Raw genomic sequence first — 55,218 nt, 5'->3', positions numbered from 1 at the left:
GGAACACGAACTTCCATGGCTGGGCGTTGTGCATGGACGGGGCGGTCACGGCGTCGCCGACGAGCCTGGCGACGATGTCGGGGGCGAGGCGTGCTGTGGTCATGGCGCTGTCCTGGGGGTGCGTGCTCGTACGGTCGGCTCTACCTGGTCCGGCATCCGTCACCACATCAGCGCGTGGCCGGTGCGTCCGGTTTCGGCGGTCGAAGTGTCGTCCGTGCGGGCCGTGACGTGGGACGCCACGGCGACGACCCCGTCGAGCTGTTCGACGAGGCGCAGGAGCACGGGGAGCTGGCTGCGGCGCTCGACGCGGCCCTGCAGCGTGACGATGCCGTCCACCACGTGGACGTCGACGTCGCCGAGCGGCACGTCCAACACCTGCGCGAGGACCTCGTCGGCGACCCGCCGGCGTATTTCGGAGTCCGGACGCACGAACAGGCGCAACAGGTCCCTGCGGGTGACGATGCCGACCAGCCGGTCCTCCTCGTCCACCACGGGCAACCGCTCGACGCCCCGGCGGGTCATCAGCCGGGCGGCGTCACCGCCCGACTCCTCGGCGCGGACGGTGACCGCGGGGGCGGACATGACGTCGCGGGCCGTGGGCGGCGCTGCCGGAGCGTCGCCCTCCTGGAGCGGGGGTGAGACCTGTGCTGTGCGGGCCAGGAGGTCCGTCTGCGATACGACACCGACGACGCGGTCTTCGTCGTCGAGGACGGGCAGCCCGGAGACGCCGTACTGGGCGAGGAGCTTGGCGATGTCCTTGAAGCCGGTCTCCGGAGCCACCGAGACGACCTCGTCGGTCATGAGATCCGCCACCTTGATGTGCTGCATGAGGTCCTCCTGCTCCGTCATGTCACGCGGTGTACGTGCGTCCGATGTCAGGGTGTTCTCCCACCATCCGCCCCCATACGCCGGTCATCGAGGGCCGAACGGTCCACTCCGGGGGCCGGAAGGGCCATCAGGACCCGGGTGGCGCGGGACCGCAGCCCGGCGACGTGGCCCTTCGGTTCCGATCGCGGCCCCGGATCCCGATCGGGACGGTCGAGGCCTCCCGCCACGCCCACCTGCTCGTACGGGCGGCCGCCGGGCGGCGGGCGGGGTGGCGGCGCCGTCCCTGGGGCCGGCCCGCAGCCAGGGCGCGCCGCGCCCGGCCTCCCGCACCATGCGCGGCGCCCGTCCGGGTCGTACTCGGACCGGCAGTGATCTCGGGCCCGCGTGAGCGCCCCCGCGGGCGACCGCCCGGGCGTCGCCGCACGGCTTCGTCAGTGGCAGCCCGTGGAACGCGGTCACCGGAGCCGTCCGGTCACCGCCGACCATGCGCACCCGGGCGTCCGGGCGTCCGGGCGGCCCGGGACGCACACGCTCGCGTCGTCACGGTGCAGCCACCCATGCGCCCACGCGCCGAAAGCTGCCGGTGGCCGAAGGCCCACACCGCCCGGGACGCCCGGTGCGCGGAAGCCTCGGTCGTCGCGGCCGGCGGCATCCTGACCGTGACCGTGTCGGGCGGCGACGTCGGCATCCCGGAGGCAGGCCGGCCGGCGCAGCGGTCCCCGCCACCTCGCCGAGCGTGCCGAGAAGCGGGCCGCATGGAGGCCACTGCGCGGGACGCGGCCGAGGCCCGCCCCCGGAGATGCCGTGCTCGGCTCTCGCGGGCACGGCGCCGCAGCCGGCTTCCTGCTCGGCTCGCTCCGGCAGCAGCTGAACGCCGCTGCCGAGTGCCCGCCGTATCCGACCCCGCCGGGCGGGGCAGGGCTGGCTGGGGGCCGCGGCCGACGGGGGAGAGGGGGCGTCGCCCGGCGGCGGCGCGGAGGATTCCGCCGAGGCACTGCGCTGCGGCTTCGGCAGGCCGAGGCGCCACGAGGTTCCCCTCCGCGCGGTACGGGCCTGGAGCCGCCCCCCGGCCTGGATCGGCCCTGCCCGATCGGCCCTGGTCTCATCGCCGCCCCCGCGGCAGGTGCCGGCCGGTACGGGGAAAGGGACCTTCGGCCCTGTCCCGAAGGCCTGCCCGGCCCTCCCCGTGACCTGCGGCACCGGATGGACTGGGGGCACACGGGGAACCGCGCGACTCCGCGGAGCCGCACGCAGCGCGGAGGACGCCATGACAACCGCCCTGATCGAACTCAAGACCGTGGCCCGCGACGACCGCGGCCTGAGCATCGCCCTGGCCGGAGAGCTCGACTTCTACACGGTGGAGCAGGTGGGGCCGCGCCTGCGCGAACTCGCCGAGTCCGGTCACCGGAACCTGATCCTGGACCTGCGCGGCCTCTCCTTCTGCGACAGCGCGGGCATAGACCTCTTCACCCGCCTCAACCGCCGCTCCCGTGCGGCGGGAACACGCCTCCTCCTGTGCGACGTCCCGCCCCAGGTGATCAAGTCCATGCGGGTGCTCGCCGCCGATCGCGAGCTGCACTTCGTCGTCTCGTGATCGAGCAGTCCCCGGTCCGCAGGCCCACGGCACCCGTGGGAGCCGGACACCGCCGAGTCCCTGAGACTCCTCACCCGGTGCCGGCGGGACGCCTCGTCCTCACCCGGCACGCGCTGCCCGCCGTCCGACCGCTGAACCACTTCCTCGACGGCGAGGACGTCATCATCCCGATCCACGAAGGCGGAGCCCTGGGCCCGCCGGCGGCGCCCCCCAGGCCCCCGGCGTGGTGGTGGCCCACGAGGCGGACGTCATCGACCCCGACACGCACCTCGGCTGGAGCGTCGTCGTCACCGGCTGCGCGCGCCCCGTGCCCGCCGCCGATGACGCCGACCGGTACCCGGGGCCTGCTGCGGCCCTGGGTCGGACCAGCGACGACCGGCGCGTTGCGGATCCGCCCTGACCACGTCACCGGTTTCCGGCCGGAGGCCCAAGCGCCGCCCCCGCGCCGAGCGCCTGAACCGGACAGGCGCGCTCTCGTCAGCCCTTCCGGCAGCGGCGCCCGCCCCACGGCCCTGCTGTCCCCTGCTGCGGGCCCTCCACGGTGAACGACCCGCCCGAAGGCCGCGAGCCAGCTCGTCGAGGCAGCACAGACCGCTCCTGCGCCCCAGGGCCGCCACACCGGTCCCGTCGTTCGGCACGGTCGGCACGACGTCGCCGTTCCCGCCCGGAGGCCCACGCCGACCCGGCCGACCCCGGCCGGCCCGGGCGTGGGGCACGGCATCGCTGAGGTGCTCGACCGCGCTGTCCGCGACGGTCAGGCGGTGACACCGAGGCGGGCGGCCAGCCAATCGAACACCCGCTGCTCGAACAGGGCCCGGCCCAGGGGCTCGCAGTGCATGTCCGCGCCCTCCGCCTCCGTGAACTCCACGAACGCCTTCTCGCCCGGCAGGGCTTCGTAGAGCCGCCGCGACTGGCCGGGCCAGAACTGCTCGCCCTCCGGCGAGGTCACCAGCAGCGGCACCGTGATCCGGTCCAGCACCCCCGTCAGGTCGTACCGGCCCATCTCGGTGAGCAGATCGAACGGGGAGTCGATCCCGTACGGCTTGGCCCGCCACTGCCAGAGGGCGGCGAACTCTCCGTCCTCCGCGATGCCTTCGCGCATGACTCCGTCGAACGCGTCCCGGTCGCCCGAGTCGAACAGCTCGTGCAGTTCCGGCGGGAAGTTGTTCCACCAGCTTTCGATGACGGACACCACACCCGGGTCCGCGACGCCCGCCGCGACCCGGTGCTCGAACGCGAGCGCCCGGGGCACCCAGTAGCCGGCCTGGCTGATCCCGGCGAGCACCAGCCGTCCGGGCGCGATGTCGTCGCGCCCCAGCAGGACGTCCACCACCGGCGTGATCACGTTCTCCCAGTCCGGGCGGAACGGCACCCGGTGCTCGAACAGCATCGACTGCTGGCCCGGCCCGTCGAAGAGGAAGGCGTTCCAGCCGCGTGCCACCGCCGGCGCGCCGAGCATCGTCCACGCGGTGCTCACCGGCCCGTCGCTGCCGTTGTTCACGATCACCGTCGGCGCGTCCGCACCGGCCGCGGGCGGCCGGAAGAGGTAGCCGGGCAGCGCAGTCCCCTCGTACGGCACCGCCACCCGCTCCGCGGCCGGCTCCCACGCCGCCGCGAACCGGTCGAAGCACTCCCGGTGCTCCCGGAACACCGGGAGCAGACGGCTCTCGTCGCCCAGCGCGTCGGCGGCGACCAGCCCCGTCCCGAAGTAGCCGGCGGCTCGCAGCCACGCGTCCCGAGCGCTCGTCCGCAGTCCGGCGGCGTCCGCCCGTTCGCCGTCCGAGCGGACGCGCCGAGCGAGCTCCGTCCAGCCCTCGAACCACCCGCGGCCGTCCGCATCGCGCAGCGCCGAGGCCGTCGCCAGCACCTCGCCGGGATCCGAGCCCTTCTGCCAGGCCGCCCCGAGGAGCACCATCACCTCGAAATCGAACTGGTCGTTCTCGCAGAACCGGTACGCCACGATGCCTCCCGGAATACAACCCCACGGTACGAGGGCCCCCGGGCGGTCGCACCCCGCGCAGGTCGGTGTCGGCGCCGACGCGCCCACCTTTCGGCCGGCAGGCGGTCAGGAGCGGACCGGTCCTCGCCGCGCGCCCGCCGAGCGGGCCGGGCGAGGTCCAGCCATACGCCGCCTGCACGGGTCCCGCTGTCCGGACCGGTGGCGACTGTCCGGACCACCCGAGCATGAACGGGTCAGGGGCAGGCCGGGCCGGTGCATCCGGAGACGGTGACGGCTTCGTCGGAGACGTTCCCGGCCGCGAGCAACCGCGGGTACTCCGTCTTGCCGTAGACGGAATCCGGGGAGCCTCGTCCTCACCCGCCGGAGACCGGCAGCGTGTGCCACCAGTGACCGCATCCCTCGGAGCAGAAGCGTTCGCGGCGCCGCTCGTACGCCACCGCGAGGACCGCGGCCAGCAGCCGGAACGCCTTGCGGCGCTCCTCGGCAGGGGTGAGGCCGGCTGCCTTCCCCAGTTGCCGGTCGATCGGGCCGCGGGTGATCAGAACCGGAGGCATGTGCGTCGGGCGCAGCCGCCCCTGACGAGCCGGCCGGCGCGGAGCTTCCCGGGCGTCGGCCCGCAGCCCGCCCGTTCCGGCCTTCGCCCTGCCGGCCCGGGCGGGGCAGGCGCCGCTGCGGCGCGGTCGGTCGTGCGGTGGCGGCCCGCAGGGTGTGACTGCGGCCGAAACCGATCCGCTGTGATCAACCGGCGGGGCGGGAGCGGTTCAGGGCTCGCCGGCCCACGACAGCGCCGGTCAGCCCGAGCAGCAGGGCCACGTAGGCGCCGCCCAGCCCGTTGCCGGTGCCGAGTCCACCGTCGGCGGTGGCCGCGACCAGCGCGCCGAGGGCCGTCGCGATCAGCCCCCCGACCACGGCCGCCTTCGCCCAGAGCGACCTGTTGGCAACGACGAGTCGACCGGCGGGTCGTCTCAGCACCAGCATGGCGATGACCACGGCTGCCAGCCCCAGCAGCCCGCCGGCGGCGGCTGCGAGCCTCCCGAGGCTGAAGGCGGTGACGTCGGCGGCGAGCGGCTGGACCGAGGCGTGCGCCGCCGCCGGGGTGGCCAGGGCGATCCCGGCGAGCAGGGCGGTCGCGGAGGCGGCGAACAGGCGACGAGCGGACGGACGATCGGACATCAGGTGTGCTCCTTCTCTTCCCACGACTGGATGTGGCTCGAGCATGGCGGCCGGGCCGTGGCAGGTCGTCCGGCAGGCGCAGGCACTTCGCGCTACCACGGACGCGGCAGATGCTGCGGAGCTACTGCGTACGTAGTAGTCGGCAACTCGTACGCGGGCGGGATTCGGCAGGGGCAGGCTCCGGCTACGGTGCGCTCATGAGCAAAGGACGGTTCCGTGTCCGGGCCGGTGTCAGAGACGGGCTGGTCGCCGTAGGCGTGGCGGGGGCGCTGCTGGTCACCGGGCTGTCCGGGCAGCACTCCGCAACGGGCTCGGGCCTGCTCGGCTACGTTATGTTGGCGGTGGGCGGCCTGGCGCTGGCCGCGGGCCGCCGGGCTCCGGTTGCCGTACTGGCCGTCACCGGGCTGTGCGCGGTGGGGTACCAGGCGGCAGGGTTCGACGTGGCCGCCGTCGCGTTCCTCTTCGCGGTGTACGCGGCCATGCGGGCCGGACACCGCATCGTCACGGCGGCGGTGAGCGTGGCTGTCCTGGCCGCCCTCCCCCTCGCGGCCCTGGCCTCGGGCCTGCACGACACGGGCGAGGCGTTCGCGCAGGCCCGGGGCGCCCTCCAGATTGCCTGGCTCATCGCCGCCGGCGCGGCCGGTGAGGCCCTGCGGCAGGCCGAGCAGCGGGCGGACGAAGCCGAACGCACCCGGGAGGAGACCGCGCGGCGCCGCGCCGACGAGGAGCGGCTGCACATCGCGCGGGAGCTGCACGATTCCCTCACCCACCAGATCTCGGTCATCAAGGTGCAGTCCGAAGCCGCCGTCCATGTGGCCCGCAAGCGTGGCGAACCGGTCCCGGAGGCCCTGCTGGCCATCCGGGAGGCCGGGCGGGAGGCGTCCCGGGAACTCCGCGCCACCCTGGAGGCCCTGCGCGACGACGACACCACCCCACCGCACGGCCTCGACCACCTGCCGGAACTGGTGGAGCGGGCCGCTGGGACGGGCCTTCGGGCCACGCTGACGATCGAGGGGCAGCGGCACGACGTCCCCGCCGCGGTGGGCCGGACCGTCTACCGCATCGTCCAGGAGTCCCTCACCAACATCGCCCGTCACGCGGACGCCACCACGGCATCGGTCCGCATCGGCTACCACCCGGACACCGTGGCCCTGCAGGTCGACGACAACGGCAGGGCCACCCCGGAAACCGTCCCCGTGCCCGGTATCGGACTGCTCGGCATGCGAGAACGCGTCACCGCCCTCGGCGGCCGCCTCCGGGCGGCACCGCGTGACGAGGGCGGCTTCAGCGTCCGAGCCGAACTGCCCGTGGAGCGTGCCTCGTGATCCGTGTCCTGCTGGTCGACGATCAGCCCCTCATCCGCAGCGGATTCCGCGCGTTCCTAGACCTCGAGGACGACATCGAGGTCGTGGCCGAAGCCGCCGACGGGCTGGAGGGCCTGGAACTCGCCAGAGAACACCTGCCCGACATCGCCCTCATCGACATCCAGATGCCGGTCCTCGACGGCATCGAGACGACCCGGCGCATCGCCGCCGACCCGGCACTGACAGGCGTCCACGTCATCATCCTGACCAACTACGGCCTGGACGAATACGTATTCGACGCCCTGTCCGCAGGCGCCGCCGGATTCCTCGTCAAGGACATCGTGCCGGAGGACTTCCTGCACGCCGTGCGCGTCGCCGCGCGCGGCGACGCCCTCCTTGCCCCCTCGATCACCCGCAAGCTGATCAACCGCTACGTCAGCCAGCCGCTCCCCGGCACCACGGGGCCCGCGCTGGAAGGACTGACCAGCCGCGAGCGTGAAGCGGTCGTACTGGTCGCTCAGGGCTTGTCCAACGACGAGATCGCGGACCGCATGGTCATCAGCCCGCTGACCGCGAAGACCCACGTCAATCGGGCCATGACCAAGCTCCACGCCCGCGACCGCGCCCGGCTCGTGATCCTCGCCTACGAATCCGGCCTCGTAACCCCGCGGAACTCCTGACATCCGCAGCAACAGCCTGGACCACACCCGCCGACCGCTGACCGGCCTCATGCTCAGCTGCCCGGCGTGACTACCGGATTTCGGTCGAGACCGGGTCGAGGGAGAAGAGGCACTGTTCCGCGCTGAATTCGCCCACCGCGGCGACGAACCGGAACGTGTCGCCCGTGCGGACGGTGTCGGGGACGTTCCGACCGGTCAGTTTCAGGTCGAGCATGCCGACGTCCGCGTACCTGAAGGCCGGGCCGATCGCCGTATCCGCTCCCGCGTCACCCGGCCCGAGGAGGATGTCGTAGCGGGTGGCGTGGTCCCCGCGGGGCGCCATGTGCACGATCGAGCCGTCGAAAGCGACCGTCCTGCCCTTGTACTTGCCCGCGAAGTCCGGGTTCGCTTGGTCGCACGGCTCCGGCGTCTTCAGCAGCGCCGCGAACTCCGGGTTGTTCTGAGGCGTGATCACCTCAGCGGCAGGCGGTCCGGCCGCGCTCGGAGCCGATGGCGCTGCGGGCTTGCCGCCCGCACTGGCCGCAGCCGGCGGGATCGACTCGTCGCTGCGCTCGGCTCCGTCCTCGAGTGCCGCAGCCACGCCGATGACGACGGCCAGGATCACGAGGCCGCCGACGGCGGTGCCGATCAGGAGCCGCGGCAGCGGCTTCTTCGGCCGGCGGAATTCGAGGGTGGAGCGCAGCATGCCCTGGGCCTGCCCGACCAGCTCCCAGCCGTCCTGCTGCATCTTCGAGATCAGCAGGCCGTCGGTGCCGCGAACTGTCTGCACGGTCTTGTGTTCGTACTCGACCTCGTCGGCCATGCGGCTCCGCCCCCTGGATGAACTGTGCACACCAACTGCCTCGCGAGCTTAGGGGACTCACTGCAGGACCCGGGCTCCCGGGGTCCCACGGCACTGCGGTTGGCGTCAGCGCTGCCACTGGCGCGAGCGCGGGCGGCCCGGCCGAGCACCACGGAGGGCACTGGTCCGGTGTGCAGTGTTCGTACGCGGCCGCTGTGAGACCAGGTGTGTCCCGCCGTGGAACTCCAGCGGACGGCTGGCACGCCTTCGGTGGATCCGCGCCTCCCGGCACTGCGCATGCCGCTGAACCCGCTCTGCGGCATGCGCAGGGGGACAGCTCTCAGTGTCGACGACCCGAGGCGGAGGCGAAGCCGAGCCAGGTATGGCGGTTGCCCCACCAGCACCAGCCGACCTTGGGGGCGTTGCGTCGCTCGCGGCCGTCGCGCCCCGAGCCGTTGCTGATCCAGATCGCCGGGGTGCGGGCGTCCAGTGCACCGTTGGCCTTGCGAAGCCGGGAGCCGATGGTCATGAAGCAGTGGTTGCGCTCGAGAGCGGCGGGCTGTTGGAGCACCCAGTGGATTCCTTCGGTCAGCAGCAGGGGGGTGCGGTGCGCATCGGTGAGTGCGGGCAGTGCCTCCTCCGGGCTCCAGTTGGCCATGTGGTCGCCGCGGTCGACGCCGGTGACGAGGTACAGGGGGGCGTCCGGCAGATCGACGGCATGGGGGGCGAAGAGGTCCACGTCGGGCATGTCGACGACGACGAAACCGGACTTGCCGTCGAGCCGGAGCAGCGGCGCGAGTACCGAGGCGGGGACGCGGCCGGGATGGACGGCGAGCAGGGTGTCGTTGTCGGCGTCGACGTTGTCTTCGGCGAAGGTACGCAGTTCCTCGGCGGTTGTCCCGGCGAGGTCGGGCACCCCGAGTTCGATCAGGCGTTCTGCCTGAGAGGCGAGCGGGGGCAGGGCGACATGGTGGGCGGACGCGCTGTGGGGCAAGGGACTCCTCGCTTCGCAGTATGTGACCTGGCGACCTGTCAACGGGGCGCCTGTGTCGACGTATTCCCGGCGTGGCACCCCTGTCCGCCAACGGCCCGGGCATCGGCCGTCACCCGATCGTCGGCGTCGGCCCGGGCGTGGCGTGTGGAGTTCCGGCGCGGGGCCGTGAGAGAGCGGTCGATGCGGCCGCCGCACACGCGACAGTCCTCAGCGCGGCGTGGTGTCGTCGGGCCTGAACGGGCCGCCGTGGCCGGGCACGACCAGGTCCGCGGCTGCCAGAACCCGGAGCCGGGACGCGCGCAACACCTCACGGTCGGGGGCCACCGGGTCGTCAGCCGGGCCGTTCGCGTGCCACCACAGGTCACCGGCGAAGGCGACCACGCCCGCGCCCGTGCCGGCGAGCAGGGTGATGTCCTCGGTGCTGTGGCCCGGGGTGCGGATCAGGCGCAGCGACGGGGTGAGCTCGTGGCCCTCGGCATCCCGGTTTCTCCACTGATCGCCGAGGTACTCCACCTTGTGATCGTGCACCCGCGCCCGCCTGAACAGGCCCACGTTCATGGTGTTGTCCGGGTGGTGGTGGCTGAGCACCACGTCGGTGATGTCGTCGGGCTCGAGCCCCAACTCCGCCAGCGGGCCGAGGATGAGGTCGGGACTCGCCACCATGCCCGGATCGAAGATCACATGGCGGCCGGCGTCGGATATGAAGGAGACCGTGGCGGCAACTCCAGGGCCGGTGGAGCCGACGTAGCCGGTGGTCAGGATCGTGTACACGGCGCTGCGGCCCAGCGGGGCGTCTGTCATGTCCTCAATCCTTCCGGCCGGCCCGATCGTTCACGAGTGGCACAGCTGCCACCGATCGCAGGATTGGTGCCACACTGCAGGTGTGTCTCCCTTCGTGTCCGTCGCCGCGTACGCCCCACCCGGGGTCGGCATGCTCGCCGTCGGCATCGTCTCCGAGGTCTTCGGCCCGCGCGGCGGGGAACTGCCGGGACTCGACTTCACCCTGTGCACCGACCGGCCCGGTCCGGTCCCCGGTGACCTGTCCGACGGGTCGAGTGACACCGCTGCGGCCGCGCGGCACATGCGGCCACGGTGATCGCATATCGCCTCCGGGTGCGGAATGGGGTGGCCGTCGCCGCATGCCGGCGGGCGGGCCGCTAGGAATCATTGCCCTCGTGGTCGGAGTCGCCGCGCAGGACGCAGAATTCGTTGCCTTCCGGATCGGCGAGGACGGCCCAGCCCGTGCCGTCGGGGTTGCGGTGATCGGCGACGAAGGTCGCGCCGAGCCCCAGCAGGCGGTCCACCTCCTCGTCGCGCGAGGTCCGGGGACGCAGGCACACATGGATCCGGTTCTTGATCGTCTTGGGTTCGGGCACCTGGTTGAAGTACAGCGCCGGGCCCTCCGCCAGCAGGACCAGGGTCTCCCGGTCGCCCGGTTCGACGTCCGGATGCACGGGGCGACCCGTCACTCCGCTCCAGAATCGAGCCAGCTCATAGGCGTCGGCGCAGTCGATCGCCACGTTCTGCAATATCGAGACCATGGGCGCGAGCCTTCCTGACCTTGCTGTCGGGCGCCAGCGGATTGCCGGGAACAACGAGAGGTTATTGACCGTTCATCTTCGTGTGGGGTGCGGGAGGGGAAGACGTCCCCGGGCCCGATCCGATGCCCGCGGTGCCTCCGCCGTGAGGCCACGCGATGCCCTTTCCGCCCCCGCCCTGTACGCCCCGGCCCGCCTCCCCCCGGCCGGCTGGGGCCGCCCCGATCGGCCATCCCCCCCGGCCGGTCGGGGCCCACTCGTGCCGGGGCCCGCTCAGCCGCGCCGCCGCGCCTACGCGAGGTGGAACCGGAAGCCGCTGCGGGGGAGCGTGGGCATCCGGGACAGCGGGATGGTCAGATCCTGGTCGGGAACGCTGATGTCGAGCCCGGCCAGCTCCGTGACGAATGCCGCCAGCAGAGCGACCGTGATGTCCTCGCCCGGGCACCGGTGCCCCGCCGCCGGGTCGCCGCCGCCCTGGGGGACGAGATGGCGCAGGCTCTCCCCGGTGCCGTAGCGGTGGGGATCGAACCGGTACGGGTGGTCCCACCACTGCGGATCGTGATGCTGCCCGTACAGGTCGAGGAGGAGCAGCGTGCCCTCCGGGATGCTCTCGCCGTGCCACTCCAGATCGCGGACGGCAAGTCCACCGACGAAGGGCGCGAAGGGGTAGAAGCGCCGAACCTCGTGGGCGACCCCGGTCGCGAGGTGCCCCGACACGTCGCCGCGCAGCGGACCGCGGTGCTGTGGCCACCGGTGCAGGGCGTGCGCGGCGAACGTGGCGAACCATGCGATCGCGACCGTAGGCCGGATGATGTTCAGCAGCTCCACGGCCGCCAGGTGCGGGTCCAGGACGGTGCCGTCCACGTCGCGGTGCCGGGCCACCACGTCCAGCGCACAGCCGTCGGGGGCCGCCTCCTCCTGCTCGCGGACGCGGACGATCAACTGCGCCAGGGCCTGCTCCTGTCGTTTGCGGGCGTGTCGGGCGCGCAGCTGGCGCGGCCCGGCTGTCGCGAACCCGTCGACCATGGCCACGCAGTCCCGAGCCAGCTGCCCGCCGTCCGCCGCGGTGAGCGGGACGCCGGTCCAGTCGCAGACCGCCAGGGCGAGGATCCGGGCCGTCTCGTCGAAGAGGACCACCGTCTCCTCGGGCGCCTCACGCCACCGGCTCACGGCCTCCCGCCAGCGCAGGAGGACGTGCTCCCGCAGGGCCTCGATGCCCTTCTCGTCCTTCAGCAGGCTCAGGAACATCGCTTTGCGTACCCGGTGGGCCCGGCCGTCGAGAGTGTGCACCGCGCCCTGTCCGAAGAGGGTGTCGAGCACCGCGTCCGGAAGCGCGGCCCGCCGCTGCACGTGCTGCTCGTCGTAGAAGAAGGCGACCGCTTCCGGGCCGCGCAGCGCGACCGTCCGGCGGCCGAGGAGGCGCGTGCGGACCATGCCGTCAGGCGAAGCGCGCATGTGGTCGGGGAGCCAGGCGTAGCCGTGTGTCAGCAGTGACAGGGTGCTGTCGGTCCACACGGACGGAGGGTGCTTGAGTGTCGGCATGGGTTGCGGTTACCCGGGGCCGCCGCCCGCACACAACGCGCTTCGCCGCCTTCACCCGGATACTGGAACGGGCCACCTCGGTGGCCCACGGGCCTACCTCGCCGACGCAGGGGTGGCCGGCGCGGCAGCAGGTGCCTGCCGTGTCGTACGCGGCTTCGACCACCGGGAGGACCGATGACCCGACGAGTGCACGAGGTGATGACGCGCAACCCGGTGGCCCTGGAGCGGCAGACCTCACTGGCGGAAGCGGCGCGGGTGATGCGGGACGCCGGCATCGGGGATGTACTGGTCGTCGACCAGGGCCGGCTCTGCGGCATCCTCACGGACCGCGACCTGGTCGTCCGCGGGATGGCGGAGGACCGCAACCCCGCCGAGACGAGCGTGCAGGCGATCTGCAGCGCCGAGCCGGTCACGGTCGGCCCCGACGACCACGTCGACGAGGCCGTCGACCTGATGCGCCGGCACGCGCTGCGGCGCCTGCCCGTGCGGGACGGCAGCGGCGAACTCGTCGGCATCGTCACCCTCGGCGACCTCGAAGTCGAACGTGACCCGGGATCGCCCCTGGCTTCCATCGCGGCGGCGGAGGACGCCCGCGACCGGTGACGGTTGTGCGGTTGCGCACGGTGCCGGCTGGCTGGGGGTCGTGACGGTGGCGGCCGCGCCCCGTCAGGCGGGAGGGACCCCGAACGGCATGCCGGACCGGTAATGGGAGCGCAAAGCCTGCCGATGGTCCGCGTCCCCGAGGTGCTCGTCCCGACGGAACTCCGGCGCGGCCTTGATCTGCTCCTTCGTACGGTCCAGATAGACCTTCTCCGCCGCGTGGTCGATGCGGATCACCAGGCCGGCCGGCAGGAGGACCTCCTTGCCGAGGATCCACACGCCGGTGTCGACGACCAGATAGGCGTCGGTGACGTCGTCGGAGTGCTGGTCGACCTTGCCGATGCCGCCGTCGAGCGCCTCGACGGCGTACCCGGTGAGGTCTGCCGCCAGGTAGTCGATGCCGGCGCGGTAGGACCACACGTTCTCCGTCATACGGAACAGCTCCTTCTGTCGCAGCGGTACGGAGGGATCTCCTTCGGCGGCGCGCCTGCCCGGAGAGGTGCCGATCCATCCCCGCGAGAAGAAGCGGCGATGCGGGGGTTTGGGCCCGGGCGGAGTGGCCATAAGCGTGGTCACGGGAGTCCGCGACGGTGAGCGGCGCGGGCTCCCGAGCGGACCCGGGCCGCGTGGTGGCCTCCCCCCGCCATCACGCGGCCGGGGCGCCGTCCCAGGGGGCTCTCCCCTGGCGGACGCCCTGCCACGGCGCGAAGCGCGGCACATGCGGAGCATGGGAGCGTCCAGGGGCGAGGTCGTGGGAGCGCCCGGCCTACGGGCGGCCACCTGCGCCGACCAAGGGGAGTCATCCGAGGGCGGGGCGCATGTCGGCGGGCCCGGTCCCGGTAATGCGGGCCCGGTCCCGGTAATACGGAGCGCCCGGCGGCCGCACACGTGTCCATGAGTGTGGCGATGGCGGCCTGGCGTCTCCCGGATCCGGCCGGACGGCTTGCCTCCGAGGCGGCGACGGCGCGTGCGTCGATCATGCCGTACTGGGCGGTGACCTGGTGCAACGGAGGGAAGACAGTGCCTGCGCGCTGCAGGGCGTGGGCGCGCGGGGTACCGCCGGGGGAGTGCCGGCTCGGGAGCAGGGCCGGCGCCGTTTCGCACCGATGCGTCGGCGCGCCGCGATAGCCGCTCGACCAGAGCCGCCGCCTCCCGGGCGGGGAGGTCGGATACGGCGTCGCGCGGCCCGCGCCCGCCTCCCTGGTGATGTCTGCGGCTCCAGCCGCTGCCCCGGAACAGGGGCGGTAGTGGCGACGCGACCGCGGCCCGCCCGTACCGCCACGGGGACCGCCGTCGGCCGCATCGCCGACGTCACGCGCCCGGGGTCCTCCAGCGGCTGAAGCACGACCGTCGGCCGGTTCCGCCGGCTCGACATCCTTGTCTTCCCGCCGGCAGGACCGTCTCACCGCCGTCTCACCCTCCTACGGCCTGGGCCGGCGGCATCCGTGGTCATGCCGGTACGTCACGTCGGCTCCCCTGCGTCGTCAAGCCGACGCAGGCCGTCTAGTCGGCCACTAGGACGGCGATGAAGGGCTCACTCAGGCCTGCGCCATGACTCGGGCCCCGACCTGCGCGCCCCCCGGCCCGCCCGGCTCCCCCGTCGGGAGTGGACAGGGGGCGAGCCTCGCGACGGCGGACGCGGCCCGGTGATCCGGCCGCGCTGCCGGATCGCCGGGCCGGATCCGCCGTCGCCTACGCTATCGAGCGGCCCGATGGCGGTCGCAGTCGCCGAGGCGGTCGGCCGGTCCAGCGCGCAGGCATGACGACGGCGCGGCCGGAGCCACGCCACGCCGCCGGAGCTTCCGGGTGACCGGACCGACATGAGTGGCGCCGCGGAGGACAAGCGGTGGGTATGACACGTCCACCGAACCAAGGCCATGGCAGAAGCCGCCGGAGTGCCGCCGGGCCCGAGCCGGAGCCTCTCGCCCAGCCCCAGTCCCAGCCCCAGGCTGAGTCCGAGCCCGTCACCGAGCCAGAGCCCGTGCCCGTCATCGACACCGAGCCCGAGCAGGGCGCCGTCGCGGGACCGGGCACGCTGATCGAGGAGAGGGCCCCAGCTCGGCCCGCCGAGCTGCCGGCACGTGCCTGGAAGGCGGTACTCCGAGGCACGGTGAAGGAGTTCCGAGACGACGAGCTGGCCGACCGGGCCGCAGCCCTGACCTATTACGGGGTGCTGGCGATCTTCCCCGCCTTCCTGGTCCTCGTGTCGCTGCTGGGTCTGGCGGGGGAGGCGACAGCCGGGCGGGTGCTGGACAACCTCCAGCGGCTGGCTCCCGGCTCCGCCCAGGACGTGATCAGGGAGGCCCTGGCACAGCTGCAGGGCCGCAGCGGCATCGGTTCGCTGATGGCGGTCGTCGGCCTCGTCGCCGCGACGTGGTCCGCCTCCGGCTACGTCGCGGCGTTCATCCGGTCCGCGAACGCCGTCTACGACGTGCCGGAGGGGCGCCCGGTGTGGAAGGTTCTTCCGTTGCGCCTGACGCTGACCGTCACGCTGATGGTCCTCGCCTGTGCGGGCGCGCTGATCGTGGTGTTCACCGGCGGCCTGGCGCGGCAGGCGGGGGCGGCGCTGGGGATCGGCGACAGCGGCCTGACGGTGTGGTCGATCGCGAAATGGCCGGCTCTCGTCGTCCTCGTCACAGCCATGATCGCCCTGCTGTACTGGGGGGCGCCCAACGCGAAGGGCCGCGGATTCAAGTGGGTCACGCCGGGCAGCCTCCTGGCCCTGCTGATCTGGGCGGTCGCCTCGGCCGGTTTCGCGTTCTACGTCGCGAACTTCGGCTCCTACAACAAGACGTACGGCGCTGTCGCGGGGGTCGTCGTCTTCCTGGTCTGGCTGTGGATCACCAATCTCGCCGTACTCCTGGGGCTGGAGTTCGACGCGGAACTGTCCCGGCAGAGAGCGATGGCCGGAGGGCTGCCAGAGGGCGAGGAGCCCTACGTCCGGCCGCGCGACACCCGTGCGTGGAACGCCGAGGACCACCGGCGCATGGAGCGGTGACCGGATCGGCTGACCGGCTGACCGGCTGACCGGCTGCGACGGTGAGCGGGTGAGCGGGTGCGGAGTCGATTCCCGGGTAGGCGCGCCTCGACAAGGCGTGCACATCGTGAAGGGGACACTCAGCATGAGCACGATAGAGCGGCAGACCCACATGGCCGATGAATCGGTGAGCGTGCTCGTCTCGCGCGCTTCGCGACAGATCTCGGAGCTGGTCCGCGAGGAGATGCACCTGGCGCGGGCGGAGATGACGCAGAAGGGCAAGCGCTTCGGCAAGGGCGGCGGCCTCTTCGGCGGGGCGGGCGTGGTCGGATTCCTGGCAGCCCAGGCGCTGACGGTGACCTGTATCGCAGCTCTCGCGCTGGTCCTCCCGGTGTGGGCTGCGGCCCTGATCGTCGCGGCGGTGCTGGCAGGGGTCGCCGCGGTGCTGGCCCTGGCGGGGAAGAAGCAGGTGGCCGACGCCGGCGCCCCCGTACCGGCGCGGACCATCGACAGTGTCAAGACCGACCTGGCCGTAATGAGGGAGAAGGCGCAGCGATGACCCACCAACCCGACGAACCCCGACCCGACGCCGGCACGCCGACCCCCGACGAGCTGCGCGCACAGGTCGAGCACACACGCGACGAGCTGGGGCAGACCATAGAGGCCCTGGCGGACAAGGCCGACGTCAAGGCGCAGGCCAAGGAGAAGGCCGCTCACGTCGCCGACAGGATCCACGAGAAAGCCGCGCACACGGCACAGCGGGTGAAGGACGCGACCCCGGAGCCCGTGCGGGACAAGGCGGGGCACGCCGCGACGGCGGCACGCGCCAACCCCAAGCCGCTGTTCATCGCCGGCTGCGCCGCCCTGGTCGTCTTCCTGCTGATACGGCGCGGGTGCCGACACCCGTGACCACCCCGGGGCCGAGACCGAGGCAGTGAGCCGCCCGTGTTCCTGCGAGGGGGCGCAGGACGGGGTGGTGCTGCAGCGGGAGGGCAGGGCGCGCCGTCAGCGGGGCACCGGCCTGGCGGCCCGACCAACGGCCCCGGCTTGCGACGCACCGGCAGTCTCAGGCCCGGTTATGGCACCCGTATCGCCACGTCCGAGGGGAGCTTCCCTCGTGTGGCCGGCGACGGCGGCCGCCCGGGAGGCCACGTCGAGTCGAGCCCGTGCGGAACGCCGGGCCGAGCGCGGGGCCGGCGACGACCGGGTCGGGCCCGGCCCCACGAGATCCAGGGCTCCGACGATGACCCCCGCTCGGCGGATCCGGTCGAGCGGGTGAAGTGCCCCCGAGGCCGGCGGAACCCGGCGGCGCCGCGGGGCCCCGCGCCCGGTACGGCCGAAGGCCCGGACACGCCCGGCGCCGACCCGGCACGAGACGCCGCAACCGACCCTGCGGAGCGCCGCCCCTCACCCGACCACTGCACCCCGTAGTCGAGAAGATGCGGAATGTGACCCCCTGTGTCAGCGTGGTGGAGGGAATCCTCGGAATCCTCACCCGTCAGAAGGAGTCTGACCGACATGGGCGGAACGAAGGACAAGCGCCAGGAACCGGGCAAGGGCCGCGAGCAGCGGCAGCGTCCGCAGCGCCCGGGACTGGACCCGGTCCATCCCGAGCCCCCTCGGCCGCCCGGTCGGCCGGGCCGCGAGGGTGACGCACCCGAGAAGAGTCTGCGGGGCGACACCATCTGACCCGGAGTGACAGAGCATCCGCGCTCCCAGCAACACCCACGCACGCAGGGCCCGGCCGGAGCCTGTAGTCACCCCGGCCGGGCCCTGTCACATCCGCGTCGGCTCCGCCGAACGGGCGGCAGGAGGGGGAGGAACGAGGTACCCGCAGTCGGGCATCACCGCGCAGGGCCCGTCGTCCTCCGCGCGGAGCGGGCCGTCCTGCGGTCAGACAGAGGACTCGGGCAGTTCGAAGCCGGCCTTCGGCCCGGCGGGAAGCGGGCATCCATGACGGAGCGCCTCAAGGGGTCGGGCCTGGTCGGCGAGCTTTTCGCCGAGTTCACCGGCACCATGATCCTCATCCTGTTCGGCTGTGGTGTGGTGGCCCAGGTGGTCGCCGGCGGAGCCCTCACGGATCCCGCGGGCGGCCTCGGAAACCACGACAGCATTGCCTGGGCCTGGGGTCTCGCAGTGACCCTGGGCGTCTACGTCGCGGCGAGGCTGAGCGGTGCTCACCTCAATCCGGCGGTGACGGTCGCGCTCGCGGCGTTCAGGGGCTTTCCGTGGAAGAAGGTGGCGCCCTACGCGCTGGCCCAGGTCACCGGTGCCTTCGTGGCCGCCCTGATCGTCCGCTGGAACTACACCGAGGCGCTGGCCAAGGCCGACCCCGGCCACACCATCAAGACGCAGGGCGTCTTCTCCACCCTGCCGGCCAACGGAAACACGAACCTGCCCGTGACCGAGTGGGGCGCACTGCGCGACCAGATCATCGGCACCGCCATCCTGCTCCTGCTGATCCTCGCCGTGACGGACCTGCTGGGCACGCCACCCGGCGCCAACCTCGCCCCGTTCATCGTCGGACTGATCGTCGTGGCGATCGGCATGGCGTGGGGCACCAACGCCGGCTACGCGATCAACCCGGCCCGTGACCTCGGCCCCCGTCTGGCCAGCTTCCTCACCGGATACGGCGGGGCGTGGCGAGACCAGTACGGGCAGCTCTACTTCTGGGTCCCCATCGTCGGGCCCTTCATCGGCGGTGTGCTCGGAGCGGGCCTCTACAAGCTCCTCGTCGGCCGGTTCCTGCCGGACGCCGAAGCGGAGCCCCCCGGGCTGGTTCCGGATCCCGAACCGGAGCCGGAGAAGGGCTGACCGCGTACGGGACGGGGCAGCCACGGCCTACCGTCCCGGCCGAACCCCGCCTGCGGCACCCCCGAGACGACCGTCGCCCGGGCGCCCGTCCCGGTCCCCGGCGGGGGCCCGCTTGCGTACCTCCACGTCCACGGCCCCGGCCTCCCGGTCGGCCGCGCCGTCGTCGCCCGGCACGGCCGCGCACATCACGGACACAGGTTGAGACGATACGCCTCGTCTTGCTAAGGTCGATGCATGTCCTTCCACCGCTTTCCCTGAGTCAGCGCACCGCGGCCCCGCCGCCACCGCCCGTCGGCCTTCACGTCACCAGGGAAAGCCCCATGCGCCAACGCGCCCACACCGCCGTGCCCGCTGCCGTGGCGCAGCTGTCCGTCAAGGACGTCACCAAGTCCTACGGCGCCCGGACCGTCCTCGACCGGGTCTCCTTCACCGTCCGCCCCGGCGAGAAGGTCGCCGTGATCGGCGAGAACGGCTCCGGCAAGTCCACCCTCCTGCGGCTCCTCGCCGCGGCCGAGCCGCCCGACGCCGGCGAGGTCACCGTCAGCTTCCCCGGCGGCACGGGACACCTTGCCCAGACCCTCGACCTCGATCCCCGCCGCACCGTGCAGGACGCCGTCGACCTGGCCCTCGCGGAACTGCGCGACATGGAGCGCCGACTGCGCGCTGCGGAAAAAGACCTCGCCGACGCGTCCCCCGCCGAACTCGATGCCTACGGCGAGCTGCTGACCGCGTACGAGGAATGCGGAGGCTACGAAGCGGACGCCCGATTCCACGCCGCCCTGCACGGCCTCGGACTCGCCGGGACCACCCGCGACCGCACGCTCGGCTCGCTTTCCGGCGGGGAGCAGTCCCGCCTCGCACTCGCCTGCGTGCTGGCCGCCGCCCCCGAGCTGCTGCTGCTCGACGAGCCGACGAACCATCTCGACGCGGCGGCCGTGCACTGGCTCGAGGAGCACCTGCGCGCCCACCGGGGCACCGTCGTCGCCGTCACCCACGACCGGGGCTTCCTCGAGCGGATCGCCACCACCATCCTCGAGGTCGACCGGGGTGCGCGCAGCGTGCACCGGTACGGCGACGGCTGGCCGGGCTACCGCGCCGCGAAGGCTGCCGCCCGTCGGCGCGCGCACCAGGAGCACGCGGACTGGCTCGCGGAACTCGCCCGCACCGAGGCTCTTCTCGGAGCCGCCGCGAAACGCCTGGCCGTCACCGGCAAGGATCCGCGGCAGGGCTTCGGTAAACACCGCCGCTCGCACGAGGCCAAGCTCGGCGGACAGGTCCGGGGCGCCCGGGAACGGCTGGCACACCTGCGGCGCAACCCGGTGGCGGCGCCGCCGGAACTCCTGAGGTTCACGGCGGCGCTGCCCGAGGCGGGCGGCCGGGACCAGGACGGCGCCGCGCCGCTCGCCGAGCTCCACGGCGTGGCCGTCGGGGACAGGCTGCGCCTGGACGGCCTGCTGACCATCGGCCAGGGGGAGCGGCTGCTGGTCACGGGCGAGAACGGGGCGGGCAAGACCACCCTGCTGCGCGTCCTGGCTGGCGACCTCGAACCCGACACGGGGTCCGTACGCCGCCCCGACCGGATCGGGTACCTCGCACAGGAGCTGCCCGCGCGCTCCACCCGGCTCCCGCTGCTCGCCGCCTTCGCGGCCGGCCGGCCCGGGCCGCCGGACGAGTACGCCCGGCCGCTGCTGGCGTTGGGCCTGTTCCGAGAGGAGGACCTGCACGTCCCGGTCGCGGAGCTGTCCGCGGGGCAGCGGCGGCGGCTGCAGATCGCGAGCCTGGTGACCCGCCCGGCGGACCTCCTGGTCCTGGACGAGCCCACGAACCACATCGCCCTCGACCTGGTCGAGGACCTGGAGGCCGCCCTCGCCGCCTACCCGGGGGCGGTGGTCGCCGTCTCCCACGACCGCGGATTCCGCCGGCGGTTCCCGGGGGAGCGCCTGGAGCTGCGCGCCGGCCGCAGGCACTGATCGGGTCCCCGCCCGCCCGGCCAGGAGTCGCCTCCGGCCAGGAGTCGCGCCGGGCGGGTGTCGCGCCGGGCGGGTGTCGCGCCGGCCAGGACTCGCCCCGGGCGGGCGTCGCCTCGGGCCCCGAGCCGCACCTGGGCCCGGTGTCGCCCCTGGCCCGGAGCCGCACCCGGACCCCGGGACCACGCCCGGCCCCGCGTCGCCTCGGCCCCGGGGGCGCGGGGAGGGAGGTCACAGACCTGGACCCTTATGGACTTCTTGCTCCGTATGTCACCCTGGCCCTGAACCGGGTCACCCACCTGCCGCTCGACCCGGGCGACCGACCCCACGGATGCGCCCATGCCTTCGCCGTTCCCGCCCCGAGCCCTCCCCGTCGTACTGGCCGGAGCAGTGACCGCCCTGCTGGCGGCCTGCGGGCCCTCGGCCGCCGCCGGCCCGGCGGCCCCGCCACGGACGGCTGCCGCACCCGCCGCCACCGCCAGCTCCCCCGCCGGCCCGGCGTCGGCGCCGGCCGCCCTGCCGGCGGCCTCCGCCGCGCACGCACCCGCGGCCACGCCCGCTCAGGACCCCGTCGACGTCCGCACCCGTGAGTCGACCCTGTCCATACCCGCCGCCGGCGTGTCCGGGCTGCGCGTGGTGCCGTACGAGGGCACCACCGACGACGTGCCCGGAACCCGCATCCAGGACCGTGGGCACGCGGCCAGCCCGTACGGGAAGCGGGGCGGGGTCGGACCCGGCCAGGTGGGGAACTTCCTGGTCACCGCGCACCGCCTGTCGGCCGGCGGCCCGCTGCGGGACCTGCCCGCCGTCGGCGAGGGCGACACCGTGACCGTGGCGGTGGACGGGGTCGAGTACACCTACGAGATCACCGCGACCCGCAAGACGTCCTTCCGGTCGCAGCGCTCCCTCGACGAACAGCGCGCGGCGGTCCCCGGCTCACCCGGTGCGACCCCCACCCAGGCCATGATCACGATCTCGACGTGCGCCACCCCGGAGGACCACGCCGAGGGCAACTTCTGGAGCGACGCCCAAGGCAACCCCGAGCACCGCATCGACAAGATCGGCATCCTGCGCAGGACGACCACTGCGCCCTAGCGGGACAGCACTCAGGGCGCGGCGCGGCGGATCCGGGCCAGAACCAGGACCGTGTCGTCGGTCGCCTCGGCGGGCAGCAGGTTGGCGATGATCCGGTCGGCGGCCTCCTCCAGCGGCCCGTTCACCGCCCGCAGCTGTTCGCGCAGCGCGTCCAGACCGGCTCCGATGTCCTGGCCCCGTGCCTCGATGAGGCCGTCGGTGTAGAGGGCGAGGACCGCTCCCTCGGGCAGGTCGATGGCCGAGGACCGGTAGGGGACGCCGCCCACCCCCAGTGGAATCCCCAGTCCCTCTCCGATGGTCTGGACGGTGCCGTCCGGGTGGCGCAGCAGGGGCGGCGGATGGCCGGCGTTCGCGATGCGGGCGCGGCCGGTGTGCGGGTCGTAGACGAGGTAGAGGCAGGTGGCCAGCTGGATACCGGACTCATGGGCGCACGTGTCGAGTTCGGTGAGCAGCGCCTCGGGGGTGCGGCTGTGGGCGGCCACGGCCTTGGCCGTGATGCGCAGCCGGCCCATCGACGCGGCGGCCGGCACGCCGTGCCCCATGACGTCCCCGACGACGAGTGCGACCCGGTCGCCGGGCAGGTTGATCACGTCGTACCAGTCGCCCCCCACCTCCGTGATCCGGCTGCCTGGAAGATAGCGGTGGGCGACGCTCACGTGGGCGCCGGACGCCACGGCGCTGGGGAGCAGGGCGCGCTGTAGGGTCAGGGCGATGTCCTGGACGCGGCCGTACAGGCGCGCGTTGTCCAGGCACAGGGCGGCGCGCGAGGCCAGCTCGCCGGCGAGGGTGACGTCCTGTTCGGTGAAGGCAGGGCGGTCGGCGGAGCGGCCGAACATGGCGATGCCCTGGACCGTGCCCCGTGCGATGAGCGGGGCGAGGACGATCGTCCCCAGACCGCTTTCGAGCAGCAGGCGGGCCCGGTCCTGGTGGGCGGCCGTGCGCGCCGCGAAGGCCTCGTCGACGACGGCGGAGAGCGGACGGCCGCTGCTCAGCATCTGGTGGATGCCGGAGCCCGGGGGGTAGGTGACCCGGTCCAGGCCGCCGACGAGCTCGGGGGCCGGCGGCGGGAGGATCGTGTCGGCGGCGATCCGTCGGGTGGTCAGCGGCAGTGCGGGGTCGAACCGCTCGTCCTCGTACATCCACTCGACCATCTCCACGACGGCGCCGTCGCAGAAGTCGGGAACGACGGCGTCGATCAGTTCACGGGCGGTGATCTCCAGGTCCAACGTGGTGCCGATCCGGGCCGATGCCCGGTCCAGGAGGTCCAGGCGCTGCCGGGCCGCCGTCGCTTCGAGCAGGGCCTGTTCCCGGTCGGTCACGTCGACGAGCAGCCCGCCCACGCCGGGCCGGGTGTCGCCGGCGCCGCTCAGCGGGAAGAAGCTCACCGAGCGGACCTGGTGCCGGTCGGGCCGGCCCGGTGTGCGCAGCCCCACCAGCGCGCCGACGAGTGGTTCGCCCTTCTCGGCCACGGCCCGGAGCATGCGTTCGTACTCGCCCCCGTCGGAAGTGATCATGATGTCGGTCATGCGCCGCCCGAGGTGCTCCAGGACGGGGAGCCCGTCCATGTCGGCCAGCACCTGGTTGAGGTGGACGTACCGCAGCCCCTCGTCGAGCATGACCAGCCCGATCGGGCAGGTCTCGAAGAGAGCGTCGAGGAAGACGAGGTTCGTCTTGACCCGGTCGAGTTCGTCGCCCCTGCTGGCCAGGCCCATGACCACGGAGTCGCCCGCGGTCCCGGTCACCGGGAACACGCGGAAGCCGCAGTCGAAGACACCCGTTCCGCGGTGCCGGGCGGGCATGCGGACCCGCCAGTAGCCGAGGCTCCGGCCGCGCTCCACCAGCTGCGCGGCGCCGCCGGGGGTTCCCGGCGCCGGGTCGGGGAAGAGGACCGAGGCCGGTCGGGACAGCACCTCTTCGGCCGTGTATCCGAACAGGTTCCGTGCGCCCGGGCCCCAGTAACGGATCCGTTCCTCGTCGTCCATGCCGAACACGGCGACCGACACGTGCTCCAGCAGGGACCCCGGCTCGGACCGGATCGGACCAGGGGTGTCGGCGTCCGCGCCCCCCGGCCGTTCCGCTGGCATCGGAGGCCCCCCTTCGATCGAGGTCTCTCCTCATTGTGCCCGTCATCCGGGAGGCGGACCTCACGGCGCGGCAGGCGGCACCCCCTGCCGTACCGACCGGTAATTCAAGCCAAATATTGCCATGCACCTGACAGGCTCCTGACACTTCGAGGTGGCTGTGGGACGCTCCCGGCACGCACTCCGCACCCCCTGAGAGGCCCAGCGCCTCGCCCACCCCCACCAGCACGTGGCCTGGAGGAGCGACCCATGAGGCACACCCCGCCCATCTCCCGCACCACACGACTCGCCCGCGCCGTCGGGATCGCGACACTCGTCGTCGCGGCCGGCGTGGCCGGTACCGGCACCGCCCTCGCGGCCGGCCCCGCCGCCGACCAGAAGGTCGACGGCGTGATGGCCGTCGCCGGCAACAGCTGTAGCTGGACGAACGCGAGCACCAGCGCCGCCGCCCCGAACGCCCTCACCGTCGACCGCACCACGATCAACGCGCCGGGAGGCAACCTCGCCTGCGGTGGCGGCATCGCCGCCACCCTCAACAACAACCCCGCCTTCACGTTCGACGACACGGCCGGCACCGCCCGGACCGATCTGATCGACATCACCGGCAAGCAGAGCTTCATCTCCTGCCGCTACAAGGCGACGAACATCGTGTGGGACCGCGACGGGACGAGCCGGAAGTACATCAACCGGGCCTTCACCGCGACCAAGGCCTCGGGCAGCTTCCTGTGCCCGGGCTCGGTGACCACCCCGGCCGGGGACGCGTCCATGCTGTTCCGCTGAGCCCGCCGAGTGAACCGTCCCGCACCTGGTCCGCCTCCCGGTCCCGTACCGGGAGGCGGAACCGTTCCGTCGCGCCGGCCGGGGGTGACACCGCGGCGGGCGGTCACCTGGTCCGGCCGAGGCCACCCGCGTCAGTAAAGGTTCATGCGGCGGGCGGTGTCCTCCACGTGCCGCATCCGCTGGTGGGCGTCTTCCCCCAGGGCGGTGAGCACTCCGGCGACGACCGTTTCGATGACGGCGAGGGTGGGGACCAGGCTGTCGTAGGGGGACGGGGCCGCGACCTGGCTGGGCAGGACCACTTCGGCGTGGACGGAGGCGGGTGAGAGCCACATGTCGGTGAAGAGGATGACCTTTCCCCCCTGTGCCTGTACGAGTTCGGCCATTGCGACCTTGTCCTGCTCGTAGCGCCGGTAGTCGAAGACGACGAGGACGTCACGCCGGTGGAGAGCCGCGAACACGGCGGTGCGTTCGACATCGCGGTCGGGCAGGAACCGCACGTCGTCGCGCAGTTGCATGAGGTGCAATCCGAGGTACTGGGCGAACAGGTTGGTGAAGCGCCCGCCCGCGAGGGTGATGCGGCGTTTGCCGTCGGACAGCAGTCTGATCGCGTGCTCGAGGTCGTGCGGGGGGAGTTCGGCGAGGGTTTGTGTCACGGCGGCACTGAAGACGTTGCTGCCCCGTTGGAGCAGGGAGAGATCGTCGTCCGGCCCGCCCTTGCTGCGGCCGTAGTCGGTGGCCTCGTAGAGGGAGAGGGGGGAGGCGTTGCGCTCGTCGAGCTCCGCTCGCAGCGCGGCCTGGAAGTCGGGAAAACCCCGGTACCCGAGCCGGTTCACGAACCGCAGGACGGTCGGGGCGCTGACGGCAGCCCGTTCCGCGAGGACGGCCATCGTTTCGAAGCCCGCCGAGGGGTAGCCGGCGAGCAGCACGCGCGCGACCTTGCGTTCGGCGGGGCTGACGTCGCCCAGCTTGAGGCGGATCTCGTCGGCGAGCGTGCCAGGGGCCATGCGCGGACCTCCATTGACGGTTGGGGACGGGGTGAGGTGGCGGGTCGAGCCTACTGCCGCTCATCGGGGGCCGGGGCCGGCCGGATGCCCGTCGGGCGTCCGGCCGACCCTGTCACCCGCAGTGCGGTCAAGGCGGGGTCACTCCGGCGTGACGGTTATCCGCATGCCGGTGATGGTGCGCGCGGTGGCGCCGTCACTGGTCCAAGCGGTGAATCCGGCTGGCTTGCTGAAGGTGACGGTGAACCGGGGCCCGCTCTCGAACGTGGCCGCGGACGCGGTGCGCCGGGTGGCGCTGGCCGCGAGGGCGCGCGCGGTGCCCAGGAAGGAATACGGAACGCCTACGGGGTTCGCCGAGGAGTGGAACACGTCGGGATTGGCGGGGACGGCTGAGACGGAGTCCGGTACCAGGCGCCGCTTGCCGGCGCCGGGCAGGACGCGCCAGCGGTTCGGGTCGTAGCGGTCGCCCTCGGTCAAGTAGTCATAGCGGGCGCCGGCGAGGGACCACGCTCCGGAGGAAGTCATCCCGGGCCGGGCCTGGCGGAGGTCGAGGACGGCAACTCCTCGCGGTCCCAGCACCCGCAGTCGCTCGTGCGGTGTGCGCGGGGCCTCCACGATGAGTGCGGTGTTCTCCTCCAGTGCGTACACGCGGTCGTGTCCGGTGTCGGCGGCGAGGCGCAGGGCCCTGCCTTCGCGGCCGTAGGCGCCGGTGTGGGTGTCGATGAGTCCGGAGCGCAGGAAGCCGAACCCGCCGGCGGGCAGGTGGGCGAGCCGGGACGGGTCGTCGAAGTATCCCGGGCTGCTGCCGTCGCGCAGGCCGGTGTAGGAATCGCCTCCCGTCACCATGTCGGCTCCGGCGACGATCTGAGCTCCGGCACTGGAGCCGGATACGACCGCACCGGCGGCGAGTTTGGCGCGGATCGCGGCGAGAACCTTGGAGTCGGTGTGGGCAGAGCCGTGGAGCAGGGTGGTGATGTAGCGGTATTGGTCGCCGCCGCCGAAGAAGAAGCCGGTCATGGAGTCGACCTGCCGGACCACCTCGTCGGAGTCGGCGTTGGCGATGTGGTCGAGGTCGACGGGGATCCACTGGGCGTCGGCGGCGCCGTGCCGTTCGAACAGGCCGGCGTAGTAGGCGCCGTTGCATGCGGAGTTGCTGCACTTGTCCGGGTCCGCGGCGTGCGGGTCCTGGCTGGCGGGAACGGAGGAGGCGGTGATCACTCCGATCTTCGCCGAGGCTCCGCCGGCCCGCTTGATGATCTCGCCGTACACCTGGGTGTTGTCCGCCTTGAGGCCGCCGCCGACGAGGACGAGGGAGCCGCGGTCGCCCGCGTGGCGGCCGGCGTCGGCCCCGGCCGCCGGCGCGAGCGCGAGGGTGAGCAGGAGAGCGGTGCCGCCCGCGAGGGTGGTGCGGCGGGCTGTGGTCGGGACGCGCATGTGGTGCCTCCTGTGGATGTGTCTCGGTGGTGGCGGGGGAGCCGGGCGGCATGTGGCCTGCCGCAGTCCCGGCGCGGCCGGCGGCCGGGTGCGTGGCGGACCGGACCGCCGGGGCCGGGTCCCGTACCGGGCAATGGCGCGATGAAACCGGTACGGGACGTTTCGATGGCGTCAGCCGGTGCGGCTGTCGCCGAGTTCGGCGACCAGCGACGCGAGGAGGGCGACCCGGAGGGGGACGGTGGAGGTGTCGAGCCATTCCTCGGGGGTGTGGTCGGCGCCGCCGACCGGACCGAGGCCGTCCAGGGTGGGCACGCCGATGCCCGCGATGAAGTTGGCATCCCCGACACCGCCCGTCGCCGCGCTGCCGAGTGGCACCCCGAGATCTGCGGCGATCTTCCTGGCCCGGTCGAACATGCGGCGCGAGGCAGGTGTGTCCTCCATGGGCGGGCAGAGGTCCAGCTGCTCCACCGTGGCGGTGGTACCCGGTACGGCAGGTCGTGCGGCCGCGGCTTCGATCGCGGACCTGGCCGCTCCGATACCGGCGGCGGTGGCCGAGCGCACCTCGACCCGCAGTTCGGCTTGCGGGCAGACGATGTTGGCACGGGTCCCCGCCCGTACGACGCCGACGTTGACGGTGACGTCGTCCCAGTGGCCGTTGAGCGCTTGGAGTGCCACGACGAGGTGGGCGGCCGCCAGGGCGGCGTTCGCCCCGCGCTCCGGCTCGATGCCGGCGTGCGCGGCCCGGCCGGTGACCGTCACCCGGAAGTCGGCGACGCCCTTGCGGGCGATGACCACGTCGCCGTTCTCCCGCGCGCATTCCAGGGCGAGAGCGAAATGGGCTCCGCATGCCGCCGCCTCCGTCGCCGGGCGGCTGGCGGGCGAGCCGATCTCCTCGTCCGGGGTGGCGAGGAAGACGAGTTCGGCGTACTGCCGGGATCCGGTGTCCTCGAGGATTTCCAGAGCGTTGAGTCCTGCGAGCAGGCCGCCCTTGTCATCGCTGACCCCCGGCCCCCGTGCCATGCGGCCGTCGAGTGCGAAGGGCCGTTCGGCGGCGGTGCCGTCCTCGAACACGGTGTCCAGGTGCGCGACGAGCAGGACGCGCCGTCCGCCCTCGGCAACGGGCAGGTCGCCCCGTTTGCGGGCGACGACCACGTCGCCGACCGGGTGCCCGTGGGTGGCGGCGGGAGCGATGCGCTCGACGGCGAATCCGAGCCTCAGCAGCCGTTCCCGGGTCCAGTCGGCCATCCGGTTGACGCCGGCGGGGCTGTACGAGCCGGAGTCGATGGCGACCAGGTGGGCCAGGTCGGCGAGGTAGCCCGCCAGGCGCGCCTCTGCGTACGGGAGCAGCCCGGTGGTGCGCAGCTGCTCCGGCGAGGGGGCGCTCACAGGACCTTGGAGAGGAACGCGCGGGTGCGCTCCTGTGTGGGCTCGACGAGGACGCGCCGGGGATCGCCGGATTCGACGACGACGCCGTCGTCCATGAAGACGGCGGTGTCCGCCACCTCGCGGGCGAAGCCGATCTCGTGAGTCACCACGACCATCGTCATGCCGTCGGCGGCGAGGCGCCGCATCACGTCCAGCACGTCCCCGACGAGCTCGGGGTCGAGTGCCGAGGTCGGTTCGTCGAAGAGCATGAGCTTGGGCTTCATCGCGAGCGCGCGGGCGATGGCGACGCGTTGCTGCTGTCCGCCGGAGAGCTGGGTCGGGTAGTGGCCGGCCCGGTCGCCGAGGCCCACCCGTTCCAGTAGTTCGTGGGCGTCTTCCCTTGCTCGCGTCCTGGTGACTCCAAGGACGTCGACCGGGGCTTCCATGACGTTTTCGAGGGCGGTCATGTGAGGGAAGAGGTTGAAACGCTGGAATACCATGCCGATGTCGCGGCGCCTCGCGGCGACCTCCTTCTCCCGCAATTCGTGCAGCCGCAGGCCGCTCTGGCGGTAGCCGACCAGGTCGCCGTCGACCGCGAGCTTCCCGCCGTCGACCCGGTCGAGGTGGTTGATGCAGCGCAGGAAGGTGGATTTGCCCGAGCCCGAGGGTCCCAGCAGACAGCACACCTGGCCGCGTTCGACGGTGAGGTCGATTCCCTTGAGGACTTCGAGCTTCCCGAAGTGCTTGCGTACGCCCTGGGCGTGGACCATGGGGACGTTCACCGGACCGCCTCCTCGCTGTCGCTCTTCGTACGTACGGGTCGGCTGAGAGCTCCGGCGAACATGCGGCGCAGTGGCGAGACGGGGCCGCCGCGGCCGGTGCCTCGGCCGTAGCGGCGCTCCAGCCAGGCCTGCGGAATGCTGAGCAGGGTCACCAGTGCGAGGTACCAGAGGCTGGCGACGACGAGCATGGGGATGACCTGGTAGTTCTGCGCGTACACCGCCTGGATGTTGGACATCAGGTCGTGCGCCGAGATGATCGACACCAGGGCGGTCATCTTCAGCATGTTGATCGTCTCGTTGCCCATCGGCGGGATGATCACCCGCATCGCCTGGGGCAGCACGATCCGCCGCATCGTCAGGGCCGGCCGCATACCGAGGGAGTACGCTGCCTCGGTCTGGCCGGGGTCCACCGACTGGATGCCGGCCCGGGTGATCTCCGAGGCGTAGGCGGCCTCGTTGAGTCCGAGGGCCAGCAGCGCGGCGACGGCAGGGGTGAGCAGGGAGTTCGTCTCGATCTGGAAGAAGGTGATGTCGGTGAACGGAATGCCGATCATCACGTACTGGTAGAGGGCGGCGGCGTACCCCCAGAAGATGATTTGAACCAGCAGGGGTGTGCCCCGGAAGAACCAGACGAACAGGGATGACATCCCGTACAGCACAGGATTGCTCGACAGGCGCATCACGGCGATCAAAGTGCCGAGGACGAGCCCGAGGGCCATCGCAGCCGCGGTGAGCCAGAGGGTGGTGATCAGGCCGGAGAAGATGAGATCGGCGAAGAGATAGTGGCCGATGATCTCCCAGTGCAGGTTGTCGTTCTTCGCCAGCGATCCGGCCACGCCGACGAGGGAGGCGACCGCCGCGAGGGCTGCGATCCATCGGCCGTAGTGGCGCAGCGGAACGACCGTGAGCTCCTCGGGCGCCGTACGGTCGGTGTCCGCAGGAGCCGTGGTGGTGGTCATCTCTAGTCCACCGCCGCGTTCTTGGTGGCTTCCTTGAGGGCGATGGAGGCGACACCGTACCTGTCGAAGATCTTGGTGACGGTTCCGTCGTCGATCAGGGCCTGCAGTGCCTTCTGGATGGCGTCGCTGAGCTCCGGCAGCTTCTTGGACACCGCGATTCCGTTGGGCGAGGCACCGTATCCGCCCGCCGCTGCCGGGTCGTCGACGACTTCGAAGGCGTTCCCCTGGTCGGCGGTCTTGGCGGTCCACGCCGCCGCGGGCTTCGTCTGTACCTGGGCGACGACCTTGTCGGACCGCAGGGCGAGCTGGGCGTCGGAGTCCTTGGGGAAGGTCTGGATGTCGATCTCGGCCTTGCCCGCGGCCTTGCACGCGGCCTGGTGTCCCTGGAGCAGATCGAGCTGGTTCGTCGCCGCCTGCACAGCGGCCTTCTTGCCGCAGAGGTCGTCCAGGGTGGTGATCTTCGCCGGGTTGCCCTTGACGACCATGATCCCGGAGCCGGACACGGAGTAGTCGACGAAGTCGACGACCGCCTGCCGCTCCTTGTTGTCGGTCATGGCCGACATCGCCGCGTCGAACTTCCCGGCCTGGATGGCGGGCACGATGCCGTCGAACTTCTGCGGCGTGAACGCGAACTTCACCCCCAGCTTCGCGCCCAGAGCCTGCCCCAGGTCGTAGTCGAGACCGGTCAGTTCGGGCTTTCCTTCGGTCACGAACATCTCGAAGGGTGCGTAGGGGACATCGGTTGCCACGCGCACCACACCCGCCTCCCGTATCTGCTCGGGCAGGGCGGCGTGCAGCGCCGCGTCCTTGGCGATCACCACTCCCGCGACCGTGGCGGTGGTGGGTGACTCGGCGGCACCGCCGGAGACCTCGCCCCCACAGGCCGAGACCGTCATGAGGATCGCAACGGACAGGGCGGAGGCCGTCGGCACGCGACGGAAGGACAGGGTTGGCATCACAGATGACCCTCTCGGAAGATCGGCCGGCGACGACTGCGTGCGTCACCGTCTGACACGCCAGGAAGTTACATGGATGGCCATCAGTTGGCTAGATGTAATCCACGTTACGGGCTGATAACGGGATCCGATCCACCGTGCGAGTGGGCGTGCATGAGGTATTTCGCCAGTTCAGTCAGTGCATCAGCCGCCCCGCCTGGGCGAGTATTGCGTTACATCTACCGCAGTTCGCGATCGGCCTGTACTTTCCGTTGCTGCAAGCCGCAGCGTTTGCTTCGCCGCATGGCTGCGGTCCCCCTCACCGCTGCTCACGGAGGACCCATGCGTCCGTTCCCCCACCGCGCCTGCCCCGCGTCCACCGCCCCCGTTCCCACCGCGGCCTCTCCGGCGCGGCGCCGGCCCGCACACCACATCGCCGCATGCGTAGCCGCCGCTCTCGCGGTCACCGCCGGCGGATTCGTCCAGCCCGATCAGGCCGAGGCCGCCGCGAGCCGCATCCGCCTCGGCGGGTCCGCGGACGCCGACCGGGCCACCTGGTCGGGCCCCGCCTTCACCATGAACGGGTCCGGTGGCATCGTCTCCGCCTCCATGACCAAGGCCGTCGACGCCATACGCGGCGGGACGGGCTCGCTCGACGTGGTGGTGCTGGCGGCGTCAACCCCCGGTGCCGGCAGCAGAACACCCGAGTGCGATGCGGTCATGCGTCTGGGCGGAATCAACTCCTGCACCACATGGACGCTGACCAAGGCGAGTGACGGCAACAACGCCCAGGCCAACACCGACATCCGCAACGCGGAGTTCGTCTACTTCGCCGGCGGCGACCAGTGCAAGTACGCGGCCTGGAAGTCGACCACGCTCCGCTCCTCCGTCCAGTCGGTCGTCGCCAAGGGCGGCGGCTCCGGCGGGGGCAGCGCCGGACACCACATCAACAGCTCCGTCGTGTACGACGCCTGCCGAGGGAGCATCACCTCCGCCGAAGCCCTGGCCGACCCCTACGACTCGTACGCGACGTTCACCACCGGCATGTTCGACTGGCCGAACTACGCCGGCACCATCAACGACTCCCACTTCGTCACCCGCGACCGCATGGGCCGCACCATGGCCTTCGTCGCACGCGCGCTCAAGGACGGACTGACCAGCGGCGGAAAGGCATGGGGCGTCGGCGTCGAAGAAGGGGGCTCCCTCTTCATCGACAAGGACGGTCTTGCCACCCTCTCCGGGGCCGACGCCTACGTGGTCCTGGGAGACCACCAGCCCGAGAGGGCCGTTCCCGGGCAGCCCCTGACCTACTCCCACTTCAAGATCTGGCGCCTGACCCCCGGGCGGACCTTCGACTTCAAGAACCGTCCCACCTGCGGCTACTACCTGAGGAGTGTCACCGACGGCGTCGCCGACAGCAACCTGTACAGCGGCGCCCCCGTCACCGGCTGCTGAGACCGAGAGGGACTGATCCGGCCACCAGCGAATCGGGGAACGCCCCCTGCCGGCAGGAGGCCGCATGCCAGGTATCCGCCCTGTGGGGCGGGTCCGCTGTGGCTGCGGCGCCGGCCACGCCGGGCCCTGACCGTCGTGATCACCGCCAGCCCCGCAGGCCTGCCGCCCGGCTCAGCACCGTCCGAAGGCGGCGGCCTCGGTCGGCGGCACGAGTCCGGGCCCGCCCTGGCGTCACCCCGGTTCGCTTCGGTCGGCTCGACCGACACGGGCTCGGCCGCCACCGCGGCGAACCATGTCGGCCGCACCCCAGCATGATCACCGCGCGGTTCGGTCATTCGCAGCCGCTGGAGGAACCGACGTCCTGCTGCAGTAGTTTCAGGGCCGCGGTCGCCAGCCGTTCGGCGGTGAGGTGTGGTTCGTCGGCCGGCAGGACGAGATGGCTGATGGTCATGCGGACGATGACGTCCGCGGCCATCTCGACCGACTCTGTCCGCTGTCGGGGGTAGCGCGCGGCCAGCCAGCCCTGGACGAGGGTTTGACCGGCATCGAAGATGGGGTCCGCTCGGGCCGTGAGATAGGGCAGCAGGCTGTCGGAGCCCTTCCGGGCGGCTGTGATCACGGCCCGTATGAGCGGCCGGTTGTCGGCCTCCTGAAGTACGTAGAGGATGGCCGACCGGAGGCAGGCATGGGAGTCGGGTGCACCGGGATAGAGGGCATCGGCCACACCCGTCAGGAACTGCCGGGTCTCGAGGACCACCAGCGCGCGGCCCAGGCCGGCGCGGTTGCCGAACTCCTTGTACACCGATGGGCGCGACACCTCGGCGCGGGCGGCGACCGCCGAGAGGCTGACCTGGTCCCAGCCGGCTTCGCATGTGAGGTCGCGAGCGGCGTCCAGTACGCGCTGCCTCATCTGTTTGCGCCAGGCAACGCGCGGGGGGTCTGGTACCGGCTGCCCCGTGGAGGTCGCCGCTTCGATCCGGTGCATTGCCGCCGCCATGGTGGTTCAGTCTGTCAGGGGCCGAGGCCCGGCCGGCGAACCGGCTGGTGAGCGCGGTCCGGCGGGCAGCGCGCACGGGTGCCGACCCTCGGGGCGGGCCGGCACCACGTTTCGGCGCCTCGAGTGATCCGAAGGGATCAGGAGCGCTTGCGCCGCGCCGCGAAGAGGAGGCCGCCACCGATGACGAGGACCGCCGCCGCGATGCCGAGCGGGAGCACCGGGTCGGAGCCGCCCGTCGCTGCGAGCGGCCCGCTTCCGCTGTGCGGCGTCAGCCCGGAGCCATCGGAGACGTCGGAGGCCTGCGCCCCCGGTGAGCCTGCGGGGGCAGTACCGGCGGACGGGCCACTCCCGGCGGGTGCGGCACCTTGCGGGCCTGAGGAGGAGGTCTCGGAGGCACTTGCCGGGCCGCTGCTGCTCTTGGCACCGAAGGCGTATGCGCCCCGGTCGGGCGCGCCGCCGGCCCGGCGGGCTCCCGTGAAGTCGGTGGTCACGGCGGCGAACGGCGTGCCCGAGCCCACGGCGGGGGAGCCCTCGCTCAGCCGGAAGTCCGCGTCCGCCCCGGTGCCCGTCCGGGCGAGCTTCGGATCGGCGATGACGTCGTTGGGGCCCTGGACCTCGGGGGCCTTGCCGCCGAAGTAGATGTTGTAGTCGTAGGTGACGTCGACATTGCGGGATTTGCTGTTCGTCGCCTGCCCCGCCCGGCCGTACGCGATGTTGTTCAGCAGCCGCACGTCGGTGCTGTCATGCGCGAAGATGTTGGCGTAGCTCTCCATCCGTGTGCTGCGCCCGTTCGCGTAGGCGGTGTTGTGGACGATGTCGACGTGCTGGCTCTTGTAGGAGTGGATGCCGGAGCCGCCGTTGTCGTACGAGAGGTTGTTGGCGACCAGTACGCGCCCGTTGTAGGCGGGGTGATCGGCGTCGCCTTTGAGAGTGTCGATGATGATGCCGTTGCCGTCGGAGTAGCAGCCGCACTTCTCCCATTTGATCTTGGTCTCGTTGTCGTGGACGCGATTGCCGGTGATGCGGATCTTGTACGTCGCGGCGTCGCCGCCAACCACGTCGCGCGGCGTGAGGACGGAGATCCCACTGGTTGCGTACACCGCGTACCAGGAGGTGCCGTGCACGTGGTTGCCGGAGATGGTCACGTGATCGGAGTCGATGGCCGATATGCCGCCGCCGGCGCAACCGTGCACCTCGTTGCCGGTCACCTCGATGTGGTGCGACAGCCCGCCCGTGGACCGGTCCTGTTCCACGGAGATGCAGTTCGTGTTGTAGGTGGGGTCGCCCTTCTTCGACTCCCGTTCTGCTCCGGCCAGGGTGAGGGCTGCGTTGTTGCCCTTGACCTCGAGGTTTCTGACGGAGATGTAGGAGGCGCCGGAGATGCTGATGCCGTTCCACGCCTTCACCGGGTGGATCACCGGACGGTGGCCGGGATGAGCCGTGAACGTAATGGGGGCGCCGGGGAGGCCGGAGCGCTTGATGGTCAGCACGTTCGACCCCGCCGAACGCTCTGAGTACGTCCCGTTCATGATCGAGACGGTGTCGCCCGGCTCGACGCTGTCCGCGGCCTTTTGGAGGGTCCGGAAGGGAGTGCGGGTCGAGGTGCCCGAGTTGCTGTCGTTCCCGCTGGGGCTGACGTAGTACGTACGGCCCGCGGCGTGTGCCGTACCGGCTCCCATGGTGGCGAGCGGCGCGCAAAGAGCGAGCAGTGCGGTGGTCAGGGCGAGGGTGCTCGTGCGTTTCACTGTTGCCTGGTCTCCCAGTTTGTCCTGGCGAAGCGGTTGGTGCCCTTTGTCGGCCCTGGTCGAGCCATGAGGGGCGCGCAATGGATGCGTCGAGTCCGGATCGCCGCGCCGGGTCAGGGCGCGTGGGGCGGTGAAGCCCGGCACGATGGGCACTCAAGTCCGCTGTGAGGGGGGTGAGTTGCGTGAGTGACGGTTCCAGACTCGAAAGATGAGAACAACCCCGGACCGGGTGTAAATGTTCTGACGATCCGTCACGTCGAACTCTGGGGATGGTTGACACTGCGGAGGGGTCCGGCCCGGGTGAGGGATCGCACGAATCGTGGACGTGGTCGTCGACGAGCGCCCGACAGGACGAGGCGCTTTTCCGGCTGAGAATTGGCTCTCACAACGCCCTGTCAGGCCAACGCTTGGGCAACCGCCGAGGCGAAACCCCTCACGAGGAGAAACAGCGGGCCGGCACATCCCGCGCCGAACGGCATCGTTGTGCTGACGTCCACGCGCTGCGCTCTGTCGGAGTTGCGGCCGTACCGACCATGCCGCCCCTGGCCGGCCCTGCAGCGACGGAACAGCGTGCCCACGTCCTCACCGGGCGATCGAGTGCGTGCATGACGCCGCCGCGGCGCCGGTGCCGGAAGGGCCGGCCGCCGCATGACCCTAAGGTGGCCTTATGGATCTTCAGGGAGAACTGATCGAGCACCCCCACTCCGTCTACGACCGGCTGCGCGCCACCGCGCCCGTGTGCCGCATCACCGGCACCGACGGCACCCCGGCATGGCTGGTCACGCGGTACGACGACGTACGCGCCGCCCTCGCCGATCCCAGGCTCTCCCTGGACAAGTCCCGTGCCGCCGAGGGTGGTTACCGGGGGCTTTCGCTGCCGCCGGCTCTGGATGCCAACCTGCTCAACATGGACCCCCCTGACCACACCCGTATCCGCAGGCTCGTGAGCCGCGCCTTCACCCCACGCCGCACCGAGCAGCTCCGCACGCCCATCCGCGCGACCGCGGACCGCCTCCTCGACGCCCTCGGCCCAGCCGGAACCGCCGACCTGGTCGCCGCCTACGCCGCCCCCCTGCCGATCGTCGTCATCTGCGACCTGCTGGGCGTGCCGGAGGACCGCCGCTTCGACTTCCGGACCTGGACGGACGCGCTCATCGCCCCGGACCCCAGCCGACCGGGCGCCGCCAGGGAAGCGGTGGTGGCGATGCTCGGTTTCTTCACCGAGCTCATGGCGCACAAGCGCAGCCGGCCCGGCGACGACCTGCTGTCCGACCTGATAGCAGTCCGGGACGGCGGTGGCGATCCGGACGGGGACGGTGGCGGCGACCGGCTCAGTGAGGACGAGTTGATGTCGCTCGCCTTCCTGATCCTCTTCGCCGGGTACGAGAACACCGTCCAGCTCATCGGCAACGCGATCCACACGCTCCTGGAGCACCCCGAGGCACTCGCGCGCCTCCGCAAGGACCCGTCCGGGCTCCCGGCCGCCGTCGAGGAACTCGTACGGTACGAGGGCCCCGCGCCCCTCGCCATCCGCCGCTTCCCGACCGAGGACATCACCATCGCCGGGGTCACCGTCCCCGCGGGGGAGACGGTCCTTCTCTCGCTCTCCGCGGCCAACCGCGACCCGGCCCGCTTCCCCCGCCCCGACCTCCTCGACCTGGACCGCGACACCTCGGGCCACCTCGCTCTCGGCCACGGCATCCACTACTGTCTCGGCGCCCCACTGGCCCGCGCCGAGACCGAGATCGCCCTGGCCGCGCTCCTGGAGCGCTATCCCGTCCTCGAAGCCGCGAGCCCCGCTCCCCGCTGGCGGCCCTCCTTGCGCGCCCGCGGCCTGACGGAGCTCCCGGTCCGCTACGACACGGCGCGCGCCCCGCACTGATCCCGAGAGCGGCCCGTGCCCCGACCGGCCCGTGCCGGAGCTTCCTGTGGGTCATCGGGAAGTACCTGTCGCACGGCGTGGACGGATCCTGCCGATCGCGTGCCCGGGGGCTCGTCCAGGGCGTGCTGTGGTGCGAGGCGTGGCAGGCGACGCTCCGGCGGTCCGTCCGGTGCACGGGGCCGCCTTCCGCCGCGGCAACAGCGTCCGGAAGAATCCGGTGGCATGATCGCGAAACACTCCGACGGCCTGGCCGCCGCCTCCTCGGCGAGTCGGGCCACGACTCCCCGGACTTCGTCCACCTCCTGCAGGGCATCCTCGCCTTCGAAGGCGAGCGGGTGTGGAGCGCGGGCCGACTGGAAGGGCTGTTCACGGACGAGTACGAAGTCGACTGCCCGGCGTGCTTGGCGACGTTGTTCGTCGCGTTCGGCGAGTACGGAACCTTCGCCTCGGCCGGCGACTACGTGACGTCCGATCCGGTCAAGGCAGCGCTGCTGCCGGAGGAGCCGGCCGCCCTGCACCCGCTGCCCGCCCGCCTGCACCGGTGGGCGAGGGAGGCGGGGCAGGAGAAGGTCGCCCGCGGTCCGACGTACCTCTTCGGCCGGGCCACCTGTCCGGACTGTGAGGAAGTGTTCGCCGTGTCGGACCAGGTCCTGAAGATGTACTGGAAGTGACGAACCGAACGGAGGGGTGCCCATGCAGAGACATCACGCGGTGGTGGCCGGGGCCGGGATCGGCGGCCTGACCGCCGCCGTCGCACTGCACCGCCGCGGCTGGCGGGTCACCGTCTGCGAACGCGCCCCCGAACCGCCCACCACCGGCGCCGGCATCGGACTCGCCCCCAACGCCCTGCGCGCCCTCGACACCATCGGCGTCGACGCAGCCCGGGCCGCCGGCAGCGCCGTACCCGCCACGATGGGCGTACGCCGCTCCGACGGACGCTGGCTCACGCGCGCAGAGACCTCCTACATGGCGGCCCGCTACGGCATGCCGCCGATCGCCGTACCGCGCCCGGCCTTCACCGCGGCCCTGGCCGCCGCCCTGCCGCCGGAGGCCCTCCGCTACGGCACCACCGTGACCGGCGTGACCGACCCCACCGGCCGCCCGACCGTCCGTACGGCCGAAGGCCCGGACCTCCCCGCCGATCTGGTCGTCGCCGCCGACGGGATCCACAGCCCCCTGCGCCGCGCCTGCTTCCCCGGCCATCCCGGCCTGCACTACATCGGAGAGACGGCCTGGCGGACCCTCGTCGACGCCCCGGACCTGCGGATCCCGTCCATGAGCGAGACGTGGGGGCGGGGGGAACGCTTCGGCGTGACACCGCTCGCCGACGGCCGGTACTACCTCTACGCCACCGCGGTCGTCCCGGCCGGCACCCGGTCGGCCGACCCCCGCGTGGAGCTGCACCGCCGCTTCGGCACGTGGCACGACCCGATCCCGGCCCTGCTGGACCGCGTCGGGCACTTCGCCCTCGCCGACGTCCTCCAGAACGACCTGTACGACCTGGCCGCCCCGCTGCCCCGCCTGCACCACGGCCGGATCGCCTGGGTCGGCGACGCCGCCCACGCCATGGCCCCCAACCTCGGCCAGGGCGGCTGCCAGGCCATCGAGGACGCGGTGATCCTCGCGCACCTGCTCCCGGCTGGAGCCGTCGGCGACGGCGCAGACCACGGCGACGCGGTCCCGGCCGCCCTCGCCGCGTACACCGCGGCCCGCCGCGGCCGCACCGACACCGTTCGCCTCCGGGCCCGCCGCGTCGGACGCCTGGGCGCCCTCCGCAATCCGCTCGCGGCGACGGCCCGGGACCTCGTGGTCCGTGCGACCCCGACCCGCCTGGCCCTGCGCGGCATGGACGACCTCTTCAACGGCTTCCGCCTGCCCGACCAGAAGACGAGTGGCTGAGGGCTGTCCCGTAGTCCCCGGCCGGCGCACGAGGACAGCTACGGCGCCTCGCAGCGTCCGCGACGGCCGGATACGCGCAGCGTCCGGACGCCCCTGCGCCTTGCAGCGCACCGCGATGGCCGGGCGATGACCCACGGTCGGCGCGAGGCGTTCACTCCGGACGCACCTCGACCGGCTGTGCGAATCGGGCGGGGTGGCGGCGTCTGGGCCGTCCGGCGGGGGTGCGGCGTGCACGCGTGTCGCAGGGAGAGGGACGATGAGATGGCTGGGAGGGTAGGGCCCCAGCCTGCGGCGGCCGGAAGGAGAGCCCGGAGATGGGAGCGATCGAGCCCTCGTACGGCGACCCCCAAAGGGAGCGCCCCGCCGCCTCCGGGCCGGGCGGCCTGCTCGACGTGCTGCGCGTGGCCGCCATCCTCCTCGACGCCGAGGGCAGGATCGATCTGTGGAGCCCCCAGGCCGAGGAACTGTTCGGTTACACCGCGGACGAGGCGCTCGGGGAATACGCGGGACACCTGCTGCTCCACGAGGAGCACCTCCCGGTGGTGCTGGACATGTTCGCCGAGGTCATGGAGGGCGGGGCCAGCTGGGTCGGCGTCTTCCCCGTCCGGCACAAGGACGGCAGCACACGCATGGTCGAGTTCCGCAACATGCGGCTGCTGGACTCCCAGCAGGAGTACTACGCCCTGGGCCTGGCCGCCGACCAGGCGACGGTGCGGCAGGTGGAACGCGACCTGGCACTGTCCGCCCGGCTCGTGGAGCAGTCGCCGGTCGGCCTCGGCGTCCTCGACACCGACCTGCGCTACGTCTCGGTCAACCCCGCGGAGGAACGCCTCAACGGGGTGCCGGCCGCCGAGCACGTCGGGCGGCACGTCCACGAGGTGCTGCCGGCTGTGGACCCGTCCTTCGAGGCCGCGATGCGCGAGGTGCTGGCCACCGGTGTCCCCATCGTGGACCAGTACACCGTCGGCCGTACCCCTGCCGACCCGGACCACGACCATGCCTGGTCGATCTCGTTCTACCGGCTCGAAGCGCCCAACGGGACCGTGCTGGGGGTGGCCACGGCCAGTGTGGACGTCACCGAGCGGCACCGCGCGGTCGAAGAACAACGCCACACCGCACTCACCCTCCAGCGCAGCCTGCTGCCGCACACGCCGCCGTGGCGGCCGGGCCTGGAAGTCGCCACCCGCTACCGCCCGGCCCAGGCCACCATGGAGATCGGCGGCGACTGGTTCGACGTGATCCCGCTGAGCGGCGACAAGACCGCCCTCGTGGTCGGCGACGTCATGGGAAGCGGAGTCGGGGCCGCGGCCAGCATGGGCCAGCTCCGCACCGCCACCCGCACCCTGGCCGACCTCGACCTCGACCCCGCGCAGGTCCTGCACCACCTCGACCACGTCACCGAGGGCCTGGAAACGATCGCGACCTGCGTCTACGCCGTCTACGATCCGGGCACGGCGCAGTGCCACCTCTCCCTCGCCGGGCACCTGCCCCCGGTACTGCTGCGGCAGGACGGCTCGCGCGAGCTCCTCGACCTGCCCACCGGAGGGCCGCTCGGCGGCGTCGGTGTCGCCTTCCACACCGCCACCATCTCCGTCGAGTCGGGCGACCAGCTCGTCCTCTACACCGACGGCCTGGTCGAGACCCGAGACGATCCGATCGACGAGCGCCTCGACGTCCTCCTCCACGCCCTGGACGACCCCCGCCGCCCACTGGACGAGACCTGCGACCTGCTGCTGGACACCATGCGCCATCCGGGAGTCCACGACGACGTGGCCCTCCTGATCGCCCGCGCCACTCCCACTCCCGACCAAGCCGGCTGACCCCTGCCGCCGTTGCGCGCCGCCGACCCCCGCCGTCACGCCGTCACGCCGTCACGCCGGCCCCCGCCGTCACGCCGGCCCCCGCCGTCACGCCGGCCCCCGCCGGTCCTGCGCCGGTCGCCCTCATGCCACCTCCGCCCCCGCGGTGGTGGCCAGGCGCAGGGCCGCCACCAGTTCGCGGTAGAGAGCGTCCGTCTCCAGCAGCTCCTCATGGGTGCCGCGGGCGCGGATCCGGCCCGCCTCCATGACCACGATCAGGTCGGCGTCGACCACCGTGGAGAGGCGGTGTGCGACCGTCACCACCGCACCCGTTGCCGCCCGGCTCCGGATGCAGTCCTGCACCGCGGCCTCCGTCAGCCCGTCCAACTGCGCGGTCGCCTCGTCCAGCAGCAGGACCTCCGGCGTACGCAGAAGGGCGCGCGCGAGCGCGATGCGCTGGCGTTCGCCACCGGACACGTGCGCCGACGACAGCTGGCCGTCCAGGCCCCCGTCGAGCGCGTCGACCTTCTCCGTCAGCCGTACGTCCCTCAGCACGCGGCGGAGTTCCTCCTCCGTGGCGTCCGGCCGGGCGAGCAGCAGGTTCTCGCGGAGGGTGCCGGGGACCACGGGGGTGTCCTGCTCGACGTACGCCAGCCGCGCCCGTACCTCGGAGTGGCTGTAGTCGCGGTACGGCCGTCCGTTCAGGAGCAGTTCGCCGTCGACCGGTTCCAGGAACCGCAGGACGAGCGAGAACAGGGTCGTCTTGCCGGCGCCCGACGGTCCGACGATCGCGGTGTGACCGCGACGGGGGACGGCCAGCCGTACGCCGGTGACGGCATGCGCGGACTCGGGGCCGTACGCGGCGCTGACACCGCGCAGTTCGAGCACCGGCACATCCGCCGGGTGGGCGGTGTCCGCCGTGCGGACGGCCCTCTCGTCGTCCCGGCCCGGTGCGGTGTCGTCACCCTCCGCCGTCAAGTCGGCGGTCTGCCGGATGCGTTCGGCCGCGGCCATGCCGGCCTGCAGGGAGGTCACGTTCTGGCTGAGCGTGCTGACCGGCTCCATCAGCGTGAACGCGTACAACAGGAAGGCGATCAGGCTGGAGACCTCCAGGCTCCCCTCGCCGACGCGCCAGGCTCCGACGCCCAGGATCGCGATGATGGCCAGCTGGATACCGGACCCGGCGACCGTCCAGGCCAGCGCCTCCTGGCGGACCGCCCGGATGCCGTGGTCCGCCGCGGCCCGGGCGTCGGCCACGATCCGTTCGGCGGCCCGTTCCTCGGCGCGGCTCACCTTCACGGTGCGGATGGCGCGCAGCGTGCCCTCCAGAAGGCCGCCGAGTCGGCCGATGTGCTCCTGGGCGCGCTGCTGCGCCTTGCCGATGCCCGGCATGAGGAGTGCGAAGAGCACGGCGGTCACGGCCACGGCGGCCATGGTGGTGGCGAGCAGCACCAGGTCGAGCACACCCATCAGGACCAGGCTTCCCACGAGCATGACGGCACCGTTGACCAGGCCGACGAACGACTGGGCGGTGGCCTCGCGGAGCAGGACGGTGTCCGAGGTCACGCGGGTGACGAGCTCACCGGTCGGACGCCGGTTGAGGGCGGGCACGGTCGCGTGCAGGAACCGTCGCACCATCGACTCGCGGGCCTCCAGCACCACGTGTTCGCCCACCGCGCCGAGCATGCACCACTGCCGGTAGGACACGGCGGCACCGACGACGAGGAGGGCGAACAGCGCGGTCACGGGGCGCGTGAGCGAGGTGGAGGCGTTCAGGGCGTCCAGCACCCATTTGGTGATCATGGGCGTGGCAAGGCCGAGCGCGGAGCCGGCCAGGGCCAGGACCAGTCCCGCAGTCAGCGTGCGGCGGTGCGGGCGGGCGAAGGACCAGAGGACGCGCAGCCGGGGCGCGTCGAAGGCGGCGCGGGGCGGTGGTGTCGAGTCAGCCATGCAAAAATGGAACATCGATGTTCCATTACGGTCAAGTGAGTTTCATTGGGGGCGCGCTACGGTACGCCCATGGAGCATGACCACATCGCGCCGGCGAACACCGAGACCGCCACCCGGGCCCGCACACGGCGCGCGATCCTCGACGCAGCCGTCACGGTCCTGTCCGCCAACCACGCGGCGTCTCTCGCGGACGTGGCCGAGGCCGCCGGAGTCGGACGTACCACCGTGCACCGCTACTTCGCCGAACGCTCGGACCTGGTGGCGGCGCTCGGAGCGGACGTACGGGAGCGGCTGCAGGAGGCGACCGTACGCGCGCGGGTGGACGACGGACCGGCCCCGAAGGCGCTGGAGCGGCTCTGCCTGGAGTACTTCGAGCTGGGGGATCGGCTCATGCTGCTGTTCGACGTACCGCAGTTCCTGAGCTGGGCGGGCTTCGAGGAGGAGACCGACTCCGACCGCGTCCTGGTCCGCCTCATCCGACGAGGCCAGGCCGAGGGCACGGTGGACACCGATGCGGACGCCGAGTGGCTGCAGAACGTGCTGTGGTCACTGCTGTACGCGGCCTGGATGCAGGCACGCGACTACGGCACCCCCCGTCACACAGCCGTCTCGTACTGCCTGCACACCCTGCGGAAGGCCATGGCGGCTTCCTGAACCGGCGGTCGGGCGGTCGGGCGGCAGGTCCCGGACGCGTGACTTCCTCGCCGTCCGCTTCCCCGCCGCCGCCCCGCTGCCCGCGGACGCTTGACCGCTACGGGGTCGTGCGCGCCGGAAACGCGAAGTGGTAGCCCTGCGCGGTGAGCCAGGGCAGGTACTGCTTGAGCGCCGCCACGGTCTCGCTGCGGTCGCCGCCTCCGTCGTGGAAGAGGACGGTCGGCTGCTGGGGAAGCTTGTCCTCGAGGACGGAGATGATCGACGGCAGGCCCGGACGGCTCCAGTCCTTCGGGTCCACGCTCCAGCCCAGCGGCCGCATCCCGCTCGCCGCGGCGATCGCCCGGCTCTCGGGGGTGAAGGCACCGCCCGGTGCGCGGTAGTAGCCGACCGGGACCCCGGGGGCGGCCTTCTCGATCATGGCCTTGCCCTCGAGGATCTGCTGCTTCTGATAGGCGACGGGCTTGTGGTCCATGGTCACGTCGTGGTCGACGGAGTGGTTGCACAGGCGGTGCCCGTCGGCGGCGACCGCGCGCACGAGCTCCGGGTACTTCTGCGCCTTGGTGCCGATCACGCAGAACGTGGCCTTGACGCGGTTCTTCCGCAGCACGTCCAGGACCTGGGGCGTCCAGCGGGGGTCGGGGCCGTCGTCGATGGTGATCGCGACGGCCCGGCCCGGGCCCTGTGCCAGCCGGGAGATCGCCAGGGGTATCCCCGCGGCGCTGCGGGCGGATCCCGCGGTTCCGGCCGACGCCTCGGGACCGGAGGGCTTCCCGGACGCGGGGCCCTGCGCCGAGCCTGCCACGGGCTTCTTCGCCGGGCCGGCCGCGGGCTTCTCGGCCGAGCCTGCCACGGGCTTGTCCGCCGGGTCGGCCGCGGGCTTGTCCGCGGCGGCGAGGGCCGGGGTGCCGGAAACGGCCAGGATGCCGAGGACGACCGCCGTGGCGGCGGATCCCGCACGCCGGACGCGGCGAGCGGAACTGCTGGTGACTCCCATGGACGCGCTCTTCCTTTGCGCTCGGCCCCCCGATCTCGCGTTGCCGATCCAGGCTAGGTCATCCGCCCGGGGGCCCTCATGGACCGATCGGCCGGTCCCAAACCGCGTAGAGCGGGGCCGGAGAGGGCCTGTCGGGCTCAGGGCGCCCCCCTCACGTGTGAGGAGTCTCACCGGCGGCCGGCCCCGGACGTGACCCGGCGGCGCCGGCTGATCGCCGTGTGCAGCAGCCAGCCGCCCGCCGCGCCGATCACGTACCAGAAGAGGTCCGGCGCGTTGAAGGTGGAACCGAGGACCAGCCGGGCTGCCACGCTGTCGCGGGACAGGTCCGCCGGTATGGAGGTGAGCTGGAAGAGCTCGACGGCCCAACTGACCGCGAGCGCGGTTCCGGCGGCCCGCCGCGGCGTCCACCGGGGCGCGACCAGCACGACGAGGGCCATCAGCAGCACGGTGTACAGCGCGTCCCCTCCGTACCCGGCCACGCTCCCCGCCGCGACGGCCCGCAGCCCGAGCCCGGCGCCGACCGTCACCGCCGCGGCGCCGGCCGCCACCAGCCGCATCCGTACGGGGTCGGGGGTGTCGGCACGGTCACCGGATCCGGGTATGAGGGTCACCGGGCCGATCCTGCCGGATCCGGCCCCCGCGGGGCCCGCACCTCGCCCATGGGGTGAACGAGTCCTGCCTCGACTGAGAACCGCCGGGCTGGTACGGAGGCCAGGGGGCCCATGGGCTCGGAGATGATGATCTCGTTCGCATGCCCGCCCGCCCGCCTGCCGGCCGACCGTCAGCGCGCCTGCTCCCCGCGGCCGCCGCCCGTTCGGGGAGCAGTCCTCCGGCCGACGGCCGGCACCCGGCTCACGCATGTCGACGCGATCGGCCGCTTCTAGGGTGGGCGGCGTGACGATACCTGTACTTGCCCTTGCCCACCGGCCGTTGACCCCGGCGGCTGTCGCCGAGCTCGTCGCTCTGCCGGCCGAGCCGCACGTGCACGACCGCGACGTGGACGCGGTGATCCGCCACCGCGGATGGAGCTGGGAACACGACCTGGTCTGCGACTCCTTCCGCACCGGACACGGACATGTCCTGTGCACTGAGGGCCGCAACCCGTTCGGGCAACCGGGCGCCCGCCATTTCCTGGTTCTGGGCGAGGTCTACCCCGTCGACCCGGACGACGAGAGCATGGCGAACGGACCCTGGCTCTACGGCCTCGTGGACGACTGGCAGGAGCCGGCCGGATGGAGCGGCCGCCGACCGGGCACCGATCAGGACTGCGAGCACGTCCTGGCGCAGGCTGCGCGGGCGGTGGGCGAGTGCCTCGGGTCAGCTCCCGAGCGCACGATCCTGTCGTCCGCAGCCGTGGTCACGGGGCCCGCGCTGACACACCGCATCTGGCGCACGGGCACCCACGCGCTGGTCCTCGGACCGGCGGCGGACAACGGCCCCTACGGCTACCTCACCCACCTCCAGCTGTCCTACACGCCACTCGTCTGCGGCCCTGACCGCCTGCCGCCCGCGGCGGACGCCCAGGGCCTGGCCGCCTGGATCCGCGCGCACGTCGACTGGTGACCGAGGCCCCACCGGCGGCCCCCGACGCAGGCTGCACCATGATCCACGACCCCGGGGCGTGGGCGGCTCCGACGCCGCTACGGGCTCAGACGTTCGCGATCACCAGGAGGGTGCGGGCCGGGGACGGGCCCGACAACCGGCAGCGGTGGGGGACTTCGCCGCGATGGTGGGCGCTCTGGCCGGCCCGCAGGGTCAGCGGCTCCTCACCCTCGACCTCCAGCACCACCTCGCCCTCCAGCACGTAGAGGAAGTCCTCGCCCGGGTGCTCGAACCAGCCGCGCTCGCCCTGATCGGGTTCGAAGTGGTGCTCGTACGCCTCCATCAGCGCGCTGCGCCCGCCGGGGATGAGCACCTGCGCGACCTGCCCCGCGGACTCCTCCACCCGGATCACCTGCGGGTCGCTCTCGTGGCTGACCGCACCCGGGCGCGCGGGCGGCCGCAGGAAGGCACCCGGGCTCATGTCCAGGGCCTCCGCGATCCGGTAGATCGAGCTGAGGCTGGGCGTGGTGAGGCCGCGTTCGAGCTGGCTGAGGAACGGCTGGGAGAGGCCTGAGCGGGCGGCGAGGACGGCCATGGAGACGCCGCTTCGCTTGCGGCAGCTCCGGATCACCCGTCCGACCTCGATCGCCTCGGGCGTGGGTTCGGGTCGAGACACGCTGGTGAACGTACCCCATCACCGATCAAGGACCGGTGCCCCGGAGAGGTTTCGCACAGCTGCAACACTCCCGTCATAAGCGTGGTCAATTATTGACCTCACTTATCAACGATCGAGGAGACGCTCCGTGCACGCCACCCCTTCGCCGCCCGGCCGGGCCCTCGGCCGACTGGGCCCGGCCCTGGGCGCGGCAGCCGCCGTGCTCGCGCTCTGGTACCTGCTCGCCCGGTCCGGCGCGGTGGCCCCGGCGCTCCTGCCCACCCCCGCCGAGACCCTGGCCGCGCTCGCGGACAGCGCCCGCAGCGGCATCCTGGCCGCCGATCTCGCCGCCAGTCTGACCCGCGCCGGCCAGGGCTTCGCCCTGGGCGCCCTCATCGGCAGCGCTCTCGGCTTCGCCACCGGCTACCTGCCGCAGCTCTCCGCCGCCGTCACCCCCGTCGTCTCCTTCCTGCGCCCGATACCGGCCATCGCCCTGGTGCCGCTCGCGACAGCCTGGTTCGGCATCGGGGAAACCGCCAAGCGCCTCCTCATCGCCTACGCCGTCCTGCTCGCGGTATGGCTCTACGTCCACGACGGCGTGTCCCGCGTCCCGGTGTCCCACCTGCGGGCCGCCCGGACGCTCGGCGCCCCGCTGCACCGCCGGTTCGTCGAGGTACTGCTGCCCGCCGCCGCGCCCGCCGTGCTCGCGGCGCTGCGCTACGGGGCCTCGGTGGCCCTGCTCGCCCTGGTGGCCGCCGAACTGGGCGGCGCGGACAGCGGTCTGGCGTACCGGCTCCAGGTGGACGGCCAGTTCCTGCGCGTGGACCGGATGTTCGCGGGGCTGCTCGTGCTCGGGCTGCTCGGCGTCGCCGTGGACCTCGCACTGGCCGCGGTCGGCCGCCGCATCGTGCACTGGAGCACTTCATGAGCCTGGCCGTGCGACTGGAAGGGCTTTCCGTACGCTACGGAGCCGCCCCCGTCCTGGAGGAGACGGACCTGGAACTCCCCGCCGGGTCGTTCACCGCCCTGCTCGGTCCGAGCGGATGCGGCAAGTCGACGGTCCTCGGCGCAGTGGCCGGCTTCGTGCCGCCCGCCACGGGTCAGGTGACGGCGGGCTCCCGGCCCGTGCGCGGACCGGGCCCGGACCGGGGCGTGGTCTTCCAGCACTACGCGCTCTTCCCCTGGCGCACCGCACGCGGCAACGTCGAGTTCGCGCTCAAGCGGCTCGGACTGCCGCGCGCGGAACGCCGCCGACGCGCCCTGGAGGCCCTCGCCGAGGTCGGGCTGGCGGACGGCACCGACAAGTACCCGGCACAACTGTCGGGCGGCATGCAGCAACGCGTCGCCCTGGCCCGCGCCCTGGCCGCCGAGCCCGAAGTGCTCCTCATGGACGAGCCGTTCGGGGCCCTGGACACCCTGACCCGTACCCGCATGCAGCGCCTGCTGCGGGAGCTGTGGCAACGCCGCGGCACCACCGTCCTGTTCGTCACCCACGACATCGACGAGGCCCTGGCCCTCGCCCAGCGGGTCGTCGTCCTCGGCGGCGCCCCCGGCCGGTTGCTGGCCGACCACCCCGTCCCCGACGGACCTCCCGACCCGGACCTGCGCTCGCTCATCGCACGCCACCTCGGCTCCGGCTGAATCCCTGGCCCCACCCCCCACCCCCCGCCCCCCGTTTCCATCCGCTCCCGGAAGGCCCTCCGATGCTCAGACTCCGCGCAACCGCCGCCCTGCTCATGGCGGCCCTGCTCACCACACTCGCCTCGGCCTGCGCCGACGGCTCCGGCCCCGCGAACGGCAACGGGCGCGGAGGCCGCACCGCCGTCACCGTCGTCGGCAGCGACCAGCTCGGCGGCGCACCCCTCTACATCGCCGAGGAACACGGACTCTGGTCCGCCGAAGGCATCGACGCCACCCTCACCACCCGGCCCACCGGCCGTGACGCCCTCAACGCCGTCCTCGGCGGACAGGCGCAGCTCGGCGTCGTCGGAGACCTGCCCACCGTGACGGCGGCGCTCGGCGGACGCGACCTGCGGATCGTCGCCGACCTGTCCCGCTTCTCCGACTGGCGCCTCCTCACCCGGACCGACCGGGCCGTCACCGGCTTCGACGCCCTCAAAGGCCGCAAGGTCGGAGTGCCCCAGGGCACGAACGCCGAGTACGCCCTCTCGCGGATGCTCGCCTCCGCACAGCTGACAGCCGCCGACGTGACCGTCGTCAACCTCGCCCCGAGCCAGGTCACCTCGGCGCTGGCCCGAGGCGACATCGACGCCGGCGTCACCTTCCCCAGCTTCTACGAGGCCGCCCGCTCCACGCTCGGCGAGCGCTACGCCGAGCTCCCGTTCACCGGATACACCGCACGAACCCTGCTCGTCGCCGGCCCGAGGACGAACGACGAGACCACCGCCGCCGTACTGCGCACCGTCCTGCGCGCCCAGCGCGAGATCGGAGCGGACCCGGTCCGCGCACGTCAGGCCGTCGTGGCCCAGTCCAAGGGGGCGCTCCAGACCGCCTACGTCGACGCCTACCAGCCCCGCTACACCTACGGCGCGACGCTCTCACCCGAGCTGCTGACCCAGCTGGAGGAGCAAGCCGCCTGGGCCAAGGCCGCCCAAGGCCTGCCCGGCGCCGCCGACCGCGCCGCACTCCAGCGGCACCTGAACCCCGAACCGCTCACGGCCGTCGACCGGGCGGCCGTCACCGTCCGCTGACCCCCCAACACCCGAACCCGAGGAGACACCTCCCCATGAGCGTCGACCAGAACACCCTTCGCCGCCGCGGCGTCGGCCTGATCGCCCACGACCCCGAGCGCAGCCACGGCGGCTACACCCTCTACACCCCGATCACCAGCGCCGGCGAGATCCACCTCGTCGACATCGAGGGACGGACCGCGCACACCTGGAACTCCCCGCACCCGCCCGGCCGCCAGGCGCAGCTCCTGCCGAACGGAAACCTCTTCTACGCCGCCAAGGACACCGACAGCCCGACCCTCTTCCCCATCTGGGACGTCTACCACGGCGGCATCTTCCAGGAACTGGCACCCGACTCCACGGTCGTCCGCGAGGTCCGGCACCCGTTCCACCACCACGACGCCTCACCGCTGCGCAACGGCAACCTCATCGTCACCGTCGTCGAACCTCTCGCCCCGGCCGACGCGGCCCGCATCCGCGGCGGCATCCCCGGCTCCGAGGCACCGGGCGGGGTCATCTACGGCGACGTCGTGTACGAACTGACCTGGGACGGCAGGGAAGTGTGGCGCTGGGCCGCCATCGAACACCTCGACCCCGAGGACTTCCCGCTCAACCCGCACTTCGCCCGCGAGCACTGGCCCATGGCCAACACCGTCAACGAGAGCGCCGACGGCTCCCTCGTCCTGGGCTTCCGCAGCGTCTCCTGCGCCGTGGGCGTCGACCGCTCGGACGGGCACGTGCTCTGGCACATCGGCCCCGACGTCCTGGCGCAGCAGCACCATCCGCACGAGCTGGCGAGCGGCACCATCCTGGTCTTCGACAACGGCACCTACCGCGACACCACCTCCGTGCCGTACTCGCGTGTCCTGGAGCTGGACCCGCGCACCGGCAAGGAGGTGTGGTCCTACCAGGACAACCCGCCGCAGAACTTCTACAGCCCGTACATGTCCAGCGCCCAACGCCTGCCCAACGGAAACACCTTCATCGCCGAGGGCTCCTTCGGGCGGCTCTTCGAAGTCACTCCCGAAGGCCGGGTGGTGTGGGAGTTCGTGGTGCCGCAGTTCCGCTCGTTCGGCGACGGCGTAGGCCTGGAGTCCTCGGCGGGCGCCCAGAACTCCGTGTTCCGCGCCCACCGCTACTCCGCCGACCAGATCCCCTGGCTGGACACGACGGCCTGACATCCCAGCGCGTCCTCCGGTCGCCGGGCCCGACGTCGGCGCGGCCCTTGATGACACCCCGTCCCGGGTGCCCGCCGGGGTGGCCGCCCGTTGAGCCGGTGTCCCTGTCCTCAGCTCCCGATCGTCCTCACGGTCGCGCCGGTGCCCGGTGCCCGGGGACCGGCGTCGGTGCCGGCGTCCGTGATCCGTGCCCGGTGCGGATCGCGGCCGGTCCACGATCCGCACCGCCGCGCCGGCACCCTCCTGGCCGCGGTTGTGGGCGTGAGGCCTGCGCGCGATGTCGTCCAGGTCGAGGCGCTGCCCGAAAGCGGGATGGGACGAGCCGACGCGCGTACGACCAGAGACGGGGATGGTCGGTGATCCGGTACACCGCCGCCGCGTCCAGGTGCCAGCGGTGGACCGTGTCCAGCTGCACCAGCGTCAACCACAACTGCACCTCGGCCCAACTGATCGTTTCAGAATGACCGCGTGGGTGGCGGCGACAGATGAGGCTGCAGGCCAGTTCGAGGGGGACCTGGACGCCCGGGTCCTAACGTAGGGCGGCGGCGACCAGGCCTTCGAGGGCCTCGCGCGGTACTTCGCCGCCGCTCACCAGCCGGTCGAAGACCAGTCCGTCGATGCAGGTCAGCAGGATGTGACTGCGATTCTCGACGTCCGTCACGCCGTGCGCGGCGAGGAACAGCCGGACAGCATCGCGTCCGGCGTTCTCGCGGGGTACGAGGATCTCGCGCAGCTCACGGTCACGCACACTCTCGACGGCGCAGGCGTAGCGAGCGAGCGAGCGGCGGCGGCCCTCGCCGGTGAGTCGCTGTCGGGCTAGCAGCACCATGCCGTCCACCAGTTCCTCGGCGGTGCGAAGGGGTGGAAGCTCTTCGGCCATCGTTTGCAGTTCCGCCTGGTCGAGTTGGACCAGGCGTGTGACCAGACCGGTGAGCAGCGCGGCCCGGGTGCGGAAGTAGGCCGACGTGGTGCCGGGCGGCATGGCCGCTTTGCGGTCGACTGCACGGTGGGTCAGGCCGCGGACCCCTTCGTCGGCAAGTACGTCGAGAGCCGCGTCCGCGAGGAGGGTGCGCCGATCCGAAGCCATGACTCCTTTCTACACCTGTAGAGCCTCAGATAGAGTCACCCTTCTACAGGTGTAGAAAGGTGAGGGTTCGGCATGGGCAACACGGCAGTGGTGGTCGGAGGGGGCATCGGCGGGCTGGCCGCCGCGATCGGACTGCGCCGCATCGGATGGGAAGTAACGGTCGTCGAGCGTGCCTCCATGCCTGAGGACGCGGGGGCGGGCATCTCACTGGCCGCCAACGGCCTGCGGGCACTGGATGAACTCGGCGTCGGCGACGCGGTACGGGATGCCTCGCGAGGCCAGTACAACGGCGGCACTCGCACACCACAGGGCGGTTGGCTGGCCCGGATGGACGGCTCGGCGCTGGAGAAGGCGGTGGGCACACCGATCATGGGCATCCCCCGCTCCACCTTGCACCGACTGCTTCGCGACTCCCTGCCCGCCGAGGCACTGCTGATCGGCTCCGAGGCGGACTCGGTCGAGCAGCCCGGCCCTGGGACGGTTCGAGTCGGCTGCGGCGAGACCGTCCTGGACGCCGATCTGGTAGTGGCTGCCGACGGCATCGGCAGCAAAGTGCGCAGCCGTCTCTTCCCAGCCCACCCCGGTCCGGTCTACAGCGGCTCGACGGTGCTGCGCGCCATCACCGAGCAGGCGGTCGACCTGCGCACCGACTTCGAGCTGACCTGGGGGCACGGCACCGAGTTCGGGCACATCGCCTTCCACGACGGGCGGGCCGAGTGGCACGCCGTCCTCAACCTCCCCGCCGGGACGCGGTTCGCCGACCCACTGGACGAACTGCGCAGACGATTCCATACCTGGCACGACCCGATCCCCGCCCTGCTCGACGCGACCCGGCCCGCCGCCGTGCTGCACCACGACGTCAACGAATTCCGCACACCGCTCCCCTCGTACACCGTCGGCCGGATCGCGCTGCTCGGCGACGCGGCACACGCGATGACCCCCAACCTCGGACAGGGTGCCTGCCAGGCGCTGGAGGACGCAGTCACCCTGGCCGCCGCGCTAGCCGCCGAGGCCACCGTGGAGGCCGCGCTCGCTCGCTACGACGCCGAGCGCCGGCCGCGCAGCCAGGCCGTCGCGCGGGCCGCGCGGCAGGCCGGGCGGATGGGTCAGCAGCTCTCCCACCCACTGGCCGTCGCCCTGCGGAACACGGCGATGCGGCTGACACCCTCCCGTGCCGCAACGCGCATGATCCTTCGGCACCACGCCTGGGTCCCACCACAACTGAGCTGATCCGATTCGCGTCCCGCCAACTCACCACCAGACGCCTTCCGAGACAAAGTCGAGCTGCGGTTCTTGCCGTTGGCGGTCACGGTGGGCAGGGTGTCCGGGTGGGTGCTGATCTTGTTCCGGACGACCTGTGGGAGCGGGTGGCTCCGCTGTTGCCGCGTGCTCCCGAGCGTAGTTACCGCTATCCCGGGCGACTGCGTGTTCCCGACCGGGTGGCCCTTGCTGGCGTCTGGACGTGCTGCGGACTGGTGTCGCATGGCGCGACGTCCCTACGGAGACTGTGGGCTGCTCCGGGGTGACGGCGTGGCGCCGGCTGCGGGACTGGACCGAGGCCGGCGTCTGGCCGCGTCTGCACGCGGCTCTACTGGCCGAGTTGCGGAGCGCCGACCTGCTGGACCTGGACGACTGTGCCGTGGACGGGTCGCACGTCCGGGCCCTCAAAGGGGGGGGACCACGTCGGCCCATCACCCGTCGACCGCGCTCGTGCTGGCTCCAAGCACCATCTGATCGTCGACCGCCACGGGACCCCGCTCGCCGTCACACTCACCGGCGGCAACCGCCATGACGTCACCCAGCTCATGCCGCTTCTGGACTCGGTCCCACCGATCCGGGGCCTGCGAGGACGGCCCCGCCGCAAGCCCCGGCGCCTGTACGCGGACCGGGGCTACGACTTCGACAAGTACCGCCGCCTGTTGTGGAAGCGCGGCATCAAACCCGTGATCGCCCGACGCGGCGTCACCCACGGCTCTGGCCTGGGCAAGGTCCGCTGGGTGGTCCAGCGCGCGTTCGCCTGGCTGCACCAATTCAAGCGACTTCGCATCCGCTACGAGCGACGCGCCGATCTTCACCAGGGTCTGCTCGAACTGGCCTGCAGCCTCATCTGTCTGCGCCGCCTGCGAGCCTCATTCTGAAACGATCAGTAAAGGGCGCGCGTCGGCGCCGTCCGGGTACAGGCGCGGCCCGGAGGCCCCGAACCGCCGCGTCAGGTCCTGGACGATGTCGGGGGTGCGGGTTCTGACGATCCGTCCGGCCCAGTCGTCGCTGAGGACCGGGGCCGGCGACGGCCCGGGACACAGGTGCGAACCGGCCTCGTACAGTGGGCGCAACGCCGGGTACCCGCTGCCGTCGGACGCGTCCGGTACGGCGGGCAGCAACGCCACCGTGAGGACGTCGTGCAGGCCCGGCAGGCTGTGCGTCACACCTATCCGCAGACAGTTCGGACAGGACGGCGTCAGAGCCGGTAGCGGTGCGGAACGGCGGGGAAGCCGCTGCGGGCGTCACCGCCGATCCTGCTCCGGAAGGACGGTACGGCTTTCGGGTACGTGGCGGGCGGACATGCGTCTCCCCGGGACGGCGCGGGCACGGGCATGCACGACGACGGCCGGCGGCGGCTGCGACGCGGCCGGGACCCGGTGGGGGAGTGCGCGGCGGGGTGCGTGCGCGACGGGTCAGGAGCGGGCGGGCGCGGGCCCGCCGTGGCTCGGGGAACTCGCCGCACTGCCCACGCGAAGCAGGTCGATGTGGCTGCCGGAGGCCAGCGGCGGCCGGGCGGGGAGCCGGCGACGGAATGCACGCCATCGGTCCGCGGCCCCGCCTGGAACGCCCCATGGTTACCTACCGGTTCACCAGGCTTCGCCGAACCGGAGTTTCGATCCGTGTCCGGGCGCTGTCACGAGGGCCTGCTGCCGTCGGTGGCCACGCGGAAGCCGATGGTGCCGTGGAGCCGTCGGCTGTGTCGGAGCTGTGGGCCGCGATGCGACCGGCGGCGAGCCGTGTCGCGAGAGCCGGCTTTCAGCTCTTCACCAGGAGGCCGCGGCTGCGCAGGACGTGGCGTTCGATCGGGCTGAAGATGAGCAGGTCGATGGCGATGCCGACGGCGAGGATCAGGATGATGGCGAGGAACACGCCGGGCAGGTCGATGTTGTTGCGGCCGTTCTCCAGGAGCTGGCCCAGGCCCAGGCCCAGGTCGGGGGAGGAGGCGATGATCTCGGCGGCCATCAGCGAGCGCCAGGAGAACGCCCAGCCCTGCTTGAGGCCGGCGACGTAGCCGGGCAGCGCGGCCGGCATGACCACGTGCCGGGCGCCGCGCAGGCCCGTGGCGCCGAGGGTGCGGCCGGCGCGCAGGAACAGCGGGGGGACCTGGTCGATGCCGGAGACGAGGCCGTTGGCGATGGACGGGACGGCGCCGAGCAGGATCACCGTGAACATCATGGCGTCGTTGAGGCCGAACCAGAGCACGGCCGGAGGGACCCATGCCACCGACGGCAGGGACTGCAGGCC

At 72.3% G+C, this 55,218-nt stretch carries 54 protein-coding genes and 2 pseudogenes (1 of these 56 only partly in view); 28 read left to right on the top strand and 28 right to left on the bottom strand.

The window, feature by feature from the left end; genetic code table 11:
• Both ACZ6JS_RS29280 and ACZ6JS_RS29275 read right to left on the bottom strand, forming a co-directional pair.
• Window positions 1-103, bottom strand: partial view of an Acg family FMN-binding oxidoreductase gene (locus tag ACZ6JS_RS29280; protein WP_469302327.1) — the beginning only. 890 nt of this gene lie to the left of the window's left edge; only the first 103 of its 993 coding nucleotides appear in the window; its start codon is at window positions 101-103; its stop codon lies off the left edge, out of view.
• A 56-nt stretch (window positions 104-159) separates the two neighbouring features.
• A complete protein-coding gene (locus ACZ6JS_RS29275; RefSeq protein ID WP_469302326.1) occupies window positions 160-849 on the bottom strand; it encodes a CBS domain-containing protein in 690 nt (229 codons plus the stop codon).
• Between the two features lie 1,246 nt (window positions 850-2,095).
• Between ACZ6JS_RS29275 and ACZ6JS_RS29270 the strand changes: the two genes are divergently transcribed.
• Both ACZ6JS_RS29270 and ACZ6JS_RS29265 read left to right on the top strand, forming a co-directional pair.
• Window positions 2,096-2,422, top strand: coding sequence for an STAS domain-containing protein (locus tag ACZ6JS_RS29270; protein ID WP_469302324.1), 327 nt, complete (start codon window positions 2,096-2,098; stop codon window positions 2,420-2,422).
• A 223-nt stretch (window positions 2,423-2,645) separates the two neighbouring features.
• Window positions 2,646-2,822, top strand: coding sequence for a hypothetical protein (locus ACZ6JS_RS29265; protein WP_469302322.1), 177 nt, complete (start codon window positions 2,646-2,648; stop codon window positions 2,820-2,822).
• A gap of 354 nt (window positions 2,823-3,176) precedes the next feature.
• Here the strand turns inward: ACZ6JS_RS29265 and ACZ6JS_RS29260 are convergent, their stop codons facing one another.
• The 3 genes from ACZ6JS_RS29260 to ACZ6JS_RS29250 all read right to left on the bottom strand — a co-directional run bounded on the left by ACZ6JS_RS29260 (window position 3,177) and on the right by ACZ6JS_RS29250 (window position 5,555).
• Window positions 3,177-4,382, bottom strand: a complete 1,206-nt coding sequence (locus ACZ6JS_RS29260; RefSeq protein WP_469302320.1) for an alpha/beta hydrolase family protein — start codon at window positions 4,380-4,382, stop codon at window positions 3,177-3,179.
• Between the two features lie 353 nt (window positions 4,383-4,735).
• Window positions 4,736-4,951 carry a DUF5958 family protein gene (locus tag ACZ6JS_RS29255; RefSeq protein ID WP_469302643.1) on the bottom strand — a complete coding sequence of 72 codons (216 nt, stop codon included), beginning with the start codon at window positions 4,949-4,951 and terminating at the stop codon, window positions 4,736-4,738.
• A gap of 169 nt (window positions 4,952-5,120) precedes the next feature.
• Window positions 5,121-5,555, bottom strand: a complete 435-nt coding sequence (locus ACZ6JS_RS29250) for a DUF6223 family protein (protein WP_469302318.1) — start codon at window positions 5,553-5,555, stop codon at window positions 5,121-5,123.
• Window positions 5,556-5,752: 197 nt separating this feature from the next.
• On the opposite strand from ACZ6JS_RS29250, the gene ACZ6JS_RS29245 reads away from it, so the two are divergent.
• Window positions 5,753-6,880, top strand: coding sequence for a sensor histidine kinase (locus ACZ6JS_RS29245; RefSeq protein ID WP_469302316.1), 1,128 nt, complete (start codon window positions 5,753-5,755; stop codon window positions 6,878-6,880).
• Window positions 6,877-7,539, top strand: coding sequence for a response regulator (locus tag ACZ6JS_RS29240; RefSeq protein WP_469302314.1), 663 nt, complete (start codon window positions 6,877-6,879; stop codon window positions 7,537-7,539). Before ACZ6JS_RS29245 ends, ACZ6JS_RS29240 begins: the two co-directional genes overlap by 4 nt.
• Before the next feature lie 70 nt (window positions 7,540-7,609).
• Here the strand turns inward: ACZ6JS_RS29240 and ACZ6JS_RS29235 are convergent, their stop codons facing one another.
• The 3 genes from ACZ6JS_RS29235 to ACZ6JS_RS29225 form a co-directional block, all read right to left on the bottom strand.
• Window positions 7,610-8,341: a DUF4839 domain-containing protein gene (locus ACZ6JS_RS29235; protein ID WP_469302313.1), complete on the bottom strand. Its 732-nt coding sequence runs from the start codon at window positions 8,339-8,341 to the stop codon at window positions 7,610-7,612.
• A gap of 319 nt (window positions 8,342-8,660) precedes the next feature.
• Entirely contained in the window at window positions 8,661-9,314 is a 654-nt protein-coding gene (locus ACZ6JS_RS29230) for a DUF5701 family protein (RefSeq protein ID WP_469302312.1), read from the bottom strand.
• Between the two features lie 207 nt (window positions 9,315-9,521).
• On the bottom strand, window positions 9,522-10,115 hold the full coding sequence (locus ACZ6JS_RS29225) for an MBL fold metallo-hydrolase (RefSeq protein WP_469302310.1): 594 nt from the start codon (window positions 10,113-10,115) through the stop codon (window positions 9,522-9,524).
• A gap of 82 nt (window positions 10,116-10,197) precedes the next feature.
• On the opposite strand from ACZ6JS_RS29225, the gene ACZ6JS_RS29220 reads away from it, so the two are divergent.
• The gene (locus ACZ6JS_RS29220; protein ID WP_469302309.1) at window positions 10,198-10,410 is read left to right on the top strand and encodes a hypothetical protein; all 213 of its coding nucleotides are present in this window, start codon (window positions 10,198-10,200) and stop codon (window positions 10,408-10,410) included.
• A 61-nt stretch (window positions 10,411-10,471) separates the two neighbouring features.
• Here ACZ6JS_RS29220 and ACZ6JS_RS29215 read toward each other — a convergent pair whose 3' ends face one another.
• On the bottom strand, window positions 10,472-10,855 hold the full coding sequence (locus ACZ6JS_RS29215) for a VOC family protein (RefSeq protein WP_469302308.1): 384 nt from the start codon (window positions 10,853-10,855) through the stop codon (window positions 10,472-10,474).
• Window positions 10,856-11,143: 288 nt separating this feature from the next.
• The gene (locus ACZ6JS_RS29210; protein WP_469302306.1) at window positions 11,144-12,367 is read right to left on the bottom strand and encodes a cytochrome P450; all 1,224 of its coding nucleotides are present in this window, start codon (window positions 12,365-12,367) and stop codon (window positions 11,144-11,146) included.
• Between the two features lie 201 nt (window positions 12,368-12,568).
• Between ACZ6JS_RS29210 and ACZ6JS_RS29205 the strand changes: the two genes are divergently transcribed.
• The gene (locus ACZ6JS_RS29205) at window positions 12,569-12,997 is read left to right on the top strand and encodes a CBS domain-containing protein (RefSeq protein WP_469302305.1); all 429 of its coding nucleotides are present in this window, start codon (window positions 12,569-12,571) and stop codon (window positions 12,995-12,997) included.
• 63 nt (window positions 12,998-13,060) lie between these two features.
• Here the strand turns inward: ACZ6JS_RS29205 and ACZ6JS_RS29200 are convergent, their stop codons facing one another.
• Window positions 13,061-13,426: a PRC-barrel domain containing protein gene (locus tag ACZ6JS_RS29200; protein WP_469302304.1), complete on the bottom strand. Its 366-nt coding sequence runs from the start codon at window positions 13,424-13,426 to the stop codon at window positions 13,061-13,063.
• A gap of 1,549 nt (window positions 13,427-14,975) precedes the next feature.
• On the opposite strand from ACZ6JS_RS29200, the gene ACZ6JS_RS29195 reads away from it, so the two are divergent.
• From ACZ6JS_RS29195 to ACZ6JS_RS29165, 7 genes are all read left to right on the top strand, one after another.
• Window positions 14,976-15,992, top strand: coding sequence for a YihY/virulence factor BrkB family protein (locus ACZ6JS_RS29195; RefSeq protein WP_469302302.1), 1,017 nt, complete (start codon window positions 14,976-14,978; stop codon window positions 15,990-15,992).
• 124 nt (window positions 15,993-16,116) lie between these two features.
• Window positions 16,117-16,530, top strand: a complete 414-nt coding sequence (locus tag ACZ6JS_RS29190) for a phage holin family protein (protein ID WP_469302300.1) — start codon at window positions 16,117-16,119, stop codon at window positions 16,528-16,530.
• A complete protein-coding gene (locus ACZ6JS_RS29185; RefSeq protein WP_469302298.1) occupies window positions 16,527-16,880 on the top strand; it encodes a DUF3618 domain-containing protein in 354 nt (117 codons plus the stop codon). Before ACZ6JS_RS29190 ends, ACZ6JS_RS29185 begins: the two co-directional genes overlap by 4 nt.
• A 609-nt stretch (window positions 16,881-17,489) precedes the next feature.
• Window positions 17,490-17,660: a hypothetical protein gene (locus tag ACZ6JS_RS29180; RefSeq protein ID WP_469302296.1), complete on the top strand. Its 171-nt coding sequence runs from the start codon at window positions 17,490-17,492 to the stop codon at window positions 17,658-17,660.
• A 264-nt stretch (window positions 17,661-17,924) separates the two neighbouring features.
• Entirely contained in the window at window positions 17,925-18,785 is an 861-nt protein-coding gene (locus tag ACZ6JS_RS29175) for an MIP/aquaporin family protein (RefSeq protein ID WP_469302295.1), read from the top strand.
• A 320-nt stretch (window positions 18,786-19,105) separates the two neighbouring features.
• Window positions 19,106-20,755, top strand: a complete 1,650-nt coding sequence (gene abc-f / locus ACZ6JS_RS29170; protein ID WP_469302294.1) for a ribosomal protection-like ABC-F family protein — start codon at window positions 19,106-19,108, stop codon at window positions 20,753-20,755.
• 336 nt (window positions 20,756-21,091) lie between these two features.
• Window positions 21,092-21,847, top strand: a complete 756-nt coding sequence (locus tag ACZ6JS_RS29165; protein WP_469302292.1) for a class E sortase — start codon at window positions 21,092-21,094, stop codon at window positions 21,845-21,847.
• Between the two features lie 11 nt (window positions 21,848-21,858).
• Here ACZ6JS_RS29165 and ACZ6JS_RS29160 read toward each other — a convergent pair whose 3' ends face one another.
• Window positions 21,859-23,931: a SpoIIE family protein phosphatase gene (locus tag ACZ6JS_RS29160; protein WP_469302291.1), complete on the bottom strand. Its 2,073-nt coding sequence runs from the start codon at window positions 23,929-23,931 to the stop codon at window positions 21,859-21,861.
• 246 nt (window positions 23,932-24,177) lie between these two features.
• Here ACZ6JS_RS29160 and ACZ6JS_RS29155 point away from each other — a divergent pair, with 246 nt between their 5' ends.
• Window positions 24,178-24,708 (top strand): hypothetical protein, encoded by a 531-nt coding sequence (locus ACZ6JS_RS29155; RefSeq protein WP_469302290.1) that lies wholly within the window; start codon window positions 24,178-24,180, stop codon window positions 24,706-24,708.
• A gap of 131 nt (window positions 24,709-24,839) precedes the next feature.
• Here ACZ6JS_RS29155 and ACZ6JS_RS29150 read toward each other — a convergent pair whose 3' ends face one another.
• The 6 genes from ACZ6JS_RS29150 to ACZ6JS_RS29125 all read right to left on the bottom strand — a co-directional run bounded on the left by ACZ6JS_RS29150 (window position 24,840) and on the right by ACZ6JS_RS29125 (window position 31,205).
• Window positions 24,840-25,712 (bottom strand): MurR/RpiR family transcriptional regulator, encoded by an 873-nt coding sequence (locus tag ACZ6JS_RS29150; RefSeq protein ID WP_469302288.1) that lies wholly within the window; start codon window positions 25,710-25,712, stop codon window positions 24,840-24,842.
• Between the two features lie 138 nt (window positions 25,713-25,850).
• The gene (locus ACZ6JS_RS29145) at window positions 25,851-27,143 is read right to left on the bottom strand and encodes a cyanophycinase (protein ID WP_469302286.1); all 1,293 of its coding nucleotides are present in this window, start codon (window positions 27,141-27,143) and stop codon (window positions 25,851-25,853) included.
• A gap of 171 nt (window positions 27,144-27,314) precedes the next feature.
• Window positions 27,315-28,529: a M20 family metallopeptidase gene (locus tag ACZ6JS_RS29140; RefSeq protein ID WP_469302285.1), complete on the bottom strand. Its 1,215-nt coding sequence runs from the start codon at window positions 28,527-28,529 to the stop codon at window positions 27,315-27,317.
• Complete coding sequence (locus ACZ6JS_RS29135; protein WP_469302641.1) at window positions 28,526-29,278, bottom strand: amino acid ABC transporter ATP-binding protein; 753 nt, start codon at window positions 29,276-29,278, stop codon at window positions 28,526-28,528. The genes ACZ6JS_RS29140 and ACZ6JS_RS29135 overlap by 4 nt, the downstream gene beginning before the upstream one ends.
• A gap of 8 nt (window positions 29,279-29,286) precedes the next feature.
• Window positions 29,287-30,249: an amino acid ABC transporter permease gene (locus ACZ6JS_RS29130; protein WP_469302283.1), complete on the bottom strand. Its 963-nt coding sequence runs from the start codon at window positions 30,247-30,249 to the stop codon at window positions 29,287-29,289.
• Window positions 30,250-30,251: 2 nt separating this feature from the next.
• A complete protein-coding gene (locus ACZ6JS_RS29125; protein WP_469302281.1) occupies window positions 30,252-31,205 on the bottom strand; it encodes an ABC transporter substrate-binding protein in 954 nt (317 codons plus the stop codon).
• Window positions 31,206-31,526: 321 nt separating this feature from the next.
• Between ACZ6JS_RS29125 and ACZ6JS_RS29120 the strand changes: the two genes are divergently transcribed.
• The gene (locus ACZ6JS_RS29120) at window positions 31,527-32,639 is read left to right on the top strand and encodes a hypothetical protein (protein ID WP_469302279.1); all 1,113 of its coding nucleotides are present in this window, start codon (window positions 31,527-31,529) and stop codon (window positions 32,637-32,639) included.
• Window positions 32,640-32,970: 331 nt separating this feature from the next.
• Here ACZ6JS_RS29120 and ACZ6JS_RS29115 read toward each other — a convergent pair whose 3' ends face one another.
• Both ACZ6JS_RS29115 and ACZ6JS_RS29110 read right to left on the bottom strand, forming a co-directional pair.
• Window positions 32,971-33,636 (bottom strand): TetR/AcrR family transcriptional regulator, encoded by a 666-nt coding sequence (locus tag ACZ6JS_RS29115; RefSeq protein WP_469302278.1) that lies wholly within the window; start codon window positions 33,634-33,636, stop codon window positions 32,971-32,973.
• Window positions 33,637-33,773: 137 nt separating this feature from the next.
• Window positions 33,774-35,381 (bottom strand): right-handed parallel beta-helix repeat-containing protein, encoded by a 1,608-nt coding sequence (locus ACZ6JS_RS29110; protein WP_469302276.1) that lies wholly within the window; start codon window positions 35,379-35,381, stop codon window positions 33,774-33,776.
• Between the two features lie 667 nt (window positions 35,382-36,048).
• Between ACZ6JS_RS29110 and ACZ6JS_RS29105 the strand changes: the two genes are divergently transcribed.
• The 4 genes from ACZ6JS_RS29105 (at window position 36,049) to ACZ6JS_RS29090 (ending at window position 40,982) form a co-directional block, all read left to right on the top strand.
• Window positions 36,049-37,263 carry a cytochrome P450 family protein gene (locus ACZ6JS_RS29105; protein ID WP_469302275.1) on the top strand — a complete coding sequence of 405 codons (1,215 nt, stop codon included), beginning with the start codon at window positions 36,049-36,051 and terminating at the stop codon, window positions 37,261-37,263.
• Window positions 37,264-37,664: 401 nt separating this feature from the next.
• Window positions 37,665-37,934 (top strand): hypothetical protein, encoded by a 270-nt coding sequence (locus tag ACZ6JS_RS29100; protein ID WP_469302274.1) that lies wholly within the window; start codon window positions 37,665-37,667, stop codon window positions 37,932-37,934.
• Window positions 37,935-37,956: 22 nt separating this feature from the next.
• Entirely contained in the window at window positions 37,957-39,162 is a 1,206-nt protein-coding gene (locus tag ACZ6JS_RS29095; protein WP_469302272.1) for an FAD-dependent oxidoreductase, read from the top strand.
• Window positions 39,163-39,476: 314 nt separating this feature from the next.
• On the top strand, window positions 39,477-40,982 hold the full coding sequence (locus tag ACZ6JS_RS29090) for a PP2C family protein-serine/threonine phosphatase (protein ID WP_469302270.1): 1,506 nt from the start codon (window positions 39,477-39,479) through the stop codon (window positions 40,980-40,982).
• A 123-nt stretch (window positions 40,983-41,105) separates the two neighbouring features.
• Here the strand turns inward: ACZ6JS_RS29090 and ACZ6JS_RS29085 are convergent, their stop codons facing one another.
• Complete coding sequence (locus ACZ6JS_RS29085) at window positions 41,106-42,911, bottom strand: ABC transporter ATP-binding protein (protein WP_469302269.1); 1,806 nt, start codon at window positions 42,909-42,911, stop codon at window positions 41,106-41,108.
• A 69-nt stretch (window positions 42,912-42,980) separates the two neighbouring features.
• Between ACZ6JS_RS29085 and ACZ6JS_RS29080 the strand changes: the two genes are divergently transcribed.
• Complete coding sequence (locus ACZ6JS_RS29080; protein WP_469302267.1) at window positions 42,981-43,565, top strand: TetR/AcrR family transcriptional regulator; 585 nt, start codon at window positions 42,981-42,983, stop codon at window positions 43,563-43,565.
• Window positions 43,566-43,662: 97 nt separating this feature from the next.
• On the opposite strand, the gene ACZ6JS_RS29075 is transcribed toward ACZ6JS_RS29080, so the two are convergent.
• Together ACZ6JS_RS29075 and ACZ6JS_RS29070 are read right to left on the bottom strand one after the other, a co-directional pair.
• Window positions 43,663-44,559 carry a polysaccharide deacetylase family protein gene (locus tag ACZ6JS_RS29075; RefSeq protein ID WP_469302266.1) on the bottom strand — a complete coding sequence of 299 codons (897 nt, stop codon included), beginning with the start codon at window positions 44,557-44,559 and terminating at the stop codon, window positions 43,663-43,665.
• A 167-nt stretch (window positions 44,560-44,726) separates the two neighbouring features.
• Entirely contained in the window at window positions 44,727-45,116 is a 390-nt protein-coding gene (locus ACZ6JS_RS29070) for a ribosomal maturation YjgA family protein (RefSeq protein ID WP_469302639.1), read from the bottom strand.
• Window positions 45,117-45,453: 337 nt separating this feature from the next.
• Here ACZ6JS_RS29070 and ACZ6JS_RS29065 point away from each other — a divergent pair, with 337 nt between their 5' ends.
• The gene (locus tag ACZ6JS_RS29065; protein ID WP_469302263.1) at window positions 45,454-46,122 is read left to right on the top strand and encodes a hypothetical protein; all 669 of its coding nucleotides are present in this window, start codon (window positions 45,454-45,456) and stop codon (window positions 46,120-46,122) included.
• Window positions 46,123-46,207: 85 nt separating this feature from the next.
• Here ACZ6JS_RS29065 and ACZ6JS_RS29060 read toward each other — a convergent pair whose 3' ends face one another.
• Window positions 46,208-46,777, bottom strand: coding sequence for a helix-turn-helix domain-containing protein (locus ACZ6JS_RS29060; RefSeq protein WP_469302262.1), 570 nt, complete (start codon window positions 46,775-46,777; stop codon window positions 46,208-46,210).
• Window positions 46,778-46,904: 127 nt separating this feature from the next.
• Between ACZ6JS_RS29060 and ACZ6JS_RS29055 the strand changes: the two genes are divergently transcribed.
• The 4 genes from ACZ6JS_RS29055 (at window position 46,905) to ACZ6JS_RS29040 (ending at window position 50,624) form a co-directional block, all read left to right on the top strand.
• Complete coding sequence (locus ACZ6JS_RS29055) at window positions 46,905-47,684, top strand: ABC transporter permease (protein ID WP_469302260.1); 780 nt, start codon at window positions 46,905-46,907, stop codon at window positions 47,682-47,684.
• Window positions 47,681-48,397 carry an ABC transporter ATP-binding protein gene (locus ACZ6JS_RS29050; RefSeq protein WP_469302258.1) on the top strand — a complete coding sequence of 239 codons (717 nt, stop codon included), beginning with the start codon at window positions 47,681-47,683 and terminating at the stop codon, window positions 48,395-48,397. The genes ACZ6JS_RS29055 and ACZ6JS_RS29050 overlap by 4 nt, the downstream gene beginning before the upstream one ends.
• Window positions 48,398-48,459: 62 nt before the next feature.
• A complete protein-coding gene (locus tag ACZ6JS_RS29045; protein WP_469302257.1) occupies window positions 48,460-49,467 on the top strand; it encodes an ABC transporter substrate-binding protein in 1,008 nt (335 codons plus the stop codon).
• Between the two features lie 35 nt (window positions 49,468-49,502).
• Window positions 49,503-50,624, top strand: coding sequence for an aryl-sulfate sulfotransferase (locus ACZ6JS_RS29040; RefSeq protein WP_469302256.1), 1,122 nt, complete (start codon window positions 49,503-49,505; stop codon window positions 50,622-50,624).
• Window positions 50,625-50,828: 204 nt separating this feature from the next.
• Here ACZ6JS_RS29040 and ACZ6JS_RS29035 read toward each other — a convergent pair.
• A pseudogene (locus ACZ6JS_RS29035) lies at window positions 50,829-51,066 on the bottom strand (glutathione S-transferase family protein); the annotation flags it as partial.
• Window positions 51,067-51,153: 87 nt separating this feature from the next.
• Window positions 51,154-51,711, bottom strand: coding sequence for a TetR/AcrR family transcriptional regulator (locus ACZ6JS_RS29030; RefSeq protein ID WP_469302254.1), 558 nt, complete (start codon window positions 51,709-51,711; stop codon window positions 51,154-51,156).
• A gap of 72 nt (window positions 51,712-51,783) precedes the next feature.
• On the opposite strand from ACZ6JS_RS29030, the gene ACZ6JS_RS29025 reads away from it, so the two are divergent.
• From ACZ6JS_RS29025 to ACZ6JS_RS29015, 3 genes and pseudogenes are all read left to right on the top strand, one after another.
• Window positions 51,784-52,941 carry an FAD-dependent monooxygenase gene (locus ACZ6JS_RS29025; protein WP_469302253.1) on the top strand — a complete coding sequence of 386 codons (1,158 nt, stop codon included), beginning with the start codon at window positions 51,784-51,786 and terminating at the stop codon, window positions 52,939-52,941.
• A 232-nt stretch (window positions 52,942-53,173) separates the two neighbouring features.
• Window positions 53,174-53,239, top strand: a pseudogene (locus ACZ6JS_RS29020) (hypothetical protein); the annotation flags it as partial.
• A gap of 106 nt (window positions 53,240-53,345) precedes the next feature.
• On the top strand, window positions 53,346-53,849 hold the full coding sequence (locus ACZ6JS_RS29015) for an IS5 family transposase (RefSeq protein WP_469302252.1): 504 nt from the start codon (window positions 53,346-53,348) through the stop codon (window positions 53,847-53,849).
• Here the strand turns inward: ACZ6JS_RS29015 and ACZ6JS_RS29010 are convergent.
• Both ACZ6JS_RS29010 and ACZ6JS_RS29005 read right to left on the bottom strand, forming a co-directional pair.
• Window positions 53,841-54,137, bottom strand: coding sequence for a hypothetical protein (locus ACZ6JS_RS29010; RefSeq protein ID WP_469302250.1), 297 nt, complete (start codon window positions 54,135-54,137; stop codon window positions 53,841-53,843). The genes ACZ6JS_RS29015 and ACZ6JS_RS29010 overlap by 9 nt on opposite strands.
• Window positions 54,138-54,729: 592 nt before the next feature.
• The coding region (locus ACZ6JS_RS29005) for an ABC transporter permease (protein ID WP_469302248.1) at window positions 54,730-55,218 on the bottom strand (489 nt) is incomplete at its 5' end.

It is taken from the genome of Streptomyces sp. NPDC046349, assembly GCF_055587885.1.
This window is presented reverse-complemented; position numbering and strand designations above follow the sequence as displayed.

What these genes read in the sequence shown, in the direction of transcription:
- ACZ6JS_RS29275 (WP_469302326.1), bottom strand. Translation starts at nt 849, where the DNA reads ATGACGGAGCAGGAGGACCTCATGCAGCACATCAAGGTGGCGGATCTC.
- ACZ6JS_RS29270 (WP_469302324.1), top strand. Translation starts at nt 2,096, where the DNA reads ATGACAACCGCCCTGATCGAACTCAAGACCGTGGCCCGCGACGACCGC.
- ACZ6JS_RS29250 (WP_469302318.1), bottom strand. Translation starts at nt 5,555, where the DNA reads ATGTCCGATCGTCCGTCCGCTCGTCGCCTGTTCGCCGCCTCCGCGACC.
- ACZ6JS_RS29245 (WP_469302316.1), top strand. Translation starts at nt 5,753, where the DNA reads ATGAGCAAAGGACGGTTCCGTGTCCGGGCCGGTGTCAGAGACGGGCTG.
- ACZ6JS_RS29235 (WP_469302313.1), bottom strand. Translation starts at nt 8,341, where the DNA reads ATGGCCGACGAGGTCGAGTACGAACACAAGACCGTGCAGACAGTTCGC.
- ACZ6JS_RS29225 (WP_469302310.1), bottom strand. Translation starts at nt 10,115, where the DNA reads ATGACAGACGCCCCGCTGGGCCGCAGCGCCGTGTACACGATCCTGACC.
- ACZ6JS_RS29215 (WP_469302308.1), bottom strand. Translation starts at nt 10,855, where the DNA reads ATGGTCTCGATATTGCAGAACGTGGCGATCGACTGCGCCGACGCCTAT.
- ACZ6JS_RS29205 (WP_469302305.1), top strand. Translation starts at nt 12,569, where the DNA reads ATGACCCGACGAGTGCACGAGGTGATGACGCGCAACCCGGTGGCCCTG.
- ACZ6JS_RS29200 (WP_469302304.1), bottom strand. Translation starts at nt 13,426, where the DNA reads ATGACGGAGAACGTGTGGTCCTACCGCGCCGGCATCGACTACCTGGCG.
- ACZ6JS_RS29190 (WP_469302300.1), top strand. Translation starts at nt 16,117, where the DNA reads ATGAGCACGATAGAGCGGCAGACCCACATGGCCGATGAATCGGTGAGC.
- ACZ6JS_RS29185 (WP_469302298.1), top strand. Translation starts at nt 16,527, where the DNA reads ATGACCCACCAACCCGACGAACCCCGACCCGACGCCGGCACGCCGACC.
- ACZ6JS_RS29180 (WP_469302296.1), top strand. Translation starts at nt 17,490, where the DNA reads ATGGGCGGAACGAAGGACAAGCGCCAGGAACCGGGCAAGGGCCGCGAG.
- ACZ6JS_RS29175 (WP_469302295.1), top strand. Translation starts at nt 17,925, where the DNA reads ATGACGGAGCGCCTCAAGGGGTCGGGCCTGGTCGGCGAGCTTTTCGCC.
- abc-f (WP_469302294.1), top strand. Translation starts at nt 19,106, where the DNA reads ATGCGCCAACGCGCCCACACCGCCGTGCCCGCTGCCGTGGCGCAGCTG.
- ACZ6JS_RS29165 (WP_469302292.1), top strand. Translation starts at nt 21,092, where the DNA reads ATGCCTTCGCCGTTCCCGCCCCGAGCCCTCCCCGTCGTACTGGCCGGA.
- ACZ6JS_RS29160 (WP_469302291.1), bottom strand. Translation starts at nt 23,931, where the DNA reads ATGCCAGCGGAACGGCCGGGGGGCGCGGACGCCGACACCCCTGGTCCG.
- ACZ6JS_RS29155 (WP_469302290.1), top strand. Translation starts at nt 24,178, where the DNA reads ATGAGGCACACCCCGCCCATCTCCCGCACCACACGACTCGCCCGCGCC.
- ACZ6JS_RS29150 (WP_469302288.1), bottom strand. Translation starts at nt 25,712, where the DNA reads ATGGCCCCTGGCACGCTCGCCGACGAGATCCGCCTCAAGCTGGGCGAC.
- ACZ6JS_RS29145 (WP_469302286.1), bottom strand. Translation starts at nt 27,143, where the DNA reads ATGCGCGTCCCGACCACAGCCCGCCGCACCACCCTCGCGGGCGGCACC.
- ACZ6JS_RS29135 (WP_469302641.1), bottom strand. Translation starts at nt 29,278, where the DNA reads ATGGTCCACGCCCAGGGCGTACGCAAGCACTTCGGGAAGCTCGAAGTC.
- ACZ6JS_RS29130 (WP_469302283.1), bottom strand. Translation starts at nt 30,249, where the DNA reads ATGACCACCACCACGGCTCCTGCGGACACCGACCGTACGGCGCCCGAG.
- ACZ6JS_RS29125 (WP_469302281.1), bottom strand. Translation starts at nt 31,205, where the DNA reads ATGCCAACCCTGTCCTTCCGTCGCGTGCCGACGGCCTCCGCCCTGTCC.
- ACZ6JS_RS29120 (WP_469302279.1), top strand. Translation starts at nt 31,527, where the DNA reads ATGCGTCCGTTCCCCCACCGCGCCTGCCCCGCGTCCACCGCCCCCGTT.
- ACZ6JS_RS29115 (WP_469302278.1), bottom strand. Translation starts at nt 33,636, where the DNA reads ATGGCGGCGGCAATGCACCGGATCGAAGCGGCGACCTCCACGGGGCAG.
- ACZ6JS_RS29105 (WP_469302275.1), top strand. Translation starts at nt 36,049, where the DNA reads ATGGATCTTCAGGGAGAACTGATCGAGCACCCCCACTCCGTCTACGAC.
- ACZ6JS_RS29095 (WP_469302272.1), top strand. Translation starts at nt 37,957, where the DNA reads ATGCAGAGACATCACGCGGTGGTGGCCGGGGCCGGGATCGGCGGCCTG.
- ACZ6JS_RS29090 (WP_469302270.1), top strand. Translation starts at nt 39,477, where the DNA reads ATGGGAGCGATCGAGCCCTCGTACGGCGACCCCCAAAGGGAGCGCCCC.
- ACZ6JS_RS29085 (WP_469302269.1), bottom strand. Translation starts at nt 42,911, where the DNA reads ATGGCTGACTCGACACCACCGCCCCGCGCCGCCTTCGACGCGCCCCGG.
- ACZ6JS_RS29080 (WP_469302267.1), top strand. Translation starts at nt 42,981, where the DNA reads ATGGAGCATGACCACATCGCGCCGGCGAACACCGAGACCGCCACCCGG.
- ACZ6JS_RS29075 (WP_469302266.1), bottom strand. Translation starts at nt 44,559, where the DNA reads ATGGGAGTCACCAGCAGTTCCGCTCGCCGCGTCCGGCGTGCGGGATCC.
- ACZ6JS_RS29070 (WP_469302639.1), bottom strand. Translation starts at nt 45,116, where the DNA reads ATGCGGCTGGTGGCGGCCGGCGCCGCGGCGGTGACGGTCGGCGCCGGG.
- ACZ6JS_RS29050 (WP_469302258.1), top strand. Translation starts at nt 47,681, where the DNA reads ATGAGCCTGGCCGTGCGACTGGAAGGGCTTTCCGTACGCTACGGAGCC.
- ACZ6JS_RS29045 (WP_469302257.1), top strand. Translation starts at nt 48,460, where the DNA reads ATGCTCAGACTCCGCGCAACCGCCGCCCTGCTCATGGCGGCCCTGCTC.
- ACZ6JS_RS29040 (WP_469302256.1), top strand. Translation starts at nt 49,503, where the DNA reads ATGAGCGTCGACCAGAACACCCTTCGCCGCCGCGGCGTCGGCCTGATC.
- ACZ6JS_RS29030 (WP_469302254.1), bottom strand. Translation starts at nt 51,711, where the DNA reads ATGGCTTCGGATCGGCGCACCCTCCTCGCGGACGCGGCTCTCGACGTA.
- ACZ6JS_RS29025 (WP_469302253.1), top strand. Translation starts at nt 51,784, where the DNA reads ATGGGCAACACGGCAGTGGTGGTCGGAGGGGGCATCGGCGGGCTGGCC.